The 56609-nt window shown below is 65.0% G+C and carries 50 protein-coding genes, 1 tRNA gene, 2 pseudogenes and 1 riboswitch (2 of these 54 only partly in view); of the genes and pseudogenes, 30 read left to right on the forward strand and 23 right to left on the reverse strand.

Features of this window, described 5'->3' with window-relative positions; translation table 11 throughout:
• Positions 1-484: the 3' portion of a L,D-transpeptidase gene (locus ACNJYB_RS01045; RefSeq protein ID WP_439372307.1), read on the forward strand. Its footprint begins 32 nt before the window's first position; the window shows 484 of its 516 coding nt (coding positions 33-516); the start codon falls outside the window, past its left edge; it ends in the stop codon at positions 482-484.
• A gap of 54 nt (positions 485-538) precedes the next feature.
• On the opposite strand, the gene ACNJYB_RS01050 is transcribed toward ACNJYB_RS01045, so the two are convergent.
• Positions 539-1129, reverse strand: coding sequence for a thermonuclease family protein (locus ACNJYB_RS01050; RefSeq protein ID WP_439372308.1), 591 nt, complete (start codon positions 1127-1129; stop codon positions 539-541).
• Positions 1130-1218: 89 nt separating this feature from the next.
• Positions 1219-1419 carry a DUF1674 domain-containing protein gene (locus ACNJYB_RS01055; protein WP_439372309.1) on the reverse strand — a complete coding sequence of 67 codons (201 nt, stop codon included), beginning with the start codon at positions 1417-1419 and terminating at the stop codon, positions 1219-1221.
• 187 nt (positions 1420-1606) lie between these two features.
• Here ACNJYB_RS01055 and ACNJYB_RS01060 point away from each other — a divergent pair, with 187 nt between their 5' ends.
• From ACNJYB_RS01060 to purH, 3 genes are all read left to right on the forward strand, one after another.
• Positions 1607-2953, forward strand: a complete 1347-nt coding sequence (locus ACNJYB_RS01060; RefSeq protein WP_439372310.1) for an RsmB/NOP family class I SAM-dependent RNA methyltransferase — start codon at positions 1607-1609, stop codon at positions 2951-2953.
• A gap of 158 nt (positions 2954-3111) precedes the next feature.
• The gene (locus ACNJYB_RS01065) at positions 3112-4830 is read left to right on the forward strand and encodes a heparinase II/III family protein (RefSeq protein ID WP_439372311.1); all 1719 of its coding nucleotides are present in this window, start codon (positions 3112-3114) and stop codon (positions 4828-4830) included.
• A 59-nt stretch (positions 4831-4889) separates the two neighbouring features.
• Positions 4890-4971, forward strand: a riboswitch (ZMP/ZTP riboswitch).
• A gap of 24 nt (positions 4972-4995) precedes the next feature.
• The gene (gene purH, locus ACNJYB_RS01070) at positions 4996-6588 is read left to right on the forward strand and encodes a bifunctional phosphoribosylaminoimidazolecarboxamide formyltransferase/IMP cyclohydrolase (protein WP_439372312.1); all 1593 of its coding nucleotides are present in this window, start codon (positions 4996-4998) and stop codon (positions 6586-6588) included.
• A 150-nt stretch (positions 6589-6738) separates the two neighbouring features.
• Here the strand turns inward: purH and ACNJYB_RS01075 are convergent, their stop codons facing one another.
• A complete protein-coding gene (locus tag ACNJYB_RS01075; RefSeq protein WP_439372313.1) occupies positions 6739-8124 on the reverse strand; it encodes an MFS transporter in 1386 nt (461 codons plus the stop codon).
• Positions 8125-8226: 102 nt separating this feature from the next.
• On the opposite strand from ACNJYB_RS01075, the gene ggt reads away from it, so the two are divergent.
• Positions 8227-9975, forward strand: coding sequence for a gamma-glutamyltransferase (ggt, locus tag ACNJYB_RS01080; RefSeq protein WP_439372314.1), 1749 nt, complete (start codon positions 8227-8229; stop codon positions 9973-9975).
• 95 nt (positions 9976-10070) lie between these two features.
• Positions 10071-11367, forward strand: a pseudogene (locus ACNJYB_RS01085) (MFS transporter).
• Positions 11368-11481: 114 nt separating this feature from the next.
• Here the strand turns inward: ACNJYB_RS01085 and ACNJYB_RS01090 are convergent.
• The gene (locus ACNJYB_RS01090; protein ID WP_439372315.1) at positions 11482-12147 is read right to left on the reverse strand and encodes a glutathione S-transferase family protein; all 666 of its coding nucleotides are present in this window, start codon (positions 12145-12147) and stop codon (positions 11482-11484) included.
• A gap of 148 nt (positions 12148-12295) precedes the next feature.
• On the opposite strand from ACNJYB_RS01090, the gene ACNJYB_RS01095 reads away from it, so the two are divergent.
• The 4 genes from ACNJYB_RS01095 (at position 12296) to panE (ending at position 16066) form a co-directional block, all read left to right on the forward strand.
• Entirely contained in the window at positions 12296-12892 is a 597-nt protein-coding gene (locus ACNJYB_RS01095; RefSeq protein WP_439372316.1) for a DUF2239 family protein, read from the forward strand.
• A 90-nt stretch (positions 12893-12982) separates the two neighbouring features.
• A complete protein-coding gene (locus ACNJYB_RS01100; protein WP_439372317.1) occupies positions 12983-14332 on the forward strand; it encodes an MATE family efflux transporter in 1350 nt (449 codons plus the stop codon).
• Between the two features lie 90 nt (positions 14333-14422).
• Positions 14423-15058, forward strand: a complete 636-nt coding sequence (locus ACNJYB_RS01105) for a 2-hydroxychromene-2-carboxylate isomerase (RefSeq protein ID WP_439372318.1) — start codon at positions 14423-14425, stop codon at positions 15056-15058.
• An 84-nt stretch (positions 15059-15142) separates the two neighbouring features.
• Positions 15143-16066, forward strand: a complete 924-nt coding sequence (gene panE, locus ACNJYB_RS01110) for a 2-dehydropantoate 2-reductase (RefSeq protein WP_439372319.1) — start codon at positions 15143-15145, stop codon at positions 16064-16066.
• An 87-nt stretch (positions 16067-16153) separates the two neighbouring features.
• Here the strand turns inward: panE and ACNJYB_RS01115 are convergent, their stop codons facing one another.
• The 4 genes from ACNJYB_RS01115 to ACNJYB_RS01130 all read right to left on the reverse strand — a co-directional run bounded on the left by ACNJYB_RS01115 (position 16154) and on the right by ACNJYB_RS01130 (position 19752).
• A complete protein-coding gene (locus ACNJYB_RS01115; protein WP_439372320.1) occupies positions 16154-16747 on the reverse strand; it encodes a c-type cytochrome in 594 nt (197 codons plus the stop codon).
• Between the two features lie 213 nt (positions 16748-16960).
• The gene (locus tag ACNJYB_RS01120) at positions 16961-18235 is read right to left on the reverse strand and encodes a PQQ-dependent sugar dehydrogenase (protein ID WP_439372321.1); all 1275 of its coding nucleotides are present in this window, start codon (positions 18233-18235) and stop codon (positions 16961-16963) included.
• Between the two features lie 379 nt (positions 18236-18614).
• Positions 18615-19601: an NAD-dependent epimerase/dehydratase family protein gene (locus tag ACNJYB_RS01125; protein ID WP_439372322.1), complete on the reverse strand. Its 987-nt coding sequence runs from the start codon at positions 19599-19601 to the stop codon at positions 18615-18617.
• 76 nt (positions 19602-19677) lie between these two features.
• Positions 19678-19752 (reverse strand) — tRNA-Gly (locus tag ACNJYB_RS01130).
• Positions 19753-20026: 274 nt separating this feature from the next.
• On the opposite strand from ACNJYB_RS01130, the gene trxA reads away from it, so the two are divergent.
• Positions 20027-20950 (forward strand): thioredoxin, encoded by a 924-nt coding sequence (gene trxA / locus ACNJYB_RS01135; protein ID WP_439372323.1) that lies wholly within the window; start codon positions 20027-20029, stop codon positions 20948-20950.
• Between the two features lie 30 nt (positions 20951-20980).
• A complete protein-coding gene (locus ACNJYB_RS01140; protein ID WP_439372324.1) occupies positions 20981-21658 on the forward strand; it encodes an LON peptidase substrate-binding domain-containing protein in 678 nt (225 codons plus the stop codon).
• Positions 21659-21780: 122 nt separating this feature from the next.
• Here ACNJYB_RS01140 and ACNJYB_RS01145 read toward each other — a convergent pair whose 3' ends face one another.
• The 4 genes from ACNJYB_RS01145 to ACNJYB_RS01160 form a co-directional block, all read right to left on the reverse strand.
• The gene (locus ACNJYB_RS01145; protein ID WP_439372325.1) at positions 21781-24282 is read right to left on the reverse strand and encodes an EAL domain-containing protein; all 2502 of its coding nucleotides are present in this window, start codon (positions 24280-24282) and stop codon (positions 21781-21783) included.
• Positions 24283-24488: 206 nt separating this feature from the next.
• Positions 24489-25079 carry a cytochrome b/b6 domain-containing protein gene (locus ACNJYB_RS01150; RefSeq protein WP_439372326.1) on the reverse strand — a complete coding sequence of 197 codons (591 nt, stop codon included), beginning with the start codon at positions 25077-25079 and terminating at the stop codon, positions 24489-24491.
• A gap of 61 nt (positions 25080-25140) precedes the next feature.
• A complete protein-coding gene (locus tag ACNJYB_RS01155; protein ID WP_439372327.1) occupies positions 25141-25419 on the reverse strand; it encodes a PepSY domain-containing protein in 279 nt (92 codons plus the stop codon).
• A gap of 192 nt (positions 25420-25611) precedes the next feature.
• The gene (locus tag ACNJYB_RS01160; RefSeq protein ID WP_439372328.1) at positions 25612-25962 is read right to left on the reverse strand and encodes a hypothetical protein; all 351 of its coding nucleotides are present in this window, start codon (positions 25960-25962) and stop codon (positions 25612-25614) included.
• Positions 25963-26069: 107 nt separating this feature from the next.
• Between ACNJYB_RS01160 and ACNJYB_RS01165 the strand changes: the two genes are divergently transcribed.
• The gene (locus ACNJYB_RS01165; RefSeq protein WP_439372329.1) at positions 26070-26600 is read left to right on the forward strand and encodes a TetR/AcrR family transcriptional regulator; all 531 of its coding nucleotides are present in this window, start codon (positions 26070-26072) and stop codon (positions 26598-26600) included.
• Between the two features lie 61 nt (positions 26601-26661).
• A complete protein-coding gene (locus tag ACNJYB_RS01170; RefSeq protein WP_007598651.1) occupies positions 26662-26859 on the forward strand; it encodes a Trm112 family protein in 198 nt (65 codons plus the stop codon).
• Between the two features lie 187 nt (positions 26860-27046).
• On the opposite strand, the gene ACNJYB_RS01175 is transcribed toward ACNJYB_RS01170, so the two are convergent.
• Positions 27047-28267 (reverse strand): ubiquinone biosynthesis hydroxylase, encoded by a 1221-nt coding sequence (locus tag ACNJYB_RS01175; protein WP_439372330.1) that lies wholly within the window; start codon positions 28265-28267, stop codon positions 27047-27049.
• 149 nt (positions 28268-28416) lie between these two features.
• Here ACNJYB_RS01175 and tesB point away from each other — a divergent pair, with 149 nt between their 5' ends.
• On the forward strand, positions 28417-29277 hold the full coding sequence (tesB, locus tag ACNJYB_RS01180) for an acyl-CoA thioesterase II (protein ID WP_439372331.1): 861 nt from the start codon (positions 28417-28419) through the stop codon (positions 29275-29277).
• A gap of 3 nt (positions 29278-29280) precedes the next feature.
• On the opposite strand, the gene ACNJYB_RS01185 is transcribed toward tesB, so the two are convergent.
• Positions 29281-30168 carry a DUF4339 domain-containing protein gene (locus ACNJYB_RS01185; RefSeq protein ID WP_439372332.1) on the reverse strand — a complete coding sequence of 296 codons (888 nt, stop codon included), beginning with the start codon at positions 30166-30168 and terminating at the stop codon, positions 29281-29283.
• 250 nt (positions 30169-30418) lie between these two features.
• Between ACNJYB_RS01185 and ACNJYB_RS01190 the strand changes: the two genes are divergently transcribed.
• From ACNJYB_RS01190 to ACNJYB_RS01225, 8 genes and pseudogenes are all read left to right on the forward strand, one after another.
• Positions 30419-30757 carry a P-II family nitrogen regulator gene (locus tag ACNJYB_RS01190; RefSeq protein ID WP_439372333.1) on the forward strand — a complete coding sequence of 113 codons (339 nt, stop codon included), beginning with the start codon at positions 30419-30421 and terminating at the stop codon, positions 30755-30757.
• A 109-nt stretch (positions 30758-30866) separates the two neighbouring features.
• Positions 30867-31004, forward strand: a pseudogene (locus ACNJYB_RS01195) (ammonia channel protein); the annotation flags it as partial.
• Positions 31005-31318: 314 nt separating this feature from the next.
• A complete protein-coding gene (locus ACNJYB_RS01200) occupies positions 31319-31657 on the forward strand; it encodes a P-II family nitrogen regulator (RefSeq protein WP_008142813.1) in 339 nt (112 codons plus the stop codon).
• Between the two features lie 37 nt (positions 31658-31694).
• Entirely contained in the window at positions 31695-33143 is a 1449-nt protein-coding gene (locus tag ACNJYB_RS01205; protein ID WP_439372334.1) for an ammonium transporter, read from the forward strand.
• Positions 33144-33532: 389 nt separating this feature from the next.
• A complete protein-coding gene (locus ACNJYB_RS01210; RefSeq protein WP_439372335.1) occupies positions 33533-34747 on the forward strand; it encodes an aminotransferase class I/II-fold pyridoxal phosphate-dependent enzyme in 1215 nt (404 codons plus the stop codon).
• A gap of 9 nt (positions 34748-34756) precedes the next feature.
• Positions 34757-37234, forward strand: a complete 2478-nt coding sequence (locus ACNJYB_RS01215; protein WP_439372336.1) for a DNA translocase FtsK — start codon at positions 34757-34759, stop codon at positions 37232-37234.
• A 151-nt stretch (positions 37235-37385) separates the two neighbouring features.
• Positions 37386-38141, forward strand: coding sequence for an outer membrane lipoprotein carrier protein LolA (locus ACNJYB_RS01220; RefSeq protein ID WP_439375772.1), 756 nt, complete (start codon positions 37386-37388; stop codon positions 38139-38141).
• Positions 38142-38239: 98 nt separating this feature from the next.
• Positions 38240-39055: an exodeoxyribonuclease III gene (locus ACNJYB_RS01225; RefSeq protein ID WP_439372337.1), complete on the forward strand. Its 816-nt coding sequence runs from the start codon at positions 38240-38242 to the stop codon at positions 39053-39055.
• A gap of 123 nt (positions 39056-39178) precedes the next feature.
• Here the strand turns inward: ACNJYB_RS01225 and ACNJYB_RS01230 are convergent, their stop codons facing one another.
• A complete protein-coding gene (locus tag ACNJYB_RS01230; RefSeq protein ID WP_035703221.1) occupies positions 39179-39622 on the reverse strand; it encodes a cyclic nucleotide-binding domain-containing protein in 444 nt (147 codons plus the stop codon).
• 58 nt (positions 39623-39680) lie between these two features.
• Positions 39681-40367 carry a response regulator transcription factor gene (locus ACNJYB_RS01235; RefSeq protein ID WP_008142830.1) on the reverse strand — a complete coding sequence of 229 codons (687 nt, stop codon included), beginning with the start codon at positions 40365-40367 and terminating at the stop codon, positions 39681-39683.
• 178 nt (positions 40368-40545) lie between these two features.
• On the opposite strand from ACNJYB_RS01235, the gene ACNJYB_RS01240 reads away from it, so the two are divergent.
• Together ACNJYB_RS01240 and ACNJYB_RS01245 are read left to right on the forward strand one after the other, a co-directional pair.
• Complete coding sequence (locus ACNJYB_RS01240; protein ID WP_439372338.1) at positions 40546-41139, forward strand: L,D-transpeptidase family protein; 594 nt, start codon at positions 40546-40548, stop codon at positions 41137-41139.
• A gap of 6 nt (positions 41140-41145) precedes the next feature.
• Positions 41146-41931 carry a 2-keto-4-pentenoate hydratase gene (locus tag ACNJYB_RS01245; RefSeq protein ID WP_439372339.1) on the forward strand — a complete coding sequence of 262 codons (786 nt, stop codon included), beginning with the start codon at positions 41146-41148 and terminating at the stop codon, positions 41929-41931.
• A 162-nt stretch (positions 41932-42093) separates the two neighbouring features.
• Here the strand turns inward: ACNJYB_RS01245 and ACNJYB_RS01250 are convergent, their stop codons facing one another.
• The gene (locus ACNJYB_RS01250) at positions 42094-42783 is read right to left on the reverse strand and encodes a YggS family pyridoxal phosphate-dependent enzyme (protein WP_439372340.1); all 690 of its coding nucleotides are present in this window, start codon (positions 42781-42783) and stop codon (positions 42094-42096) included.
• Between the two features lie 109 nt (positions 42784-42892).
• Here ACNJYB_RS01250 and ACNJYB_RS01255 point away from each other — a divergent pair, with 109 nt between their 5' ends.
• From ACNJYB_RS01255 to holA, 5 genes are all read left to right on the forward strand, one after another.
• Positions 42893-44596: a diguanylate cyclase domain-containing protein gene (locus tag ACNJYB_RS01255; protein ID WP_439372341.1), complete on the forward strand. Its 1704-nt coding sequence runs from the start codon at positions 42893-42895 to the stop codon at positions 44594-44596.
• Between the two features lie 15 nt (positions 44597-44611).
• Positions 44612-44800, forward strand: a complete 189-nt coding sequence (locus tag ACNJYB_RS01260) for a hypothetical protein (RefSeq protein ID WP_439372342.1) — start codon at positions 44612-44614, stop codon at positions 44798-44800.
• Positions 44801-45085: 285 nt separating this feature from the next.
• A complete protein-coding gene (gene leuS, locus ACNJYB_RS01265) occupies positions 45086-47722 on the forward strand; it encodes a leucine--tRNA ligase (RefSeq protein WP_439372343.1) in 2637 nt (878 codons plus the stop codon).
• On the forward strand, positions 47709-48260 hold the full coding sequence (gene lptE, locus ACNJYB_RS01270) for an LPS assembly lipoprotein LptE (RefSeq protein WP_439372344.1): 552 nt from the start codon (positions 47709-47711) through the stop codon (positions 48258-48260). Before leuS ends, lptE begins: the two co-directional genes overlap by 14 nt.
• A 133-nt stretch (positions 48261-48393) precedes the next feature.
• A complete protein-coding gene (gene holA / locus ACNJYB_RS01275) occupies positions 48394-49422 on the forward strand; it encodes a DNA polymerase III subunit delta (protein WP_439372345.1) in 1029 nt (342 codons plus the stop codon).
• 217 nt (positions 49423-49639) lie between these two features.
• Here holA and ACNJYB_RS01280 read toward each other — a convergent pair whose 3' ends face one another.
• The 6 genes from ACNJYB_RS01280 to rho form a co-directional block, all read right to left on the reverse strand.
• A complete protein-coding gene (locus tag ACNJYB_RS01280) occupies positions 49640-50527 on the reverse strand; it encodes a ParB/RepB/Spo0J family partition protein (RefSeq protein ID WP_439372346.1) in 888 nt (295 codons plus the stop codon).
• A gap of 136 nt (positions 50528-50663) precedes the next feature.
• Positions 50664-51530 (reverse strand): ParA family protein, encoded by an 867-nt coding sequence (locus ACNJYB_RS01285; RefSeq protein ID WP_439372347.1) that lies wholly within the window; start codon positions 51528-51530, stop codon positions 50664-50666.
• A 27-nt stretch (positions 51531-51557) separates the two neighbouring features.
• Entirely contained in the window at positions 51558-52331 is a 774-nt protein-coding gene (gene rsmG / locus ACNJYB_RS01290; protein ID WP_439372348.1) for a 16S rRNA (guanine(527)-N(7))-methyltransferase RsmG, read from the reverse strand.
• 22 nt (positions 52332-52353) lie between these two features.
• On the reverse strand, positions 52354-54234 hold the full coding sequence (mnmG, locus tag ACNJYB_RS01295) for a tRNA uridine-5-carboxymethylaminomethyl(34) synthesis enzyme MnmG (protein ID WP_439372349.1): 1881 nt from the start codon (positions 54232-54234) through the stop codon (positions 52354-52356).
• Between the two features lie 603 nt (positions 54235-54837).
• Positions 54838-56190 (reverse strand): tRNA uridine-5-carboxymethylaminomethyl(34) synthesis GTPase MnmE, encoded by a 1353-nt coding sequence (gene mnmE, locus ACNJYB_RS01300; protein WP_439372350.1) that lies wholly within the window; start codon positions 56188-56190, stop codon positions 54838-54840.
• Between the two features lie 326 nt (positions 56191-56516).
• A protein-coding gene (gene rho / locus ACNJYB_RS01305; protein WP_011083462.1) for a transcription termination factor Rho crosses the window boundary here: on the reverse strand, positions 56517-56609 show its 3' end. 1173 nt of this gene lie beyond the right edge of the window; the window shows 93 of its 1266 coding nt (coding positions 1174-1266); its start codon lies off the right edge, out of view; its stop codon occupies positions 56517-56519.

The following is a 56609-nucleotide window of genomic DNA, read 5'->3' on the forward strand; positions in this document are numbered from 1 at the left end:
CACCATCGGGGCAGGGGTCGTGATGTCGACGGCAGCCGAGGCACGGCCGGAGCTGGTGGGAGCGCATCCAGGCGACTATTCGCCGGGCACCATCGTGGTGAAGACCAACGAGCGCAAGCTCTACCTCATCCTCGATAGCGGTCACGCCGTGCGCTACCCGGTCGGCGTCGGCAGGTCCGGCAAGCAGTGGGCCGGCACCACCCGCATCGACGGCAAGTATCGCAACCCGGCCTGGTCGCCGCCCGCCGAGGTCAAGCGCGACAAGCCGCAGCTACCCGACGTCATTCCCGGCGGCTCGCCGCGCAACCCGATGGGCGTTGCCGCCATGACTCTGGCCGGCGGCGAATATGCCATCCACGGCACCAACGTGCCGGGCTCGGTCGGCGGCTTCGTCTCCTATGGCTGCATCCGCATGCTCAACGACGACATCACCGATCTCTACAGCCGCGTCTCCGTCGGCACGACGGTTGTCGTGACGCGCTGATCGCCAGGATCGCAGAGAATCGAAAAAGCCGGGTCGAACGACGCGGCTTTTTTGTTACCAGAAGCGTCTGCTCCGCGCGCACCAGCCGTCGCGGTGGCCGCCATCGTAGCTCCGCGCGTAGCCGCCGGCGAGCAGCGCCGCGGACACGTTGGCGGTGCGCCTGGTGGCGACGTCGGCGAGAACGCGGCCGTATTTGTCGGCTCCGAGATTGCTGATGGTCACGTCACCCTGGCCGAGCAAATCGCGCAGCGCGGCGGTCGCGGCCTTGGCCTTGTCCAGTTCATCCTGACAGGATGCCTTCATCTCCGGCGCGTCAATGCCGCGAAGGCGAACCCGCACGACGAGATCGCGGCCGTTGCGCTGGAGCACGCGTGCGAGAAAAGTATCGCCGTCGATGGTGCGGATGACATCGACCGGCTGGCGTGCATTGGCGTTGCCGGACTGCTGCAGGACGATCTCGACGTCCTGCGACCGGCCGTCATTCGCATGCGGAATGGGCCAGTTGGTTCCGTGCCGGAACGTCAGCACGATCGCGACGGCGACGCCGACCACGAACATCCACGGGAGCAAACCGGAGAAGCGGCGGCCAAAGGGCGAGCCGCTGTAGGACCGCCGATGTGGAGGGCTGGGCTCGAAGCGCGGCATGCGCAGACGCTACGGCTGAGTCGGCCGAACCGGCAAGGTGCCTCAAGAGGAGAGTACGTAGGAAGACGAGGGTATGCCGGATCTGCAGCTCAAAAATCGGAGGCAATGCCTTTGCGCTCCCAATCCCCGTAACGGGTGGGCTCAGGCCCCTTCGGTCCCTGCAATTCCTTGGGCCCCGCTTCGGCATGAGCCGCAGCAGCCGCCTGCCGGCGCGCGTCGGCCTCGGCCAACGCACGCTGGGCAGCTGGCGGGAGCTGCTTGCGATCAGGAACGGAGGGTTGGTCACTCATGTCGGCGCTCCCTAGCGCAAGATCACGGGGCATGCGAGGTCCAAAATCGCATTGCTGAAATGGTCATGGCGGGCTGCAAACGCGAGACGCCATTCTTACATTTGGCATATTCGCGTGCCACAGATCGAATTCTCTAGGCATGCGCCATAGCGGCGGAACTGCCGCTCGCTCAGAACCTTGCTTCCGCATGCCATCTCAACGTTTCGCCCCACCATCCGAAGTGCCTGGTCTCGCGGCACGGCGGATTGCCGCCGACATCATCGACGGCGTGCTGCACAAGCACCGCACGCTCGACGACCAGCTCGACGGCGGCGGCGCCCATCCCGGACTGAAGACGCTGGCCGACCGCGACCGCGCACTGATGCGCCGCCTGGTTGCGACCGTGCTGCGCCGGCTCGGCACGCTTGGCCATGTGCTGTCCCGCCTGCTCGACAAGGGCATTCCCTCCGACGCACCGCGCGCGCAGAGCGCGCTCCTGATCGGCGCCGCCCAGATCCTCTGGATGGACGTGCCCGATCACGCTGCCGTCGATCTCTCCGTCCGCCTCGTGCAATCCGACCGACGCGCAGCCCGTTATGCGGGTCTCGTCAATGCCGTGCTGCGCCGCTGCGCGCGCGAGGGCAAGGCGCTGATCGACGAGGTCGCGGCGCAATCGCTGGATCTGCCGCCCTGGCTGCTTTCGCGCTGGAGCGCGCATTATGGCGAGAACGCCGCGAGGGACATGGCGCTGGCGCTCGGCCATGAGCCGTCGCTCGATCTGACCGTGAAGTCGGACGCCGGACAATGGGCGAGCCGCCTGCATGGCGAGACGCTGCCGACCGGGACGGTGCGGATGCTGCTGCACGGCTCAGTGACCATGCTGCCCGGCTTCGCCGAGGGACAATGGTGGGTGCAGGACGCCGCCGCCGCATTGCCTGCCCGGCTGTTCGGCGACATCAAGGGCAAGTCCATCGCCGATCTCTGCGCCGCGCCCGGCGGCAAGACCGCGCAACTGGCGCTATCAGGCGCGCAGGTCACGGCGATCGACCGCTCGCCTGTCCGTGTGGCGCGGCTGCGGGAGAATCTGGCGCGGCTGTCGCTCCAGGCCGAGACCGTCGTCGCCGACGCGGTGGAGTGGGCCGGCCCTGCCGAAGGTTTCGACGGCATCCTGATCGACGCGCCTTGCACCTCGACCGGCACCATCCGCCGTCATCCCGACGTCGCCTGGCTCCGGCAGGAATCGGACATCGCCGCCCTGACCGCGCTCCAGCAGCGGCTGCTGAAGAAATCCGTCTCGCTGCTCAAGCCCGGCGGCACGCTGGTCTACTGCACCTGTTCGCTGGAACCCGAGGAAGGCGAGCAGGCCGTGGCCGCGCTGCTGGCCACGGAGCCCTCGCTTCGCCGCGTCCCGATCGATGCTTCCGAGCTCGCCGGTCTTAGCGAGATCATCACTGCCGATGGCGACCTGCGCACCCTGCCGAGCCATCTGCCGAACGCCGATCCCAGGCTCGGCGGGCTCGATGGATTCTTTGCAAGCCGGCTCGTTAAATCCTGATTTTGCACTGGTTTTTGCAATCCCGACGCTGATTCGCGCCGTTCAGGGTGGTGTCAGGCGGCCGATTTTGGGATTAATAGGGATTCGTCGGAATCCTCTCTCCCCCTTCAAGGCAAGGCGTGTCGGTCGCTCAACGCAGACGTATCTCGACGCTGGTCATGAACCGCTTCGCGCGGAACATGCTCGCGCGCGCGAGTGGCGGCTCGGTCGCGCTGTCGCGGGTCTGGCCCGGCCGCACCGACCGGCTGATCATCGCGCCGCATGATTTACGCACCGCGGATGCGACCCGCGCCGCCGAGATCTATGCCGGCCGCTTCGTCTTCGCCGGCAAGATCGTCAATTGCCACGGTCGCTCGATCTTCGATCTCGAGCCGCCGTCGGAGGATTGGGAGGTCGCACTGCTCGGCTTCGGCTGGCTGCGCCATTTGCGCGCTGCCGACACCGCGCTGACGCGGGCCAATGCGCGCGCGCTGGTCGAGGACTGGATCGCCAACCCCGCCAACAAGCGCCGCCCCGTCGCGCGTCGCGCCGACGTGCTGGCGCGGCGCGTGATCTCGCTGCTGTCACAGGCGCCGCTGGTGCTCAACGACACCGACAACAAATTCTACCGTCGCTATTTGCGCGCGCTCGCACGCGAGATCCGCTTCCTGCGCTACACCATGGTCGACATCCCCGACGGGGTGCCGAAGCTGCAGGTGCTGATCGCGCTGTGCTATTCGGCGTTGTGCCTCGCCAACCAGGCGCGTCACATCCGCAGCGCCTCGAAGAAACTCTCGGACGAATTGCAGCGGCAGATCCTGCCCGATGGCGGCCACATCTCGCGCAATCCGGGCGCGCTGATCGAGCTCCTGATCGACCTCCTGCCGCTGCGCCAGACCTTTGCCGCGCGCAACATCGCGCCGCCGCCGGCGCTGCTCAATGCCATCGACCGCATGATGCCGATGCTGCGCTTCTTCCGCCACGGAGACGGCAATTTCGCGCTGTTCAACGGCATGAGCGCCACGCCTTCCGACCTGCTCGCGACGCTGCTCGCCTATGACGACACCCACGGAGCGCCGATGGCGAACATGCCGCATACCGGCTTCCAGCGCCTCGATGCCGGCCAGACCACGTTGATCATCGACACCGGCCCGCCGCCGCCGGCCGGCGTCAGCCACGACGCCCATGCCGGCTGCCTGTCCTTCGAATTGTCCTCCGGCAGCAGCCGCATCGTCACCAATTGCGGCATGCCGACCACGGGCCGCGACAATTGGCGGCCGTTCGCCCGTGGCACCGCCGCGCATTCGACGCTGGCCTATCGCGACACGTCGTCATGCCAGTTCGTCGAGATGTCGGCGATGAAGCGGCTCCTGCACGGCTCGCTTGTCACCAGCGGCCCGGTCCAGGTCGAGAGCTATCGCGAGGTCGTGCAGGACGGCACGCTGCTCACCACCTCGCATGACGGCTATCTCTCCAGATTCGGCGCGATCCATCGCCGCGTGCTGATGATCGCCAATGACGGCGCGCGCATCGATGGAGAGGACACGCTGTCGCCGCCGCAGGGCGGTCGCTTCAAGGGCGCCGATGCCGATTTCGCGCTGCGCTTTCATCTACATCCGGCTGTGAAGGCGAGCCGGCTGTCGGATGCCCGCGGCGTCATGCTGGTGCTGCCGAACCGCGACGTCTGGACCTTCGAGGCGCTCGACGACAAGGTGGACCTCGAGGACAGCGTGTTCCTGGCCGGCAATGACGGCCCGCGCCGCACTGCCCAGATCGTGATCCGCCAGGACGCACGGCAGTCCCCTTCGATCCGCTGGAGCTTTATCCGCTCCACCGCCTCGCCGGCCGTCACCAATGCCCGCCGCAACGCCAGGCGCGAGCCGGAACTTCCGCTGTAAACAGGCGTAATCCGGCCCTATCTACCCGTTGAGACGAGCGCCAAAAGCTGCTATCGAGCCCTCGCTCGCGCGACTGGCGACCTTGGATGGAGCACCATCGGGAAGCGCGGGACATATCAGCCGCGCGCCTGGGCATAGACACTCCCTTAGCAGAGGATCTTGCTCGTGACTGACCATCCCCGCCGCGTTACCCGTGCCCTGCTTTCCGTTTCCGACAAGACCGGCCTGATCGAATTCGCCAAGGCGCTTGCCGCACATGATGTCGAGTTGGTTTCCACCGGCGGCACCGCCAAGGCCATCGCTGCTGCCGGTCTCAAGGTGAAGGACGTCTCCGACCTCACCGGTTTCCCCGAAATGATGGATGGCCGCGTCAAGACGCTGCATCCGAAAGTGCACGGCGGCCTGCTCGCGATCCGCGACAACAAGGAACATGCCGAGGCGATGAAGGCGCACGCCATCGCGCCGATCGATCTGCTCGTCGTCAATCTGTATCCGTTCGAAGCGACGGTCGACAAAGGCGCGGGCTTCGAGGATTGCATCGAGAACATCGACATCGGCGGCCCCGCGATGATCCGCGCCGCCGCCAAGAATCACGACGACGTTGCGGTCGTGGTCGAGGCCGACGACTACAAGGCCGTGCTCGACGAACTCGCCACCAACGACGGCGCCACCACGCTGAAGCTGCGCCGGCGTCTCGCCGCGAAGGCCTATGCGCGCACCGCGGCCTACGACGCCGCGATCTCGAACTGGTTCAACCGGCAGCTCGAGATCGACGCGCCCGACTTCCGCGCCTTCGGCGGTCGGCTGATCCAGTCGCTGCGCTATGGCGAGAACCCGCACCAGACCGCGGCCTTCTACGCGACGCCGGACAAGCGCCCGGGCGTCTCGACCGCGCGGCAGCTCCAGGGCAAGGAGCTCTCCTACAACAACATCAACGACACCGATGCGGCCTATGAATGCATCGGCGAATTCGACGCCAAGCGCACTGCCGCCTGCGTCATCGTCAAGCATGCCAATCCCTGCGGCGTCGCCGAAGGTGCGAACCTCGTCGAGGCCTATCGCAGGGCGCTGGCCTGCGATTCCACCTCGGCGTTCGGCGGCATCATCGCGATGAACCGCGCGCTCGACGCCGACACCGCGCGCGAGATCACCAAAATCTTCACCGAGGTGATCATCGCGCCCGACGCGACCGAGGAAGCGATCGCCATCATCGGCGGGAAGAAGGACCTGCGCCTGCTGCTCGCCGGCAGTCTGCCCGACCCGCGCGCGCCCGGCCTCACGGCCAAGACGGTCGCCGGCGGCCTCCTCGTGCAGAGCCGCGACAACGCCGTGGTCGACGACATGACGTTCAAGGTCGTCACCAAACGCGCGCCGACCGATGCCGAGATGCGCGATCTCAAGTTCGCGTTCCGGGTCGCAAAACACGTCAAGTCCAACACCATCATCTATGCCAAGGATCTCGCCACCGTCGGCATCGGCGCGGGACAGATGAGCCGGGTGGATTCAGCCCGGATCGCAGCGCGCAAGGCGCAAGATGCGGCCGCCGAGCTGAAGATCGCCGAGCCGCTTACAAAAGGTTCTGTCGTCGCGTCGGATGCATTCTTCCCGTTCGCCGACGGCATGCTGGCCTGCATCGAGGCCGGCGCCACCGCCGTGGTGCAGCCCGGCGGCTCCATGCGCGACGACGAGGTGATCAAGGCCGCCGACGAGCACGGCATCGCCATGGTGTTCACGGGCACGCGGCACTTCAGGCACTGAACCGATGGTCGGAGCGGGCCGCAAGAGCCACGACGATCCTATCCCGGTCATTGCGAGCGCAGCGAAGCAATCTAGAATCTTTCCGCAGAGGAAGTCTGGATTGCTTCGTCGCTTCGCTCCTCGCAATGATGGGGTGTGATCGTAGTGGGGCTAATCCCGCACCCGCACTAATAGCCCCAGCCCCGCAACGAAGAACACCACCAGCACCGCCATACCCGCCTTCTGGCTCGCGGTCGCGGCGGTGATCATGCCGATCAGCAACGGGCCGATGAAGGACGTAACCTTCCCGGTCAGCGCGAACAGGCCGAAATACTGCGCGATGCGATCCTTTGGCGCGAGGCGGATCAGCAGCGTGCGCGAGGCGGCCTGAAGCGGGCCGCCGGCGGCACCGATCAGACAACCCAGCACCAGATAGGCGCGCTCGGCCGCGCTCGAGAACAGCGGCGCGCCTGCTTCCGGCGGCGTCACCTTGACGAACAACACGCTGTCCTTGTCGACCAGAAGGATCGCCGCCACCGACAGCAGCAGCACCAGCAGGCTGCCGGCGATGACGCGCTTCGGCCCGAGATGATCGTCCAGCTTGCCGCCAAGCCACGCGCCGAACGTGCCGGCAATCGCGAGCATGATGCCGAAGCTGCCGATCTGGATCGTGTGCCAGCCAAAGGTCCCGGCCGCGTAAATGCCGCCGAACGCGAACAGCGACACCAGGCCGTCGGTGTAGATCATGTTGGCGAGCAGGAACGCCGCGAGCGATTTCTGCTGTGGCAGTCCCTTGATCGATTGCTTGAGCTCCAGCAGGCCCTCGCGCAGCGCCTCACGCACCGGCAGCTTCGCCGGATAATCCGGCGTGAACAGGAATAACGGCGTCACGAAGATGATGAACCACAGCCCGGTCAGCGGTCCGACGATGCGATCGCCCTGATGACTGACGGGATCGAGCCCGAACAGTGGCGTAAATCCGAGCAGCGTTCGGCCAGTCTCGGGATTGGCAGCGAGGAAGCCGAGCACGATGATCAGGCTGACGATACCGCCGATGTAGCCCGTGGCCCAGCCGGTGCCGGAGAGCCTGCCGATCCGCTCCGGCGGCACCAGGGTCGGCATCATCGCATTGTTGAAGACGGTGGCAAATTCCGCACCGACGCTGGCGAGCGCCACCGCCGTGAGCAGCGGCGGAATGACCGAGGGATCACCGGGCTTGCCGATCCACAGCGTGCAGGACGCCAGCACCAGCAGCGCGCCGAACCCTGCGATCCATGGCTTCCTGCGGCCGGACGCATCCGCGATGGCCCCGAGCACCGGCGACAGCAGTGCGATGGCGAGCCCCGCAGCCGCCATTGCGAAGCCCCACAGTGATTGGCCCGTGGCAGGATCCGGCGCAACACTGGTGGCGAAATAGGGCGCAAACACGAAGGTCGTGATCAACGTGAAATAGGGCTGCGCGGCCCAGTCGAAGAAGATCCAGCTGACGACAGCCGCACGCGGCGGATAGGTCCGCTGCACGCCGGCCATGCGCACATCGGGGGCGATCGTCGTCATTCCGAAGTCCTCATCACGAACAGTTTTGTCCCTCTTGGCGCAAACGGTATAGCTTAAGGAGAGGCTTGTGAACCGGCCCGAGACCACGGCGGAAATTCGATAATGTCGTCATATTGGACCCGGCGGACATTTGTCGCCTTCCTGGCCACTCTGGCGTTCGGACTTGCGCCTGCAACCGCGCAGGATGCCCGGCGGGCCTATGTTCCGCCGCCGCTCGATACGGTGCACGCCGTTGCCGCCGAGCGCGGCATGGTGGTGGCGCAGGAGAAGATCTCCGCGCAGGTCGGCGCCGACATCCTGCGGCGTGGCGGCAATGCGGTCGATGCCGCGGTCGCGACCGGGTTTGCGATGGCGGTGACCTATCCGCGCGCCGGCAATATCGGCGGCGGTGGCTTCATGGTGATCCATTCCGCCGAGCGCAACGAGGACATCGCGATCGACTATCGCGAGACCGCGCCGGCAGCGACAACGCCGGAAATCTTCCTGGGTCCCGACGGCAAGCCCGATGCCGCGAAGTCGCGCGATTCCGCGCTCGGCGTCGGCGTGCCCGGCACCGTCGCAGGCCTGGCGCTGGCCTTGGAGAAATACGGCTCGGACCAGTTCACGCTGGCCCAACTGCTCGAGCCCGCGATCGGGCTCGCCCGCGGCGGATTCGTCGTCAGCGACGACATCGCCGACAGCCTGCCGGGCTGGCATCGGCGTCTCGCGCGCTGGCCTTCGTCGGCGAAGATCTTTTCACGACCGGACGGCAGCTCGCTCGGCGAAGGTAATCGACTGGTGCAGGGCGATCTTGCCGATACGCTGTCGGCCGTCGCCGCACAGGGGCCGCGCGGCTTCTACGAGGGCCCGGTTGCCGACAAGCTCGCCAAGGCGCTGTCCGACGCTGGCGGCATCATGACGACGGCCGACCTGAAGGCCTATCAGCCCGTGATCCGCACGCCGGCGCGCGGAAGCTATCGCGGCTACGACATCGTCTCGATGCCGCTGCCGTCCTCCGGCGGCGTGGTGCTGGTGGAGACGCTCAACATCCTCGAAGGCTTTCAGCTCGGCGACCTGAAGCAGGGATCGCCGGCCTCGCTGCATCTCCTGATCGAGGCCATGAAGCGCGCCTATGCGGATCGCGCGCGCTATCTCGGCGATCCCGCTTTCGTCAACGCGCCGATCGAGACTCTCACATCGAAGGACTATGCAGCCAGGCTGCGTGCAGGCATCTCCGCCGATCGCGCCACGCCGTCGAAGCAACTGGCCTCAGCCGTCGACGCGCTGCGCGAGGGCAGCAACACCACGCATTTTTCGGTCGTCGACAGCCGCGGCAATACGGTCAGCAACACCTACACGCTGAATTTCAGCTACGGGGTCGGCCTCGTCGCCGAAGGCACCGGCGTGCTGCTCAACAACGAGCTCGACGATTTCACCGCAGCGGTTGGTGCCTCCAAGGCCTATGGCCTCGTCGGCTACGAGCCCAATCTACCCGGCCCCGGCAAGCGGCCGCTCTCCTCGATGTCGCCGACCATTGTCCTGAAGGACGGCAAGCCGGTGCTGGTGACGGGTTCGCCCGGCGGCAGCCGCATCATCTCCACCGTGCTCCAGGTGATCGTCAACGTCCTCGATTACAAAATGGACGTCGCCGCTGCCGTCGCCGCGCCGCGGCTGCATCATCAATGGCTGCCGGACGAAGTGCGCGTCGAGCGCGGCTTCTCCGACGAGGTCCTGTCCGCGCTCAAGGCCATGGACCACGTCATCGTCGAGCCGATGGGGCAGACGTCGGCCAATTCGATTCTCGTGACGCCGAACGGGCTCCTCGGCGCGCCCGATCCGCGCACGCGCGGCGCGGAAGCCGTAGGACAGTAAACGCGGCGCTGCATGGCAAGGGAGCGCGCGCCCGCTTGCTCAAGCCGAGGCGCGTGCTACCACCGCGGCGACAAGAAACTGCCGGGGAAACGCACATGACGACAGCCGATCCGAACCAGCGTATCGAACGCGCCGAGATCGAGGACACCAGCCTTCTCGCGTTCTACCGAGACATGAACCCGCCGGAGCGGCGGACGTTCTGGGCCTGCGCCGCGGGCTGGGCGCTCGACGGCATGGACTTCATGATCTATCCGCTGGTGATCGGCACCATCATCGCGCTGTGGAAGGTCGATGCGGCCTCCGCAGGCCTCGCCGGCACTGTGACGCTGCTGGCGTCCGCCATCGGCGGCTGGCTCGGCGGCTATCTCTCCGATCATGTCGGCCGGGTCAGGACGCTGCAGATCACCATCATCTGGTTCTCGTTCTTCTCGCTGGTCTGCGCCGTCGTGCAGAATTTCGACCAGCTCCTGATCGCACGCGCCGTGCTCGGCCTCGGCTTCGGCGGCGAATGGGCCGCGGGCGCCGTGCTGATGGGCGAGGCGATCCGGCCGCAATATCGCGGGCGCGCGGTCGGCTCGGTGCAGTCCGGCTGGGCGGTCGGCTGGGGCCTCGCCGTACTGTCGCAGGCGATCCTGTTCTCGATCCTGCCGGCGGAGACGGCCTGGCGCTGGATGTTCGTGATCGGCGCGCTGCCGGCACTGCTGGTGTTCTACATCCGCCGCTCCGTGACCGAGCCGGAGATCGCGGCCGAGGCACGCGCCAGGCACGCGGAAACCGGCAGTCATCCGAAGCTCTGGGAGATCTTCACCTTCCCGATCATGAAAGACCACGGTGCTTGCGTCGCTGATGGCGACGGGCTGCCAGGGCGGCTATTACGCCGTCACCTTCTGGGTGCCGCAGTTTTTGACGAAGGAGCGGCATCTGTCGATCGTCGGCTCGACCGGCTATCTGTCGACGCTGATCATTGGCTCCTTCATCGGCTATCTCACCGGCGCCTGGCTCGCCGATCGGATCGGTCGGCGCAATCTGTTCCTGATCTTCTCGATCGGCGCGATGGCGGTGGTGCTGCTCTACACGCAGCTGCCGCTGACCAACGAGATCCTGTGGGTGCTCGGCTTCCCGCTCGGGTTCTTCGCTTCCGGCTATTTCTCAGGGATCGGCGCGTTCCTGACGGAGCTCTATCCGACGCGGCTGCGCGGCTCCGGTCAGGGCTTTTGCTACAATTTCGGCCGCGGCATCGGCGCGCTGTTTCCGTTCCTCGTCGGCGCGCTGTCGGCGACGACGTCGCTCGCGAATGCGATCGCGATCTTCGCGGTGGTAGCCTATGCAGTGTTCTTCATCGCCGCGTTTGCGCTGCCGGAGACGCGCGGACGCGTTTTGCACGCGGATTAGTTTTTGGCGGTCATCCCGGGGCACGCGAGCGCGAACTCTGGTGCGTAATTGCGCACCTGAGGTCTCGAGATTTCCGGGTTCGTGCTTCGCGTGCCCCGGAATGACAAGAGTGGCTTAACGCCCCACCTGATACGGCCCACCCTTCTCCAGCGCGCGCGCATAGGCCGGGCGGGCATGAATGCGCTCCAGGAAGGCCATCGCCCTGGGATGGCCCTGCTCCAGGCCGCCACGCGCTTGCGCCGCTTCCAGCGGGAAGCTCATCTGGATGTCGGCGGCGGTGAACTCGTTGCCGGCGAACCATTCGCTCTTCGCGAGCTCGCCTTCCCAGTAATCCATGTGTTGCTTGAGCTGCGGATTGACCAGCGCGGTCAGCGCCTGGTTGCAGACTTTGCGCACCAGCGGGCGAAGCAGCGCCGGCGCGCGCTTCGGCATCAGCGTGAACAGCAGCTTCAGCAGCAGCGGCTGCATCGCCGAGCCTTCCGCATAGTGCAGCCAATAGGTGAAGCGCAGCCGCTCCGGCGTGTTCGGCGGCGGAATCAGCCGGCCGTTGCCGTAGGTGGCAAGGAGATATTCGATGATCGCGCCTGACTCGGCGATGGTGTTGCCGCTGTCGGTGATGACCGGCGACTTGCCGAGCGGGTGGATGGCGCGCAGCTCCTTCGGCGCGCGCATGTCCGGCTGGCGCTGGTAGCGCACGATCTCATAGGGCACGCCCAGCTCTTCGAGCAGCCACAGCACGCGTTGGGAGCGCGAATTGTTGAGGTGGTGAACGGTCAGCATCGTGGGGTCCCCGGGCTAGGCGTGGTCGGTTGGCGGGGCGTTCGTGCCAGCCCAAGAACACAATGTCGAGCCGTCGGGTGCGATATTTTCACCCGGGTATATTGACGTCGATAATTTACCCGGGTATTAAATTGCTAACGTCGTCAAAATGGCAATGCTTCCAATGCAGAAGATTTTCACCGCCTTCCAGGGCCAGCGGCGCCTGGTGTCCGGGCCGGCAGGCGAGGTCGCGCTGGTCGTCAAGCGGGTGGCGCCGCGGCCGGACGAGCCCATCATCATCTTCGAGGACGCCACGGGCCGATCGATTGACTTCGATCTGCGCGGCGGGGACCGCGAGGTGCTGGCGCGCCTCGCGAAGCTTGTCCCGCCCCCGGTTGAGGTGACCGCAGAGCCAGCCGAGCCGCGCGGACGCGGTCGGCCGAAGCTCGGCGTGGTCGCGCGCGAGGTGACCCTGCTGCCGCGGCACTGGGAGTGGCTCGGCGCGCAGCCGGGCGGCGCCTCGGTCGCATTGCGGAGGCTCGTCGACGAGGCGAGGCGCGCCAGCGGCGACAAGGACCGCGCGCGGCAGGCGCGCGATGCGGCCTATCACTTCATGTCGACCATGGCGGGCAATTTGCCGCAATTCGAGGAAGCCTCGCGCGCGCTGTTCGCCGATGACCGGCGACGCTTCACCGGCCTGATAGCCGAGTGGCCGACTGATATCCGCGACCACATCGTCAAACTCGCCTACAGCGACCGCGCTTAGGCGCGGCGCTCCTCTCTCCACCCCATCGACGGCCCAAGCCGCGCATTTGCGCGGCAACGGCTTCGCACGCCCTGATGAAAGGCCCAGCCAATGTCTGCTCCAAAGCCACACTGGACCACGTTCCTCCGCTTCCTCGCGCCATTGATGCTGAGCAATGCGTTGCAATCGCTGTTCGGCACCGTCAGCAATGTCTATCTCGGCCAGATGATCGGCGTCGACGCACTGGCGGCGGTGTCGGCGTTCTTCCCGGTGATGTTCTTCCTGTTCGCTTTCGTCATGGGCCTCAGCACCGGCGCCACCGTGCTGATCGGCCAGGCCTTTGGCGCGGGCGAGCACGGCAAGATTACAAGCGTCGCCGGCACGACGCTCGCGGTCGGCCTGCTGCTGTCGATGTCGGTTGCGCTGGTCGGCGGGATCTTCAGCCGGCAATTGATGACGATGCTCGCGACGCCCGCTGACATTCTCGACCAAGCCAGCGCGTATGCCCGCATCATGCTGTTCACCATGCCGCTCGGCTTCGTCTTCCTGCTGATGACGGCAATGATCCGCGGCGTCGGCGACGCGCTGACGCCGCTGTTGGCGCTGGCCTTGTCGACCACGATCGCCCTGATCCTGACGCCGATGCTGATCCGCGGCACGTTCGGATTGCCGGCCGTCGGCATCACCGGCCCGGCATGGGCGGCGGCAATCGCGAACGCACTGACGCTGCTCGTGCTGGCCGTTTACTTGCTGCGGGAGAAGCATGCGCTCGCACCGGACGCTGCATTGCTGCGTCATCTCCGGCTCAACAGAGCCATGCTCGGAAAAATCCTCGGCATCGGGCTGCCGAGCGCGATCGGCATGATGGTGATGGCGATCGCCGAATTGGTGCTGCTCGGACTCGTCAACGGTTTTGGCTCGAACGCCACGGCCGCCTATGGCGCCGTCAACCAGGTGATGGGTTACACGCAGTTCACGGCGATGTCGATTTCGATCGCGGTCTCGATCCTCGGCGCCCAGGCCGTCGGCGGCGGCGACAGGACACGGCTCGACGGCATCGTGCGCACCGGACTTGCGTTCAACATCGCCCTGACCGGCGGGCTGGTCGCGCTGATCCATCTCGCACCACGCGCCGTGCTCGGCATCTTCATCACCGACGGCGCCGTGCTCGATCTGGCGAAGGAATTGCTCGACATCGCCTTGTGGAGCTCGGTGCCGTTCGGTCTGGCCACGGTGTTTTCGGGCGCGATGCGTGCTGCCGGTGTCGCCTTCACGGCCATGCTGCTCTCGATCTTCGCGGTCGTCGCGATCGAGTTGCCGGCTGCGATCATCCTCAGCCGCACCGTCGGCCTCGAGGGCGCGTGGGCCGCATATCCCATCGTGTTCTGCGCCATGTTCCTCTTGCAGATGGGCTATTACCTTCTGGTGTGGCGCAAGCGGGCAATCCGGCGCCTGATCTGAGCATCAAAGTATTATGGCCGTCATTAAACGATGGACCTGTGGCGCAGCCTGCGCCACAATGCCAAAAAAGCGCCTCCAGGGAGAACGAACTTGCCCCGCACAGCCCCGCAATTCCTGTTCGATTTCGGCAGCCCGAACGCCTATCTCAGCCATCTGGCGATCCCGGCAATCGAGCAGCGGATCGGCGTCAAATTCGAATATGTGCCGATCCTGCTCGGCGGCATCTTCAAGTCGACCAACAACAAATCGCCGGCCGAGACACTCGCCGGCATCAAGAACAAGCGCGAATTCCATCAGGTCGAGACCGAGCGCTTCATCAAGCGCTTCAAGGTGCAGCCTTACGTCATGAACCCCTTCTTCCCCGTCAACACGCTGAACCTGATGCGAACCGCGATCGCGGCGCAGCTCGAGGGCGTGTTCGAGAAATATGTCGAGGCCGCGTTTCACCACATGTGGCGCGAACCGAAGAAGATGGACGATCCCGAGATCGCGGCAAAGGCGCTGACGTCTTCCGGCCTCGATGCGCAAAAGTTGTTCGCCCGCGCGCAGGAACCGGAGGTGAAGGGCAAGCTGATCAAGAACACCGAGGAGGCGGTCGCCCGCGGCGCGTTCGGCTCGCCGACCTTCTTCGTCGGCAACGAGATGTTCTTCGGCAAGGAGCAGTTGCGCGAGGTCGAGGAGATGGTGCTGAGAAGTAGACCCTCCTTCGCCGACGACGGGATGTGATCGCGCCAGCATTCTGGATTGCTTCGCTTAGCCCGCAATGACGACTATAGATGGACCGCCAATAGCAACAAAAAGGAATATCCCATGCGTATCCTCGTGGTCGGCGCGGGCGCCATCGGCGGCTATTTTGGTGGCAGGCTGTTACAGGCCGGCCGCGACGTTACCTTCCTGGTCCGGCCGCGCCGCGCCGGCGAGCTTGCGAGCGACGGCCTCGTCATCAGGAGCCCGAACGGCGACGTGACCTTGAAGAATCCGCCGACCGTGCAGGCCGACGCTCTCAAGGACAAGTTCGACGTCGTGCTGCTCAGCTGCAAGGCGTTCGACCTCGACGACGCCATCAAATCGTTCGCCCCCGCGGTCGGGCCGAACACATCGATCATCCCCATGCTCAACGGCATGAAGCATCTCGACATCCTCGATGCCAGATTCGGCAAGGAGCGGGTGCTCGGCGGGCTGTGCGCCATCGCCGCGACGCTGAACGAGAAGCGCGAGGTGGTGCAGCTCCAACCGATGCAGTCGCTCAATTACGGCGAGCGCGACGGCAAGCTGTCGGATCGCGTCAAGGCGATCGACGAGGCCTTCAAGAGCGGCATCAATGGCGCGTCTGCCAGCCAGAACATCATGCAGGACATGTGGGAGAAGTGGGTGTTCCTCTCCTCGCTCGCGGCAAGCACCAGCCTGATGCGCACCTCCGTCGGCAACATCCTCGCCGCGCCCGGCGGCCGGGACTTCCTGCTCGGCATGCTCGACGAGACCAGCGCCGTGGCCACGGCGTCCGGCTACCCGCCGGGTGGCCCGTTCTTCGAGCGGGTGAAAGGCAACCTCACCGCCGAGGGCTCGCCGATGACGGCGTCGATGTTCCGCGACATCAAGGCGGGCCTGCCGGTCGAGGCCGATCACGTCATCGGCGACCTCATCGCGCGCGCCGATGCCGCCAAGGTGCCGGTGCCGAAGCTTCGCATCGCGTACACGCATCTGAAGGCGTATGAGAGGCAGCGGGCGGGGTAGGTAGTAGCCACACATTCGGTGTCATCCCGAGGCGCGCGCAGCGCGAGCCCGGGACGACCAGCAGAGTTTGACGCAACGACCTCGTTGCTATTTGAAATTCGCCAGATAATGCGAGACTGCCGTGATTTCCTCGTCGCTCATGTGATAGGCGACATCGGCCATCGCCGCGACGCCGCCGCCGACGCGCGCGCCCGCCTTGTAGTCGTGCAGCGCCTTGACGAGATATTCCTCGCGCTGGCCAGCGAGCCGCGCCACCGCCTTGGTGCCGGCAAACCCGTCGGTGTGGCATGAGGCGCAGCGGCGGCCGACGGCGACCTCGGCGCCCTTCTTCGACAGCTCCGGATCGTCGTCTGACGCTGCCTTCGGTGGCGTCATTTGCGAGAAATAGGCGCCGAAATTGCGGATGTCCTCGTTGGTGATCTCCTCCGCGATCGGCTGCATCTGGTCGTTCTTGCGCGAGCCGGCGCGGAAGAACACCAGCTGCCACTGGATGAACTGATCGGGCTGGCCGGCCAGCGATGGAATGTTCTCCGTCTGCGAAACGCCGTTCTCACCGTGACAGCCGGCGCAGACGGATGCCTTGTCCTTTATTGCGGAATTGTCGGCAGCCTGGACTGGGATGAATGCGAGCGCTGCGACCGCAACCACGCTGATCACGTGCGAGATGAACTGCCGGCGCATGATGAGGCTTCCGATCCATCGATTGGTCGTCGTTCCGTGGCGTGCGGAGCACGAGCTATGATGCGCAATTGCGCATCTGCCAATCCTAAACACGACTCGGGGTTATGGGTTCCGGACTGCGCTGGCGCGCAATCCGGAACGAGAGCATGAGACTTCAAAATGGAAGAGGCTGCGGCCGCCTCGTGGCCACCGCAGCCTCCGGTTCGCCTAGCGCTACTTCTTGCTGTAGCTGATCCGATAGATCGCGCCGGCCCAGTCGTCGGCGACGAGGATCGAGCCGTCCTTGGCGAGGACGATGTCATTGGGCCGGCCGAGATAACCCTGGTCGCCCTCGAGCCAGCCGGATGCGAACACTTCCTGCTTGGCGTTCTTGCCGTCGGGCCCGACGATCACGCGCATGATGCGTGCGCCCTGGTACTTGTGCCTGTTCCAGGAGCCGTGCTCGGCAATCAGGATGTTGTTCTTGTATTCGGCGGGGAATTGATCGCCGGTGTAGAACTTCATGCCGAGCGGAGCGACATGCGCGCCGAGGTTCAGCACCGGCGGCGTGAACTCGGAGCATTTGTGGCCCATCGCGAACTTCGGATCGGGCAGGTCGCCCTGGTGGCAATAGGGATAGCCGAAGTGCTCGCCGATCTTGCTGATCATGTTCAGCTTGTCGGAGGGCAGATCGTCGCTGACCCAGTCGCGTGCATTCTCGGTGAACCAGAACTTGCCGGTGCGCGGATCGACGTCGCCGCCGACCGAGTTGCGGACGCCGAGCGCCCAGATCTCGGCGTTGCCGGTCTTGGGATCGACGCGGCGGATCTGCGACACGCTGGTCGGGGGAATGCCGACATTGAAGGGCGGACCGAACGGCAGGAAGAACCAGCCCTCCTTGTCGACCGCGATGTACTTCCAGCCATGCGCGGCATAGGACGGCATGTCGTCATAGACGACCTTGCCGTCGCCGAGATTGTCGAGATTGGCCTCGGCGTTGTCGTAGCGGATCAGCTTGTCGACCGCGATGACATAGAGTGCGCCGTCCTTGAAGGCGAGACCGGTGGGCATGTTCAGCCCCTTGAGGATGGTCTTGACCTCCTTCTTTCCGTTGTTGTCCTTGATGGCATAGACGTTGCCGAGGCCGAACGAACCGACGAACAGCGTGCCTTTGTCACCCCAGGCCATCTGCCGCGCGGCGAGAACGCCGGGCGCATAGACCTCGATCTTGAAGCCCGGCGGCAGCTTGATCTTCTTCATCATCGCCGCCAGCTCGGCCTCCGACGCGCCGGTCGGCGGACCCGAAGGCGGCGCGAGGCCTTTCTGTGCCTCGGTCTCGTCGCCGAGGAACCAGTCATCCGGCGGATGGGTCCAGAATTCCTTGGTCCCGGATTCGTATTTCTTCAGGGCCCGGTTTTTGTCCTGCTGCTGCGCATTGACGACGCTGGTCCCGGCAAGAAGGGCAACCGCTGCAAGCGCCAACACGGATCGATGGAACATCGATGTCATCGCGTCACTCCCCTAAGGCAGCCGTCAGGGCTGCACGTTCTTGTTTTGCTGTTTGAGTAGGCGAAGTTCGGAGTCTGTCAGGACGACAGACCCAAAAAGGTTAGCACATCTGCGAGCGGTGAGAAGCGCATCGCATGTGCTGCGGTTGCGCTCAATAAAAGTTGAGACGGATTCGCTGCCGGCGCCCGCGCGGCAACAGCGACGATCTCGCTGCAACGCGGAATCTAGATGGCGCGTGGTTCAGTTTGCACGCAGCGGGAAGGCCCCCAGCAAAAGTACGAAAACAACCCCATGCACCGTAGAATGCCTCAGGCCGATTTTGCTCGCGGCGACACCGCGCAGGCGTTTGACAGGTCGAGCAAAACTGCAAAAGCGGTGATCAGAAGGCGACGGGGTAAGGTCCATCGTCGAAAACCGCATCATGATAGCCCTTCGACCCGACCTGGCGCGCCAACGTGCTGCGAAAATCCTGGCCCCCACGAAGGCTCTGCAGCACATGCGCGAAGTCGAATTCGGGCCGCCAGCCCAGTTCGCGCCGGGCGCGCGCGTTGACATAGACGCGGTCGATCTGCGGAAACAGGCGCCAGCCGCGCGCGGCGTAGAGCGGCGCACAATCCGGATAGAGCGCGCGCACGACGCCCGCCGCGTCATCCGCCAGCGCCGCGAGATGATGCGGCTCGAACAGGCTCGTGGCCGAGACGATGTAGCGCGCGAAACCAATCTTTGGCGCGCGCTCGACGGCGAGCAGATGGGCGCTCACCGCGTCCGCGATGTCCAGCCGGCGATAGAGCAGCTCGTTGGCCTGCGCGTTGTCCAGCGGGTAAGCCGACCGCAGCGCCGGATCGTCGTCGTCCTCCGGAAAGAAGCGCGACGTTCGCAACACGACGACCGGCAGGCCGCGCTCGCGAAAGAACAGCTCGCACAGCGTCTCCGCCATCAGCTTGGTCGTCCCGTAGATGTTTTTGGGCACCGGCGGCAGCTCCTCGGTGACCCACACCGCCGCCTGTCCCGCTTCGGGGCGCAGCTGCGCGCCGAACGCGCTGGTGGTGCTGGTGAAGACGAAGCTCTTCACGCCGGCGGCCGCGGCCGCCTCGAGCAGATTGAGTGTGCCGGTGACGTTGGTGTCGACGAAGTCCCGCTTGGAGTGAGTCGCCACATGCGGCTTGTGCAGCGTCGCGGTGTGGATCACGGCCGCGACGCCGTCCATCTGCTCGCGCACGAAGCCGGGATCGACGATCGAGCCGACGGCATCGGTGACGGGGGAGGGCTTCAGATCGAGCCCGCGGGCAGGTGAGCCACGCGCCTGGAGCGTCCGCAAAAGGGCCTCGCCGAGGTGCCCTGCGCTGCCGGTGACCAGAATTGTCATTCCAAACCCAATACAGCCGCCAGCAGCGTGGAAGACCACGGTCCGATCCGGCCTAGCTGGGTGCTCTGGGAAAAACTGGAGCGGGCGAAGGGGCTCGAACCCTCGACCCCGACCTTGGCAAGGTCGTGCTCTACCACTGAGCTACACCCGCATCCTGTGTCGGTCGCGTGACGCGCCGGCAACGGCTGTCGTATGCCAAAAGCGGGAGGGGAATGCAACAGCTACCGGCAGCATAGATTCGCAATTAAGGGCCCTAAATGGTCCCCGAATGCGGCCAAATGGCCCGGAAACGCGCCGGACCCGCAGAATCGGCCCGGACGGATTGAAATTCGGCCCATTCGGCCCAATTTAGGAGCCGACAACAAGCATCGGCGTTGGCGACGTGCTAAAGAGCCGCCATTCCAGACATCAGACGAGGGGATCCCGTGACGATCATCGACCAGGGTAACGGAGCCGCGAACCCGGCTGCGGCCGATCTGATCAAGGACACCACCACCCAGAGCTTCGTAAAGGACGTCATCGAGGAATCGAAGCGCCAGCCGGTGCTGATCGACTTCTGGGCGGAGTGGTGCGGCCCCTGCAAGCAGCTCACCCCGGTGCTGGAAAAGGCAGTCAAGGCGGCCAAGGGCAAGGTCAAGCTGGTCAAGATGAACATCGACCAGCACCCGGCCATCCCGGGCCAGATGGGGATCCAATCGATCCCGGCCGTGATCGCCTTCGTCAACGGCCAGCCGGCCGACGGTTTCATGGGCGCGGTGCCCGAGAGCCAGCTCAACGCCTTCATCGAAAAGCTGACCAAGGGCGTCACCGCTCCGGGCGAGGTCAATGTCGCCGAGATCGTGCAGGAAGCCGATGCCGTGCTTGCCGAGGGCGACGCCGCGGCCGCGGCGCAGATCTATGCCGAGGCGCTGCAGCATGATTCGACCAACATCGCGGCGCTCGCGGGCCTTGCGAAATGCTACGCCGTCTCCGGCGCGATGGAGCAGGCCAAGCAGACGCTGGCCCTGGTGCCGGAAGCCAAGCGCAACGATCCCGCTGTGAAAGCGGTGCAGACGACCATCGATCTCGCCGAGCAGGCCGAGCAGCTCGGGCCCGTGGCCGAGCTGGAACAGAAAGTCGCCGCAAACCCGCTCGATCATCAGGCCAGGTTCGACCTCGCGACCGCGCTCAACGCGCAAGGCAATCGCGCCGCCGCAACCGAGCAGCTGCTCGAGATCGTCAAGCGCGACCGCAAGTGGAACGACGACGGCGCCCGCAAGCAGCTCGTGCAGTTCTTCGAGGCCTGGGGCGGCGCGGATGATGCGACGGTCGAAGGGCGCAAGCGCCTGTCGACGATCCTGTTTTCGTAGGGAAAGCGTACCAGCGTCAGCGGGGACCAGATGCCGATCAACATCGAATATCGCGGGCCCGCCGACCTTCCCGAAATCATTCCGGTGTTTCCGCTGCCGGGCGCGCTGCTGTTGCCGCGCGGCCAGATGCCGCTCAACATCTTCGAGCCGCGCTATCTCGCGATGGTCGACGATTCCTTCCGCGACGGTCATCGCCTGATCGGCATGATCCAGCCCGACGTGGCGCATTCGCCGAAGAATTCCGACAAGCCGGCGCTGTTCCGCGTCGGCTGCGTCGGCCGCATCACCCAGCTCGCCGAATCCGGCGACGGCCGCTACATCCTCGAGCTCACCGGCGTCGCGCGCTTCAAGGTGATCGAGGAGCTCGAGGTGCTCACCGCCTACCGGCAGTGCAAGGTGGATTTCTTCGCCTTCGTCGACGACTTCACCGCACGCATGGGCGAGGACCAGGTGGATCGCGAAGCGCTGCTCTCGGTGCTCGCCGACTTCCTGAAGGCCAACAATCTCAAGGTCGACTGGGAGGGCGTCGAGAGCGCGCCCAACGAGGCGCTGGTCAACGCGCTGGCGATGATGTCGCCCTACGGTCCCGCCGAAAAGCAGGCCATGCTCGAGGCGCCCGACCTGAAGACCCGCGCCGAGATCCTGATCGCGGTCACCGAGATGGACCTCGCCAAGAAGCGCACCAGCGGCGATCCGCCGCTGCAGTGAGGCTCCAAACATGATGAAATTAGGTCGGCGGGCTGTCGGTGATTCACCTCTCGCCGACGGGGAGAGGTGAACCGAGCCTTAGCGCAAATCGATTCATCCCAATCTCATCGCGCTTCAACGGCTCACGCCGCGCGGATCGCTGCTCCGGAATCTCGCCGCAGCATTCCGGCAATGTCGGATGCAGGCATCGGCCGGCTGAAATAATAGCCCTGCGTTTCGACGCACCCTTCCTCGCGGAGGATGTCGAGCTGCTCCTTCGTCTCGACGCCTTCGGCGGTCGTCGTCTTGCCGAGGCTGACCGCGAAACGAACCACGGCGCGCGCGAGATGGCGCGCCTCTGCGCGCGGACTTGATAGTTCGTTGACGAAACTGCGGTCGATCTTGACCTTGTCGAACGGAAATCTCTGCAGAAAGCTCAGCGATGAATAGCCGGTGCCGAAATCGTCCAGGGCGATGCGCACGCCGAGCTCGCGCAACTGGGCGAGCGCCGCAAAGACGGCTTCGCTGTCATGCATGATCACCGTCTCGGTGACCTCGAGCTCGAGCCTGTGCGGCGCAAGCCCCGAGCTTGCCAGCGCGCCGACAATGACCGGAACGAGCTCCTTGCTCCTGAATTGGGCGGGAGACAGGTTGATCGCGATCGTGACATGTTGAGGCCAGGTGGCCGCTTCCGCACAGGCGGTCCGCAAGACCCATTCTCCGAGCGGCACGATCAAGCCGGTCTCCTCCGCGAGCGGGATGAATTCGCCCGGCAGGACCAGGCCTCGCTGCGGGTGATGCCAGCGCAGCAAGGCCTCGAAGCCGCAGGTCTTTCCGGCCGCGGCGTCGACGAACGGCTGATAGTGAAGCTCGAATTGACGCCCCGCGAGTGCAGCCCGCATGTCGCGCTCCAAATTGCGTCGCGCATGCATGAGCTCGTCGAGCTCCGGCTCGAAGAAGCGGAATGCACCACGTCCGCCGCTCTTGGCCGAGTAGAGGGCCAGATCCGCGCTCTTCAGGATCACGTCGGAATCGTTGCCATCGCGGGGTGCTATGGCAATGCCGATGCTGGTACCCACCGTGACCCGGTGATCGCCGAGATCGAAGGGTTCGCAAATCGCCTTTCTGATGTTCTCGGCAAGCGCGGCGGCCTCCACGGCCGGGTTGGTCACGTAATCGATCACCGCGAACTCGTCGCCGCCCAGTCGTGCGATCAGCGCGGTTTCCGTGACCCATTCGCGCAGACGGGCAGCGACGGCGCGCAGCAGCGCATCGCCCGCCGGATGTCCAAGCGTGTCGTTGACTTCCTTGAAGCGATCGAGGTCGAGCATGAGCACGGCCAGATCGAGGCCGCCGTTCCGCGTCACCGCAATCGCATGCTCCATCCGCTGCCTGAGCAGCACGCGATTTGGCAGATCGGTCAGCGCGTCGTGTTGCGCCATATGGGTGATCTTGGCCTCGGACCGACGTTGCTCGGTCACGTCGAGATGGGTGGCCACCCATCCGCCACCGGCCATCGGCTGTCGCGTCACGCAGATCAGCCGGCCATCCGAAAACTCGTCGATCCTGCTCGATACGGCATTGAACGGCAGGGCCGCCAGTTTCGATATGAATTGCTCGGCGGCGCCCTCGCTGCTGTCGCTCTTGAGGATACCGGTCATGACGCGATGCCTGATGATGTCGGCGTGAGGGGTCCCCGTTCTCAGCAGTTCCGGCGGCAGCTGATAGAGCAGGGCATAGCGCTCGTTGCAGACGACAAGCCGCTTCTCCGCATCGAACATGCAGAGCGCCTCGACCATGTTGTTGATGGCCGTATCCAGCCTGAGTTTCTGCTCCTGGATTTCCCGTTGCGAATCTTCCACCTGCTGCCTGGCGAGCGAAAGTTCACTGATGATTTGCTCGAATCTGCTGGTTCTGGCCGCAAGGCGGCGATCGGCGAGCACGCCCACGAAGCTCATTCCGAGCACCGACAGGGCCACACCCGCGATTGCGACGGCAAGGAAGGTCGGCGAAAGCGACAATGTATCGCTTGCCAGCGTCGGGTCTGGAACGATCTGCACCGCGCCCATGGCCGTGAAATGATGCGACACGATGGCGAGCGTGAGCAGCAGCGCCGCGGCGAAAGTCCCCCACTTGTTCTTGCGGTCCAAGGCAACCGCGAGCGCAACATAGCCCAGGACCATGCCAAGGACGATCGAGATGAACACCAGCGCCGGCGACCAGGTGACACGACCCGGCACCTCGAGGGCCCACATGCCGATATAGTGCATGCTTGCGATGCCGGCGCCGATGATGCCGCCCCCGGCAACCGCGCGCCAACGGCCGGAATTGTTGACGGCAACGCCAAACCCGCCCGAGGTCAGGATCATCGCCGCGGCGAGCGACAGCGCCGTCAGCACGAGGCCGTAACCGGTCGGCACGCCGGGCTCGTAGGCGAGCATTGCGACAAAATGCGTTGCCCAGATTCCGTAGCCGATCGACGCGCCGGCAATCGCAATCCAGATCTGCCGCGTCCAGGCTCGCGAGGCGACTGCCCGATGAAAGATGCTGACGGCTACAATGCTTGCAGCGAAGCAAACCAGGCCAGCCAGCAGGACAAGCCGCCAGTCGTGCTCCGCCGTGAGGCAATTAAAAACGCGGAACATTCAATATCGCTCCCTCGTCAATACTATCGAGGATTGAGCCGATCAGACTTTGTCCGCGTTAATTTTCTGCAATGCCTAGTTGCATACCTATCGTGAGGTAAACTTTTCCCGGCAAATGACACAGGAAGTTGGAGGTAGTTTGCACTGGTCAGGATGGTTCCGCCCCGTGGAACTACCATCGTTGCTCCGAACTCAACCGGTTCCGCTCACGGATGCCGGATGCGCTTGCGGCCGGTGATCATGGCGCGGATCAGGTTCTCGCGCTGAAGAAGAGCCATCAGCAGCACGCCGAGCACGTGCAGCACGACCAGCACGATGACCGCGTCCGATGAATAGCGGTGGGTGTCCTCGACCCACCAGAGGCCGAAGAAGGTCACGGTCACCGACATCGCGCCGGTGATCGCCGAGACGGCGACCGCCAGCAGCAGCGCCACCAGCATCAACGTGCCGGCGGGATTGAGCCCTATATAGCGGCCGATGATGCCGCGGCGCAGATTCCAGAGATAGCGTGGCGCGGCACGCAGCCGGACGCCGACCATGCGGAAGCGGGAGTAGCGACTGCCCCAGAAACCCCAGACCAGGCGGAAGGCGAGAAGCCCAAGCGCCGTATAACCGACGATGCGGTGAAGCCGGTCATAGACGGTGGGCGTGAACCACGCAGCCAGGATGCTGGCCGCGAAAGCCCAATGCCAGAGGCGTAGCGGCAAATCCCAGACTACGACCGTCCGCGAGGCGGTTCGATCCGCGGGGGTCCTGTCGGACGCCCCGCGCGGCGCTGGCACCGCTTCCTCGTTCAAGCTGGGACCACCCTCAAGCCTCACTCTGCGCGAACGATCTCGTGCAGCTCAACCGGCAGCCTTACTTGGCAATCGTGTGCTTCAGGCTGAGATCTTCCGGGTTGTAGAACAGCTCGAAGAGCTTGCCTTCCTTGACGCCATACACTTCGTAGCACGAGCCTTCGATCTTGGAGCGCCGCACTTCGTAGCCCAGAGCCTTGGCCTTGGCTTCAGCTTCGCTGGCCGGCTTCCACAACGCCTTGTCGAGCTTGGTGCAGTCCTTGAAACCGTCGGCCATGGCGGTCGATCCCGCGCCAATCCCGAGCGTCAGTGCAATGGCAACAACACGAATGACCTTCACGAACTTCTCCTCCTGTGTCGTGGGCGCTGCGCGGAGCCGCGAGCGGCACCGAAGGAAGCCAAGGAGGAGGTGAAGTCAATCGGGTTCGGGCACGGATCGCTTTAGATAAGTTCTAACATCGGCCAAAAGCCGAGTGCTGTCCGCGCGCCGTGCAGTTTGACGCGCCTCTGCGGCCTAACGCCTCGCGCGCAGCTAGTAGCCCGCAACCGCCAGCATGACGACCCCGCTGAGCATCATCCAGCCGAAGTGCCGGCCGCGCGTCGCCCATGCGTTGGCGCAGGCGGAGAAGCAGAACACGCAGGCCATGGTGGCGACGATCCAGTGGCGCGCCGGCTCCGAGCCCATCCAGGGCGTCGCAATCAGGAGCACGCCACCGCCGATCCAGGCGACGGTCGAGGCCTGCCAGACCAGGCGGATCAGGGTGCGCAGCCGTTCCGGCTCGATGCGGGCGTGAACGAACACCTTGGCCTCGCCGAGGTAGCCGTGGATGAGAGCCACGGCAATGGTCAGGACGCCGGCGCACTGGAGCAAGAGATCACGCATCGTCATGGCTCCCGAAGGTTTCGTCCATACATCTGTGTATGGTGACGTAACCGCTGGTGCACGGCCTGTCAATACACTAGTGTATGGTGTGATCTTCGGGAACGGATATGACCGAACAGCTCTCAGCCGACGACTGGACCAGCCAGGGCCTGAAGACGCTCGCCAGAAACGGCTTCACCGCCTTGAAAGCTGATCCCCTGGCTCGAGCCCTGGGTGTGTCGCGCGGCAGCTTCTATTGGCATTTTGCCGATCTCGGCGCGTTCCACGCCGCGGTGCTGAAGCGCTGGCGCGAGATCGCGGCAGAACAGATCATCGCCGACGTCGAGGCCGCCCGCGACGAGCCGCTGCAGGCGCTGCTGCGCAGCTCGTTCGGCGCCCGGCTCGATCTCGAGCGCGCGATGCGCAACTGGGCGGCGTTCGATTCGGGCGCGCAAGCAGCGGTACGCGCGATCGACCGCCGCAGGCTCGACTATATCGAGCAGCTGCTGGCGATGCGCGGGCTCGATCCCGCGACGGCTACGGCCCGCGCGCAGATCCTGTACTGGACCTTTCTCGGCTTTGCCCTGTCCGGAACGCCGCTGCCGGCGGCCCGGCTCGAGACCCTGCTCGACGAGCTTCTGCAGATGGTGTCGGCGTAAACGGACGCGATGGGCGGAGGCGGATTTCTGTGCTAGAGGCAACCGACCGCCGGAGACGATGATGAATGCGCCCACCGAACGCCCCGAAGCCAGTGTCGACCCCAAACTGCTGGAGATCCTGGTCTGCCCGCTGACCAAGGGCCCGCTGGAGTTCGATTCTGCCAAGCAGGAGCTGATCTCGCGCAGCGCCAAGCTCGCCTATCCGATCCGCGACGGCATCCCGATCATGCTGCCGGAAGAAGCGCGCAAGATCGATTGAGATTTTGCGCGACGGCCGCGCAACACAGTCAGTCTCGTCCTGGCGGAAAGCCAGGACCGTTATCCCCGAACTGCGTTGTTGCGCGAGCTGGCAACTCCGGGTCTTCGCAAAACTGATGCTGCGGCGTAGGGGTCCCGGATCTGCGCGCGCTTGGGAGCGCGGCTGTCCGGGACGACGAGAACAACGACTACAACGCCTCGCCCTTCAGCAGCCGCGGCACCTCGCCGGTGAGGCCGGCGGCCTGGCGGATGAAGAGGTTCTTCAGCGGCGGGGCGCGGTCGACGAGGCCGAGACCGATGTCGCGCACGGTGCGCAGCAGGGTCGACTGGTTGGAGAACAGGAAGTTCAGCGAGTTGGTGGCAACGCCCATCGCCATGGTGTCGAAGCGGCGCCAGCGCTGGTAGCGCTCGAGCACGTCGGCGCCGCCGAGATCCATGCCGAGCCGCGCGGCATCGACGACGACCTCGGCCAGCGCGGCGACGTCCTTCAGCCCCATGTTTAGACCCTGGCCCGCGATGGGGTGGATGACATGCGCGGCATCGCCGACCAGCGCGAGGCGCTCGGCAATGAAGGAGCGCGCGACGAAATAGGACAGCGGAAACGCCCGCGGCTTGTCGAGCGCCTTCACCTCGCCGAGATGCAGGCCAAAACGCTGTTCGAGCTCGCCGTGAAACTCCTCGTCGCCGAGAGCAATGATCCGCGCGGCCTCACTGCGGCGCTCGGTCCATACCAGCGATGAGCGTTTTCCGGTGAGCGGCAGGATCGCGAAAGGGCCAGCCGGCAGAAAGTGCTCCTCGGCGCGGCCTTCGTGATCGCGCTCATGGCCGACCGTGACGACGATGCCGGACTGGTCATACTCCCAGCCATGGGTGGCGATGCCGGCGCGCTCGCGCAGCTTCGACCGCGCACCGTCGGCGGCGACCAAAAGGCTGGCCGCGATCACGCTGCCGTCGCCGAGCGTCACGTCGATGCCCTCCGCGCGCGCGTCATAGGACGACACTGTTGTGGCGCGAAGGTCGATGCCCTCGGCCTCGGCACGCACCACCAGCGCATCGATCAGGCGGCGGTTCTCGACCATGTGCGCAAACGGTTCGCCGGGCGCGACGTCGCCGGCGAAGTTCAGGAACACCGGACGAGTGGCATCTTCCAGCTTCGAGTCGGTGACGACCATGTCGAGGATCGGCTGCGCCTCGCTCCTGACGTCGTCCCAGGCGCCGATCGCCTCGAACAGGCGGCGGCAGGCGGCGACGATCGCGGTGGCGCGCGGGTCCCGGCTCGGCCGCGTGCCGAGCGCGGGATCGGCGACGATCACGGGGATCTCCGGCCCGAGCCCCTGGCGCAACGCCAGCGCCAGTGCGAGGCCGGCAAATGCGCCGCCGCCAATGACAATGCTTCCCTGTACCGACATACCAAGCTTCCCGGTCAATTCTCGGCCTTGCTAGCAGACTTGAGCTGGGCGAAACAGTGCGGTGAACAAGGGCGGAGCGGCCCACCTGTGTCATTCCGGGGCGCGACGAAGTCGCGAGCCCGGAATGACGGCTTCAGAGAGTTGTGTTCATGTCCAAAAGCCTGATCGACCTGATCTCGATCCTCGACCTCGAACAGCTCGAGGTGAACCTGTTCCGCGGCAACAGCCCGAAGACGAGCTGGCAGCGGGTGTTCGGCGGCCAGGTGATCGGGCAGGCCATGGTTGCCGCCTGCCGCACGGTCGAGGGCCGGCTGCCGCATTCGCTGCATTGCTATTTCATCCTGCCGGGCGATCCGCAGATCCCGATCATCTACCAGGTCGAGCGCCTGCGCGACGGCAAGAGCTATTCGACGCGGCGCGTCACCGCGATCCAGCACGGCAACGCGATTTTCTCGATCATGGTGTCGTTCCACGCCGACGAGGAAACCTCGTTCGATCATCAGGACAAGATGCCCGACGTGCCGCCGCCGGAGAAGCTCACGGCGGAGGAAGTGGCGAAGCAACCGATGTTCCGCGAGATGCCGGAGTTCATTCGCCGCTACTACGAATCCGATCGCCCGATCGAGCTGCGCCCGGTCGAGCTCGGCCGCTATTTCGGCCAGAAGATCGACGACGGCCGCATCCACGTCTGGATCAAAACCGCGGCGAAATTGCCCGACGATCCGGCGCTGCACATGTGCGCGCTCGCCTATGCCTCGGACTTCTCGCTGCTCGATGCGATCATGGCGCGTTACGGCCGCACGCTGTTCGACAAGCGCATGATGCCGGCGAGCCTCGACCACGCGATGTGGTTTCACCGTCCGTTCCGGGCCGACGAATGGCTGCTCTATGCGCAGGATTCGCCGAGCGCGCAATCAGGCCGCGGCCTGACCCGCGGCTCGATCTTCAAGCCCGATGGCACGCTGGTCGCCTCCGTCGCGCAGGAAGGCTCCGTGCGCGAGCGGAGGTAGCGCTCAATAGGCGCGAGCGGCTGCTCCGCGATCGACCAGTGCGAATTGCGACACGAACCAGCGGCCGTACCAGCGCAGCATCCACGGAATCGGGATGATGAAGCTGCACGCCAGCGAGAACACCACCGATCGCCACAGGATCTGCCAGCCGCTGCCGTTGAAAACGACCTCGCGCCGCGTGCCCTCGATGTTGCGGCAATTCCAGCGCATCCAGAACGCAAGCACCCAGGCCCAGCCGATGATGGTGATGGTCGAGATCATCATCAGCAGGTACCAGCCGACATAGCCGATGGCGCTGCCCTGGAATGAGATCGGCAGCCGCTCGCCGTTCGAGGTGAGATTGGCGACGGCCCAGCGCAGGATCACCCAGGCGAGAAACGCGTTGGCGATCACCGCAAGGAGCGGCGCGAACGCAATACCGGTCGCACCGGCGTAGGTCAGGAGCGCGTTGAGCATCAACGCCCACCAGACGTCCATCGGCTGGCCGGCGAAACCGAAATTCGGACGGCCCGGCACCTGGATGTGCGACGTGATGTATTTGTAGAACCAGACCGTGACCCAGGGTGCGGGGATCACCAGCAGAATGCCAATAATGAACACGATGCTGCATCCGAGCAGACCGAACGCGCTGAAGTCAGCCGTCAGCGATCCGCCGGCCGCGCCCCCGTAACCACTGCCGCCCATCATCGGCGGGCCGCCCGCCGGAACCATCGGAGGTCCGCCGCCGCCGACCAGGCCGGGAATCTCGAGGGCCTTCTGCCAGCCGGCCATGCCCTCGGTCCACACCAGCGTGTCCGGGCGGACGACGCCCTGGGCGATCAGATCGCGGAACCGCCCTTCCGGAAAGGGCCCCTGCTGCTTGCCCTCGGATGCGTAGAACCAGCTCGCCATGAAACGTCCCCTCGAACTTACTTATGTACCGGCCAAACCGCTTAGGTTCACCGCTTCGGTTCACCGCATCCATGCCAAAAATGCATTGTGGAGGATGAACAGCTGCCCTGTACAGAGGCGGCCATTCACATGGCCAAACGTTTTTGCGCTTCAACCTGCAACTTTTTTGTGCCATTTGCCCGTAAAGATGCCAGATTGACGCCGGCGCCGGGGACATACGGCGCGGCGCATCCGGGGAATAGGCCTGACCATGAAACTCGTCGTCGCGATCATCAAACCGTTCAAGCTCGATGAGGTCCGTCAGGCCCTGACGGCGATCGGCGTCCACGGCATGACCGTGACCGAGGTGAAGGGCTATGGCCGCCAGAAGGGCCACACCGAGATCTATCGCGGCGCCGAATATGTCGTGAACTTCCTGCCGAAGCTGCGCATCGAGATCGCGGTCGCCTCAGACGTCGCCGACAAGGCGGTCGCCGTGATCTCCGCGACGGCCCGCACCGGCCAGATCGGCGACGGCAAGATCTTCGTCACGCCGATCGACCACGCGCTGCGCATCCGCACCGGCGAGACCGACAGCGACGCGCTCTGAATTTGACCGCGGGACGAGACCTCATGGTGAGGAGCGCGGAACGCGCGTCTCGAACCATGAAGGCCAAGATTCGCCTGCGGCCATCCTTCGCGATGCGCGCGCGCTCCTCGTCGCCGTCACCTTCGTCTGGGCGGCGGGCGTGAGTTTCGTCCTGCTCGAGCTGGTCGGCCTGTTCGTGCCCTTGCGCGTATCCCGTGAGCACGAGCTCCGAGGGCCTGATATTTCGCAGCACGGCGAAGCCCTGCAACAAGCGCCTACGCTACGTAATTACCTTCCTGCTGCCCGACACGTGAGCAACATTGTGTCGGTACCCTGTCGTGCCTGCATATTGAGCAGCGGTGGTCAGCTTTTGAGCGCGACGTATTAGCGCACTGCACCGCAATAGGGGCCACGGGCGAAAACACCCGTTTTCATAGTCCGTTAGGCAATACGCCCGATCTGGCACGGCATTTGATTCTAGGGGTCCCGGCTGTGCCCGCGTAGTGAAACTTCTCCCTCGTGGCGAACCAGTCGAGAAACGCCCGGCCACGTCCGGACCGGGCCCAAGCGGGGATAGGACCCATGAAAATTGTTATGGCGATTATCAAGCCATTCAAGCTGGAAGAAGTCCGTGACGCCCTGACCGCCATCGGCGTTCACGGTCTCACGGTGACGGAAGTCAAGGGGTATGGCCGCCAGAAGGGCCATACGGAAATCTATCGCGGCGCCGAATATGCCGTGAGCTTCCTGCCCAAGATCAAGATCGAGGTCGCTGTCGCCTCCGACCAGGTCGACAAGACCATCGACGCCATCACGTCCGCTGCGAAAACCGGGCAGATCGGCGACGGCAAGATCTTCGTCATCAATCTCGACCATGCGGTTCGCATCCGCACCGGCGAGGCCGATGCCGCGGCCCTTTGATTTCGCGCTCAACCTTATTCAATCAGGAGTAAACAATATGACGTTCAAGCGTCCCTATGGCGCGGGATTGGCGGCTCTCGCAGCCGGCCTGTTCGCTGCGACCGCAGCCTACGCCGAGCCAACGGTCAACAAGGGAGACAACGCCTGGATGCTGACATCGACAGTGCTCGTGCTGTTGATGACCATCCCCGGCCTCGCGCTGTTCTACGGCGGCCTCGTCCGTTCCAAGAACATGCTCTCCGTTCTGATGCAGGTGTTCTACACCGTCTGCGTCGTCACGGTGATCTGGGCCGTGTACGGCTACAGCCTCGCCTTCACCGGCGGTTCCGACTTCATCGGCGGCTTCTCCAAGGCCTTCATGATGGGTGTCACCACCGACTCGAAGGCCGCGACCTTCTCGGTCGACGCCAACATCTCGGAGCTCGTCTATGTGTGCTTCCAGATGACCTTCGCGGCGATCACGCCCGCCCTCATCGTCGGCGCCTTCGCCGAGCGCATGAAGTTCTCGGCGATTGCTCTGTTCATCCCGCTCTGGGTCACCTTGATCTACTTCCCGATCGCGCACATGGTCTGGTACTGGCCCGGCCCGGACGCGATCCAGGACGCTGCCAAGGCTCTGGCTGCGGCGGGTGACGCGGCGGCGAAGACCGCGGCGCAGGCCAAGCTCGACGAGGTCAACGCCGACGCCGGCTGGATCTTCAAGGCGGGCGCGATCGACTTCGCGGGCGGCACCGTGGTGCACATCAACGCGGGCATCGCCGGCCTCGTCGGCGCCCTCCTGATCGGCAAGCGCGTCGGCTACGGCAAGGAGCTGATGGCTCCGCACTCGCTGACCATGTCGATGATCGGCGCCTCGCTGCTCTGGGTCGGCTGGTTCGGCTTCAACGCCGGCTCCAACCTCGAAGCCAACGGCGGCGCAGCGCTTGCCATGACCAACTCCTTCGTCGCCACCGCAGCCGCCGCGCTGTCGTGGATGTTCGCGGAGTGGATCGTCAAGGGTCATCCGTCGGTGCTCGGCGTCATCTCCGGCGCTGTCGCGGGCCTCGTGGCCGTCACGCCTGCCGCCGGCTTCTCCGGTGTCATGGGTGCGATCGTCCTCGGCCTCGTGGTCGGTGTGGTCTGCCTGTTCTTCTGCACCGTCGTGAAGAACGCGATCGGCTACGATGACAGCCTCGACGTGTTCGGCGTGCACTGCATCGGCGGCATCGTCGGCGCCATCGGCACCGGCATTCTCGTCAACCCCGCCCTCGGCGGCGCCGGCATCATCGACTACACCGCGATCCCGCCGAAAGTTGCCGATTACGACTTCGCGGCGCAGATGATCTCCCAGCTCAAGGCCGTCGGCACCACGCTGGTGTGGTCGGGCGTCGGTTCGGCGATCCTCTACAAGGTCGTCGATGTGATCGTTGGCCTGCGCGCCAATGTCGAGAGTGAGCGTGAAGGCCTCGACATCACCGAGCACACCGAGCGCGCCTACAACATGTAACCTCTCCTCCCGGACGTGGTCTCCTCTAGGACCGCGTCCACAACTACGGTTTGGGCACATACCCGGCAATGCCCCGACCGTTGAGGGGCTCCAGCGCAAGTTGGAGCCCCTTTCTTTTTGCAGATTTTCCTTTTTTGACCACTTGCCGAAGAAAAAGATTGCCCGACGCTTCGCGTCGACCTCTCCTGCAAGTGGGAGAAGTGGAGGAACCAGCACGGCTCTGTAGCCCATAACATCCCGTTGTTATCCGGCCCCATTTTTCCCGCTCTGGACGGGAGCGGCGGCCGATGGTTAATCGCGTCTTAACCTCGCCCTATCTATGGTGAACTGAACCGCTTCCCGCCGGCGCCTTCGTGCGACCGGCTGTTCCAAGAGTACTGGCGCCCAGAATGGCTCTGACCGCTTCAACCCGTGCGCCGCAGGGCGGTGGTAGCTCCGATTCCGCACGCTCGCCCTTCGTCCGTCTGAACGAGCTTTTGGCCCCGCATCAGCCGGGCAAGCCCTTGATTTCGCTTGCGGTCGGCGAACCTCAGCATCCCGTGCCCGACTTCGTCGGCCCGGTGCTGGCCAAGCACATCGCCGATTTCGGCCGCTACCCGATGAACCAGGGCACCGAGCCGTTCCGGAACGCTGCGAGCGCCTGGCTGTCGTCGCGCTTCAACCTGCCACGGCAGCTCGACCCCAAGGGCGAGATTCTCGTCCTCAATGGCAGTCGCGAGGGGCTGTTTCTCGCCGCGATCGCGGCCGTGCGCTATGTCGGCCCGCGTCCGGGCAAGCCCGCGATCCTGATGCCGAACCCGTTCTATCCGGTCTATGGAGCCGGCGCCCTCGCGGCCGCCTGCGAGCCGATCCATCTGCCGACCACGGTCGAGAACGGCTTCCTTCCCGATCTCGATGCGATCGACGAGGCGACGCTGGCGCGCACGGTGGCGTTCTATCTGGCGTCGCCCGCCAATCCGCAGGGCTCGGTCGCAAGGCCCGACTATTTCAAGCGCCTGAAACAGCTCGCCGACCGCTACGGTTTCGTGATCCTAAGCGACGAGTGCTATTCCGAGATCTACACCCGCGAGGCCCCAGGCAGCGCGCTCGAATGCGCCGGTCCCGATTTCACCCGCGTGGTCGCGTTCCAGTCGCTGTCGAAACGCTCCAACCTGCCGGGCCTGCGTGTCGGCTTCGCCGCCGGCGACAAGAAGCTCATCGGCACGTTCCTCGAGTTGCGCAACATCGCAGCGCCCCAGGTCCCGGTACCGCTGCAGCATGTCGCGACCGTCGCCTATGGCGACGAGGCGCATGTCGAGGAGAACCGCAGACTGTACCGGATCAAGTTCGATCTCGCCGACCAGATCATCGGCAATCGTTACGGCTATCGCCGGCCCGATGCGGGCTTTTGCGTCTGGCTCAACACCTCCGGGATCGGCGACGACGTGTCGGTGACGCTGAAGCTGTTCAAGGAAGCGGGCGTGCGCGTGGTGCCCGGCAGCTTCTTGGCGCGACAGCAGCCGGACGGCTTCAATCCCGGCGCAGGCTATATCCGCCTCGCGCTGGTGCAGGATGGCGAAACGACGGCGCGGGCGCTGCACCGTCTGGTCGAGACTCTGGGTTAGGCGGGGCCCGTGAGCATGTCGGCAATCGAACGTGTCATTCCACTGGTCGGCCATCTGCCGCCCTCGATCCGCGAGGGGCTGGCGCGGCGCATGCGCGAGCTCACCGGCCTCGGCCTGATCGCGCTGTCGGGCGTTGCTTCGGCGGCGCTGATGACCTGGTCGGTGCAGGATCCCAGCCTCAGCCACGCGACCTCGCGGCCGATCCGCAACATCCTCGGCTATGCCGGCGCCATCGGCGCCGACCTCGCGATGCAGATCCTCGGGCTCGGCGCGATCATGCTGGTCCTGACCGTCGCGGTCTGGGGCTGGCGCATGATGACGCATCGCCCGTTCGATCGCGAGGCGCTGCGGCTCGGCTCCTGGATTCTCTGCACCGCGATCGCAGCCGGCTTCGCCAGCTGCTGGCCGCATGGCGGCGCCTGGCCGCTGCCGACCGGTCTCGGCGGCGTGGTCGGTGACGCGCTGGTGCGCGCGCCCGCGGTGATCTTCGGACCGCCCGGCACGATCTATCGGATGATCCTCGGTACGATCCTGTTCGCCGCCATGGCCGCGACCTTCCCGATGGCCTGCGGTCTCGGCGCACGCGAGCACGACGAAGAGCTCCCCGAGATCGAGGACGATGACAAGCCGCTCGACGAGGACGAGGAGAGCGATCGCGGGTCGGTCTCGCTGGGCTGGCTATTCCATGCGCTGATGAGCACGAAAGCAAGGCTGATCTGGCTGCTTGGCGCTGCCTATCGATCGCTGGTCTCGAGCGGACCGAAGACCAAGGCGGCCGCGTTCAGCCGCCAGGAACCGAATCTGGGTGGCGGCCGCACCGCGCCCTCGATCTCGCCGCAGTCCGAGGACGAGGACTACGAGGACGAGCAAGAGGAAGAAGTGGAAGACGAGGAGGAAGAGGAGGAGCCCGCCGCGCGCACGCCGAAGAAGAAGGCTGCGCCAAAGGCCGCTTCCAAGAAATCCTCCGACAAGTTCGACCTTCCCTCCGTCTCGATGCTGGCCGCGCCGAAGGCCGGCGACCGCCAGCCGCTCAGCAAGACCGAGCTGGAGACCAATTCCCGTTCGCTCGAAGGCGTGCTGCAGGATTTCGGCGTGCGCGGCGAGATCGTGAAGGCCAATCCGGGCCCTGTCGTCACGTTGTACGAATTGGAGCCGGCGCCCGGCATCAAGTCCTCGCGCGTGATCGGCCTTGCGGACGACATCGCCCGCTCGATGAGTGCGCTGTCGGCGCGCGTCGCCGTCGTGCCCGGCCGCAACGCGATCGGCATCGAATTGCCGAACGCGCATCGCGAGAAGGTTTACCTGCGCGAATTGCTGGTGGCGAAGGAAGCGACCGACACGGTTGCGAAGCTGCCGCTCTGCCTCGGCAAGACCATCGGCGGCGACCCCGTCATCATCGACCTCGCGCGCACGCCGCACATGCTGATCGCCGGCACCACCGGCTCGGGCAAGTCGGTCGCGATCAACACCATGATCCTCAGCCTGGTCTACCGGCTGCGCCCCGATCAGTGCCGGCTGATCATGGTCGATCCGAAGATGCTCGAGCTCTCCGTCTATGACGGCATTCCCCATCTGCTCACGCCCGTCGTGACCGACCCGAAGAAGGCGGTGGTCGCGCTGAAATGGGCCGTGCGCGAGATGGAAGAGCGCTACAAGAACATGGCCAAGCTCGGTGTGCGCAACATCGACGGCTACAACACGCGCCTGCTCGAACTGAAGGCCAAGGGCGAGGAGCCGACGCGCACGGTGCACACCGGCTTCGACAAGGAGACCGGCAAGGCGATCTACGAGGAAGAGAAGCTCTCGCTCGACCCGCTGCCCTACATCGTCATCATCGTCGACGAAATGGCCGACCTGATGATGGTCGCCGGCAAGGACATCGAAGGCGCGGTGCAGCGCCTGGCGCAGATGGCGCGCGCCGCCGGCCTGCATGTGATCCTGGCGACGCAGCGTCCGTCGGTCGACGTCATCACCGGCACCATCAAGGCAAACTTCCCGACCCGCATCGCCTTCCAGGTCACGTCCAAGATCGACAGCCGCACCATTCTGGGCGAGATGGGCGCCGAGCAGCTGCTCGGCCAGGGCGACATGCTCTACATGGCCGGCGGCGGCCGCATCAGCCGCGTGCACGGACCGTTCGCGTCGGACGAGGAGGTCGAGAAGGTGGTGCGTCACCTCAAGACGCAGGGCCAGCCGGAATACCTCGAGGCGGTTACGGCCGAGGAGCCGAGCGAGGACGAGGACGGGGCCGTGTTCGACGCCACCGGCATGGGTGCCGATGGCGGCGGCGACCTGTTCGCGCAGGCCGTTGCGATCGTCAAACGCGACCGCAAGGCCTCGACCAGCTACATCCAGCGCCGCCTGCAAATCGGCTATAACCGGGCCGCATCGCTGATGGAGCGCATGGAACTGGAGGGTATCGTCGGCCCCGCCAACCACGCCGGCAAGCGCGAGATTCTGGTCGAGGAAGAAGACAGCCATATGTGAGGCGGGGGCGCCTAAACATAATTTCACGCAAAATCGATATCTGCTTTTGCCCGAAATCACGGTAAAAGGGCGCCCAGCCACACAGGACGACGCGTTGATCAGACATCCGGACATTCGATTCGCTGCCACCATCGCCGCGCGAGGCGCGCGCGTGGCCGGCGTGCTTCTCGTCACCGCCGCGATGGTGACCGCAACGTCGCTCGCGCAAACCGTGCCGGTACCGAAGCCCGCGCCGAAGGGGCGCGACGGCGGCACCTCCGCCGGGGGACCGGCCGTCACCGGCGCGACGCAGGCGCCGCCAAATCCGATCATCCCGGATCCGCGCCGCAACGTGCCGAGCAGCATCTTCCAGACCTTCGATGCCAACCAGAAGGCACAGGCCGCCAAGGTCAGCGCCTATCTGTCCTCGCTGCAGACGCTGGTCGGGAATTTCGTCCAGGTCGGCCCGGACGGCAGCAAGACGCAGGGCGATTTCTATATTCAGAAGCCCGGCAAAATGCGCGTCGAATATGACGCGCCGAGCCCGATCGACATCGTCGCCGATGGATCGTCGCTGGTGGTGCGCGACCGCAAGCTCGCGACGCAGGACGTCTATCCGCTGTCGCAGACGCCGCTGCGTTTCCTCTTGTCCGACCGCATCGACCTGATGAAGGACACCAACGTCATAAGCGTCACGGCCGACGACCTCTTCATCAGCGTCACCATCGAGGAGAAGCAGGCGCTGGTCGGCACCAGTCGCCTCCTGCTGATGCTCGGCGCCAAAGACGGCCAGCTGAAGCAATGGACGGTAACCGATCCGCAAGGCTACGACACGACGTTTGCGGTCTATAATCTGGACACGAGCAAGAAGCTCGATCCCAGCATGTTCAAGATCGATTTCACGAACTACGGCCCGTCGCCGGGTTGATGGTGCGAAGCGCAGTCCCCTGGCGTCACCCAGCCTACGATTTCACGCCTGTGGACAAGCATTTTCCCCGCGCCGATCCATGCTAAGACGCGTTCCCCATGCGTCTTTCCCTGACAACCTGGAACATCAACTCGGTGCGGCTGCGCATCGACCTGGTCGCGAAATTCCTCAAGAGCGCGCGGCCGGAGGTGCTGTGCCTGCAGGAGACCAAGTGCATCGACGACGCCTTTCCGCTGAAGCGCTTCAGGCGGCTCGGCTACGAGCATGTCGCGCTGAACGGGCAGAAGGGCTATCACGGCGTCGCCATCGTCTCGAAGATTCCGTTCGACTCGAAGGACATCCGCACCTTTTGCGACAAGATCGATTCACGGCACATCTCGGTATCGTTCGGCGAAAAGGCCGGCATCGCAAAGCCGCTGGTGCTGCATAATTTCTACGTGCCCGCGGGCGGCGACATCCCCGATCCCGCGCTGAACGAGAAATTCGACCACAAGCTCCGCTTCCTCGACGAGATGACAGCGTGCGAGCCGCTGCATCCGCGCGGCGAGGATCGCCACGTCCTGGTCGGCGATCTCAACGTCGCCCCGCACGAGAACGACGTGTGGTCGCACAAGCAGCTCTTGAAAGTGGTCTCGCACACGCCCGTCGAAACCGACAAGCTGAAGGCCGCGCTCGCGGCCGGCGAGTGGGTCGACGTCGCGCGCGACCGCATCCCGATGTCGGAGAAGGTCTATACGTGGTGGAGCTACCGCTCCGCCGACTGGACCGTCGGCGACCGCGGCCGCCGGCTCGATCACATCTGGGTCTCGCGCGCGCTGAGGGACGCCGTCACCGACTTCAGGATTCTGCGCGATGCGCGGAGCTGGGAGCGTCCGTCGGACCATGTGCCTGTCACGGTGACGCTGGAGGTGTGAGCCACCGCCGTCATTCCGGGGCGCGATGACGTCGCGAGCCCGAAATCCATCGAGCCGCAGAGTTGGTCGATGAATGGATTCCGGGTTCGCGCGTTGCGCGCCCCCGAATGACAACGGAGAGACTTAGGACGTCAGCTTCGCGCCCGCCATCAGGATATCGCTGGCGATCTGGCTGGAGCGCACCGCGAATTCGTCGCGCAGGCGCACGGCGGCGGCGGGGTCGCTTTCGAGCACGCGCTGAAACAGGCTGCGCGCAACACGGATGACGGAGGAATGCTCAAGCGCGATCGCGCTCGACGGCCGCTTCATCGGCACCACCAGCGCAAGCTCGCCGATCAGCGCGCCGGGACCGGCGATCATCTCGGCGCCGGCGCCGTCCTCGACCCGGAAGGCGCCGCGCTGGACCACGTAGCCGGCATCGGCATCGTCGCCGAGATTGAAGAGGACGTCGCCGCGGACGAAGTCACGCTGCTCGGAGCCGATCGCCAGCATGCGCAACGAGGCGTCTCCCAACAGGCGCAATGTCGGGACACGCTCGAGAAGCGCTACGTCGTCATCGATTGACATTCAGGTCCGAGGTTCAAAGGCACGCCATCTAAAACGATTCGTGCGCCCCTGAAGCGTATCATGGCACCAGTTTGTAGCCACCGGCTTCGGTGACCAGGATCTCCGGGTTGGCGGCGTCCTTCTCGATCTTCTGGCGAAGGCGGTAGATGTGGGTTTCCAGCGTGTGCGTGGTGACCCCGGAATTGTAGCCCCAGACCTCCTGGAGCAGGGTCTCGCGGGACACCGGCATCTGGCCGGCGCGGTAGAGGAAGCGGAGGATGGCGGTTTCCTTCTCGGTGAGCCGCACCTTGCGGGCATTGGCCGCCGTCAGCATCTTCGAGCCCGGGCGGAAGGAGTAGGGGCCGACCGAGAACACCGCGTCCTCACTGGCCTCGTGCTGGCGAAGCTGGGCGCGGATGCGGGCCAGCAGCACGGCGAAGCGGAACGGTTTTGCGACGTAGTCGTTGGCGCCGGATTCCAGGCCCAAAATCGTATCGGAATCGGTGTCATGCCCGGTCAGCATGATGATCGGCGCCTTGAAGCCGCCCTTGCGCAGCGAGCGGACAACTTCGCGGCCATCAGTGTCGGGCAGGCCGACATCCATCAGAACCAGATCGGGAGAGTTGGCCTTCGCGGCGCTCGCGCCCTTGGCGCCGGTATCGACGGCGGAGGCCTCGAATTCTTCGTGCAGCGATAATTGCTCCACCAACGTATCGCGCAGATCGGTATCGTCATCCACGATCAGGATCTTGCGGGCATTGGCCATGGGGTATCATCCTTTTGGAGTCCGGCTCGGCGCGCATGCATGCCGCGCCCGGCCGCGAGGGGAAGTTTAGGGTCGCCGTTATTATTGTTGTTCGTGTTGAAGTAGTGGGCTGTTACCGATTCTCAAGCCAGAACCACTCTAACCCAGAATAGCAGGGCGCTTCGATGAATGTCCTGTAATGAATTCGACATCGCACGTTCACATGAAAAACAACGTCGTTTCAGTGACTTACACCAGAAATCGAAGCTCCGGACCGCTGTCGGCGATCCGCGTTAAGCCTGCTGCCGGGAATCCGCGCCGGGGCTGGCTGATGGCCGGACCGCTGACGATAGCGGTGGCGCTGGGGCGGGGCGGCATCCTCGCCAACAAGCGCGAGGGCGACGGCGGTACTCCAAGGGGTAGCTTCCGTCCCAAACGCCTGTGGTGGCGCGGCGACCGGCACAGCCGACCGCGGACATTCCTGCCGGCGCGAATCATCACCGGCGAGGACGCCTGGTGCGAGGATCCCCACGACCGACACTACAACCAGGGAATCCGGCTCGGCGCGGGGCAGGGCGGCGACCGGCTCAAGCGGGCCGACCATCTCTATGACTTCATCATCGAGATAGACCACAACACGCGACCGCGCATCGCCGGCCGCGGCAGCGCCGTGTTCCTGCATCTGGCCCGCGACAATTTCGGTCCAACCGCGGGCTGCGTCTCGATGACCAAGGCGGCGATGCTGCAGTTGTTGCGGCGGCTGGGACCAAGAACAAGAATCATCATCGGGTGAGGGCACATGCTCGAGAAAGATCAGATCGCCGCCGCATCGCGCGTCCTCTTTGAGCATTGGCGCGACGGCACCAAGCTCGACGCGCTGGAGACAAAGCTGCGGCCGCAGAGCCGCACGGAGGGCTATGCCGTTCAGGCCGGGCTCGAAACGCTGTCGCGCGGAACATTGTTCGGCTGGAAGATCGCGGCCACGAGCGTATCAGGGCAGAAGCATATCAATGTCACGGGACCGCTGGCCGGTCGCATCATGAGCGACACCGTGATCGCCGATGGCGGCACCGCGTCGATGAAGGGCAACGCGATGCGCGTCGGCGAGCCGGAATTCGCCTTCCGCATGGGCCGGGACCTGCCGCCGCGCGCGACGCCTTACGCGGTCGACGAGGTGCTCGCCGCGGTCGGCAGCTTCCATCCCGCGATCGAGATTCCGGATTCGCGCTTTACCGATTTCGCCGGCGCGGGCGAGGCGCAGCTGATCGCCGACAATGCCTGCGCGCATCTGTTCGTGCTGGGCGCGGCGACGTCTGCGGATTGGCGCGCGATGGATCTCGTCGAGGAACGGCCGCAGATCACGCTGCGCGGCGAGCGCTATATCGGCCACGGCAAGAACGTGCTCGGTGATCCCCGCGTTGCGCTCGCCTGGCTCGCCAACGAGCTGCGTGGGCTCGGCATCACCTTGCGGGCAGGGGAGGTGGTGACGACAGGCACGTGCCACCCGCCGCTGCCGATACAAGCGGGTGATGATATCGCCGCGGACTTCGGCGTGCTGGGGAAGGTGTCGGTGGGGTTTGCGTAGGCGGCACGCATCGCTGTCATCGCGAGCCCATCTCTCTCCACACGTCATTGCGAGTGCAGAAGAAATCCAGAGTCCCTCCGCGGAAAGATTCTGGATTGCTTCGCTACGTTCGCAATGACGAATTCGAGAGCGGTTGTCCTGCACGCGACTCGCGTACGACTCCTACCGATGCCCGAAGATCGCGCTGCCCACGCGCACGTGGGTGGCGCCGAGCATGATGGCTGTCGCGAAATCGGCGCTCATGCCCATCGAGAGATTCTTCAAGCCGTTGCGCTCCGCGATCTTGGCGGTCAGCGCAAAATGCGCGGCCGGCGGCTCGTCGACCGGCGGGATGCACATCAGTCCGGAAATCGTCAGCCCATAGGTGTCGCGGCAGCTTGCGAGGAAGGCATCGGCCTCGCCGGGCGCGACGCCGGCCTTCTGCGGCTCCTCCCCGGTGTTGATCTGGACGAACAACTGCGGGTGCTTTTTCTGGGATTCGATTTCCTTGGCTAACGCCTGGCAAATGCTCGGACGATCAACCGAATGAATGGCGTCGAACAGCGCGACGGCCTCCTTCGCCTTGTTGGACTGCAGCGGCCCGATCAGGTGCAGCGCGATATCCGGGTAAACAGACGTTAACGCCGGCCACTTGCCTTTGGCCTCCTGCACCCGATTCTCGCCGAATACGCGGTGCCCGGCGGCGATGACCGGCGTAATTGCATCTGCTGCGAACGTCTTGGATACCGCGATCAGCGTGACGGAGCTGCGATCACGCCGCGCGTCCTTGCAGGCGCGTGCAATTTCGGCCTCGACCGAGGCGAGTGCGTTTGGTGAATCGCCGGTTATCGGCGCTGCGCTTTTTTCTGTCATGACGTTGGGTTGGCCGCGATCGTACGGGAGGTAAGTCCAATTTTACCGAGTTCAAGAAAGAGTTTTTGAACCCTTCGCTTTACCTTGGCCCGCGGGGTGGGCAGCGAAGATGGCAAACGTCAGTTTCAACCGCAAACGAGCGAAACTCAAGGAGGTTCTCGGAATCCGGGCCCGGCTTGCGTTGCTTGCCGTGATTCTGGTTGCGCCATTGATGCTCGAGCGCATTCGTTCCCTCGAGGACGCGCGCACGCGGCAGATTGCGCAGGCCGCGGCCGAATTCATCACCGTCGCCCGGCACAGCGCCGATGCGCAGCGCGAGGTGATCTCGTCGGTCGAGACCATCCTGAAATCGGAAGCCTTCATCCGTGCCTCCGCGGGCGGCATCAGCAAGAGCTGCGACGTGCTGCGCGCGAGCCTGCCCTCGAACCTGCCCTGGATCCGCACGCTGCTGATCGCGGGCCAGGACGGACGCATCCAGTGCGCCACCAACAACATGTATGTCGGCCTCGACCTCAGCGACCGGCCCTACTTCCAGAAGGCGCAGGAAACCGGCCGCTTCGTGCTGAGCGATTTCATCCTGTCGCGGCCGGTGCCGTCGCCGACCGTGATGGCGGTCTATCCGGTGTCCGCGTTCAGCGGCGCCGCCGATGCCGTCGTGCTGGCGACCGTCAACCTCGACTGGATGTCGAAGGTCATGAACAATCTCGGCGGCCGCGCCGGCATCACCGCCGTGCTGGTCGACAGCGCCGGCACGGTGCTGGCCACCCCCGCCGACCAGCACAGCGCGGTCGGCCGTCCCCTCGACAACATGCCGCTGATGTCCGCAATCGCCGACAGGGCGCTGCGCTCGGACCAGGACGAGGGCTCGCTGTCCTTTCTCGCCGCCGATGGTTCCCGCCGCGCAGTCAGCTACATCCGTATCGCCGACACCAATGCCCGCCTGATCGCCAGCATCGACGAGGACAAGGTGTCCGCTGCGGTGAGCCGCGACATCCGTACCGCCTATCTGCAGCTCGCTTTCGTCGTCGTGTTCGTGCTGCTCGGTGCGCTCATCGCGGCCGAGAAACTCGTGATCAAGCCGATCGAGATGCTCGCCGACATGGCCAAGCGTCTCGGCGAGGGTGATCTGTCGGCGCGCGCCGCGCGCAATCGCCTACCGGCCGAGTTCGTGCCGCTGGCCCGCGCCTTCAACGCGATGGCCGCGCAGCTCAGCCAGCGCGAACGCGAGCTGATCGCGAGCAACGACCGCCTGACCGTGATGGCCTCGATCGACATGCTGTCGGGCCTCGCCAACCGCCGCGGCTTCCAGAGCCGGCTCGATTTCGAGTGGATGCGCGCGCAGCAATATGGCAGCGACCTCGCGCTGCTGATGATCGATGTCGACCATTTCAAGCTGTTCAACGACACCTACGGCCATCTCGAAGGCGATTCCTGCCTGACCCGGCTCGGCGAGTCGCTCTCCGGCATCGCCGCCGACACGATGGGCTTTGCCGCGCGCTATGGCGGCGAGGAATTCTGCCTGCTCTTGCCCAACACGGACGTGAACCGCGCCGTCGAGATCGGCGAGCAGGTGCGTGCGGCCGTGCTGAAGCTGTGCCTTCCGCACATCACCTCCGCCCACATGATCGTCACCGTCTCGATCGGCGTTGCCGCGACGAGGCCCAACGAGGCGCTCCGCCCCGGCGATCTCATCGAAGCTGCCGACGCCGCGCTCTACGCCGCCAAACATCGCGGCCGCAACAACGTCGTCGAGCACGGCGTGCAGGCGATCGAGACCGGCGCGGCTGGCATGATGATGGCGGCGAGCGCCTGACCAGCCAGAAACTCCTTGGTCGCACCCATCACGGCGTGCAGCCGCTCGGACGTGTCGACGGGCGCGTACCTGCGGCGCGGTCTCGAACCGGTTCTGCTTGGTCCGGGCGTCGAACGGGCGATTGTGGTCGATCAGCAGATCGATGGCGTTGCGCAAGTCGTCGTGGCTGCCCGCGAAATATTGGAACCAGACGGCAAAAATTGATCGGCGTCGGCGCAATCCGCTGCTCGGCCACGCCCCGCATGGCCCGTCCGGCGATGGACGCGGAAATCATGGTCGGGTTGCTGGGGTCCATTGCAAGTATTTTGGGGTCCCCGCGGGCCGCAACCTCGTATCGCCCCCTTAATCACATCCCAACAGCTGGCTCGGTAGCTATGCGGAGCAGCGCCCCAGGTTCCCTGCATGAGGCAACCCATTGACCCCCCGAGGGCTTCTATGGCCTAGTCCGCCGTCTTTAGACGGCCGAACCCAAGAAAAACCAACGATTCCATGACCTCCGAACGCTACAACGCCCGGGATTCCGAACCGCGCTGGCAGGCTGCCTGGGACCAGCAGGCGATCTTCGTCTCGAAGAACGACGATCCGCGGCCGAAATACTATGTGCTCGAGATGTTCCCCTACCCGTCCGGGCGCATCCATATCGGCCACGTCCGGAATTATACGCTCGGCGACGTGCTGGCCCGCTTCATGCGCGCCAAGGGGTTCAACGTGCTGCACCCGATGGGCTGGGACGCCTTTGGCCTGCCGGCCGAGAACGCCGCCATCGAGCGCAAGGTCGCGCCCAAGGCGTGGACCTACGACAACATCGCCGCGATGAAGAAGCAGCTCCGCTCGATCGGGCTGTCGCTGGACTGGAGCCGCGAATTCGCGACCTGCGATCCCAGCTACTACAAGCATCAGCAGAAGATGTTCCTGGACATGCTCGCCGCCGGCCTCGCCGAGCGCGAGAAGCGCAAGCTCAACTGGGATCCGGTCGACATGACCGTGCTCGCCAACGAGCAGGTGATCGACGGCCGCGGCTGGCGCTCCGGTGCGATCGTCGAACAGCGCGAGATGAGCCAGTGGGTGTTCAAGATCACGAAATACTCGCAGGAGCTGCTGTCCGCGCTGGATGGTCTCGACCGCTGGCCCGACAAGGTGCGCCTCATGCAGCGCAACTGGATCGGCCGCTCCGAGGGCCTCTTGATCCGGTTCGCGCTGGATCCGGCGACGACGCCGGCTGGCGAAAGCGAGCTGAAAATCTTCACGACGCGCCCGGACACGCTGTTCGGCGCAAAATTCATGGCGATCTCGGCGGATCATCCGCTGGCGCAGGCAGCTAGCGCCAAGAACCCGGAGCTCGCGGAGTTCATCGCCGACATCAAGAAGATCGGCACGGCGCAGTCGCTCATCGACACCGCGGAGAAGCAGGGTTTTGACACCGGCATCCGCGCAGTGCATCCGTTCGACCCGAGCTGGAAGCTGCCGGTCTATGTCGCCAACTTCGTGCTGATGGAATACGGCACCGGCGCGATCTTCGGCTGCCCCGCGCACGACCAGCGCGACCTCGACTTCGTCAACAAATACGGCCTTGGCAATACGCCGGTCGTTTGTCCCGAGGGCCAGGATCCGAAATCGTTCGTCATCACCGACACCGCCTATGACGGTGAGGGCCGCATGATCAATTCCCGCTTCCTCGACGGCATGACCATCGATCAGGCCAAGGAAGAGGTGGCGAAGCGTCTGGAGAGCGAGCTGCGCGGCAACGCGCCGGTCGGCGAGCGGCAGGTGAATTTCCGCCTGCGCGACTGGGGCATTTCGCGCCAGCGCTATTGGGGCTGCCCGATCCCGGTGATCCATTGCCCGAAGTGCGACGTGGTCCCGGTACCTGCTGCTGATCTTCCGGTGAAGCTGCCGGACGATGCGACCTTCGACAAGCCAGGCAACGCGCTCGACCATCATCCGACCTGGAAGCACGTCACCTGCCCGCAATGCGGCGGCAAGGCCCAGCGCGAAACCGACACCATGGACACCTTCGTCGATTCGTCCTGGTACTTCGCGCGCTTCACCGATCCCTGGAACGAGAATTCGCCGACGACGCCCGAGGTGGCCAACCGGATGCTGCCGGTCGACCAGTATATCGGCGGCGTCGAGCACGCGATCCTGCATCTGCTCTACAGCCGCTTCTTCACCCGCGCGATGAAGGCGACCGGGCATATCGCGCTGGACGAGCCGTTCGCCGGCCTGTTCACGCAGGGCATGGTTGTGCACGAGACCTATCAGACGGCCGACGGCACCTATGTGCAGCCGGCCGAGGTGAAGATCGAGGTTGGCGGCAACGGCCGCCGCGCGACGCTGCTCGCGTCGGGCGAAGACATCACGATCGGCCCGATCGAGAAGATGTCGAAGTCGAAGAAGAACACCGTCGACCCCGACGACATCATCGAGACCTACGGCGCCGACGTCGCCCGCTGGTTCATGCTGTCGGACTCCCCGCCCGACCGCGACGTGATCTGGAGCGACGAGCGCGTCCAGGGCGCCTCGCGCTTCGTGCAGCGGCTGTGGCGGCTGGTGAACGACGCCGTCGAGCTCGGCAAGGCCGCGCCGGCAGCCCGGCCCGCCAGCTTCGGCCCGGATGCGACCGCCCTGCGCAAGGCCGCCCATGGCACGCTGGACAAGGTCACCACCGGGATCGAGCGGCTGCACTTCAACGTCTGCCTCGCCCATATCCGCGAATTCACGAATGCCTTCTCAGAGGTGCTCCAGCGTCCCGGCCAGCCGGCCCCTGACCTCGCTCCAGATTTGGCCTGGGCGATCCGGGAGGCCAGCCAGATCCTGATCCAGCTGTTCTCCCCGATGATGCCGCACCTGGCCGAGGAGTGCTGGCAGGTTCTGGGCCAAAAGGGGCTGGTTTCGGAGGCCAATTGGCCGCAAATCGAACGCGATTTGTTGGTTGAAGACAGCGTGACCCTGGTGGTTCAGGTCAACGGCAAGAAGCGGGGTGAGGTCACAGTTGCAACAGCGGCCCAGAATCCGGAAATCGAGGCTGCCGTTTTGGCTCTCGATGCGGTAAAGCTGGCCCTGGACGGCAGGCCCGTCCGCAAGGTGATCATCGTCCCCAAGAGGATCGTGAATGTTGTCGGCTAGGATCCGCATCACAGCCCGCCTTCTGGCAGTCGCCGCACTGGCGGCGCTGACGGCTGGCTGCTTCCAGCCGATGTATGCCGAGCGCGGCGACGGCACCCCCGGCCTGCGCGAGAAGCTGATGGGCGTCGAGTTGCCGCCAATCAACAAGCCCAACGCCTCCCGCGAGGCCCGTGTCGGCGTCGAGGTCCGCAACGCCCTGGCCTTCAAGCTGTACGGCAGCGCCACGGGCATGCCGCCGACCCACCGCCTGGACATCCGCTTCACCTCCAGCCGCTCGTCCCTGATCGTCGATCCCAACACGGGTCTGCCGAGCACCGAGAATTACGGCATCGACTGCCAGTACAATCTGGTCGAGATCGTCAGCGGCAGGTCGGTCATGACCGGCACCACGTTCTCGCGCGTGTCCTACGACATGCCCGGCTCCTACCAGCGCTTCTCGCGCAATCGTGCCGTTCGCGATGCAGAGGATCGTGCCGCCAACGAAATCGCAGAGAACATCAACACCCGGCTCGCCGCGTTCTTCACCGCGGGCACGTAGTTCATTCCCGTCGTTCCGGGGCCTGCGAAGCATGAACCCGGAATCTCGATGCCCAATCTCCGGATTCTCAGGTGCGCAATTGCGCACCGTAGTTCGCCTCTGACGAGGCGCTCCGGAATGACGATCTAGGCCGATGGTCGCGCTGCGCGGAAAAGAGATCGACGCCTTCCTCGCCCGCCCCGATGCGGGCCGGCCGATCATCCTGCTCTACGGTCCCGATGCCGGACTCGTGCGCGAACGCGCCGACGCGCTGATTGCCTCGGCGGTCGACGATCCCAATGATCCCTTCTCGCTGGTGAAGCTCGACGGCGACGAGCTCTCCGCCGAGCCGTCACGCCTCGTCGACGAAGCCATGACGGTGCCGCTGTTCGGCGGCCGCCGCGCCATCCGTATCCGTGCCGGCTCGCGCAGCTTTGCCGCCGGCATCGACACGCTGGCCGAGATGAGCGTGAAGGACTGCCGCATCGTGATCGAGGCCGGCGAGTTGCGCCCGGAATCGCCGCTGCGCAAGGCCTGCGAGAAGGCCAAGACGGCGGTCGCGATCGGCTGTTATCCCGACACCGAGCGCGACCTCGCCAAGCTGATGGACGACGAGCTCCGCATCGCGAACCTGCGCATCGCGCAGGATGCCCGCGCGGCGCTGATGTCGTTCCTCGGCGGCGACCGCCAGGCGTCGCGCAACGAGCTGCGCAAGCTCACGCTGTACGCCCATGGCAAGGGCGAGATCACGCTCGATGACGTGATGTCGGTGGTCGCGGATGCATCCGAGCTGAAGCTCGATCCGATCGTGGACGGCGCCTTCGCCGGTCGACCCGACATCGTCGAGACCGAATTTGCAAAAGCCATGATCGCCGGCACCTATCCCGGCGTGATCATCTCGGCCGCGCAGCGCCAGGCCGCGTGGCTGCACAAATCCGCGCTCGCGATCGCCGACGGCCAGCCTGCCTCCACCGTGCTCGACGGCGGTTATCCGCGGCTGCACTTTTCACGAAAGCCGATGGTCGAAACCGCGCTGCGCAATTTCAATGTGGCACGGCTCGCCGCCGTGATCGAGCAGCTCGCAACCGCCGCGCTCGACACCCGCAAGCAATCGACGCTAGCCGCCGCCATCGCCCAGCGCACGCTGATGGCGATCGCGGCGAATGCGAAGCGGCGGGGCTAGCATAGGCGCCGCTCGCTCCACGTCGTTGCGAGCGCAACTCTCTCAATCGTCATTGCGAGCGCAGCGAAGCAGTCCAGAATCTTTCCGCGAAGGGACTCTGGATTGCTTCGCTGCGCTCGCAATGACGGGGTCGACGTAGATGCGCGCCACGCCCTCAGCCGTCGGCCTGGCCGCCGTGCGCAATTGCGCACCAGGCCCTGACGACACCGAGGTGAGCCTAAATCCCGCCCTTGGCGAGCCGCTTCATCACCTCGTCGAGCTGATCGAGGTTGCGGTAGTTGATCTGCACGGAGCCGCCGGGGTCGCGGTGATTGACGGTGACCTTGAGGCCGAGCGCGTCGCTGACGCGCTTTTCGAGATCGATCGTGTCGGGGTCCTTTTCCTTGCCCCCGGTGCTGCGCGCCTTCTGGGGCTTGCGCTCAGGCACGCCCTCTTCATGCGCGAGCGCCTCGGCCTGACGGACGTTGAGGCCCTCCTCGACGATGCGCTTGGCCGCACTGAGCGGATCGGGCACGCCGATCAGCGCGCGGGCGTGACCGGCCGTCAATTCACCGGTCGCGATGAGGGCCTGCACCTCGGCCGGCAGCTTCGTCAGCCGCATCATGTTGGCGACGTGGCTGCGGCTCTTGCCGACGACTTTCGCGATGTCGTCCTGGCTGCGTTTGAACTCGTTGGCGAGCGCGTGATAGCCCTGCGCCTCCTCCATCGGGTTGAGGTCCTCGCGCTGCACGTTCTCGACGATCGCAAACTCGAGCGCATCGCTGTCGCTGATGTCGACCGGGACGATCGGCACCTCGTGCAGGCCGGCCATCTGCGAGGCGCGCCAGCGCCGCTCGCCGGCGATGATTTCGTAGCGATCCTGCGCGCCCTTCACCGGACGCACCACGATCGGCTGGATCACGCCATGCTGCTTGATGGAGTCAGAGAGCTCCTTGAGCTCGGTGTCCGAAAACGTGCGGCGCGGGTTGCGGGGATTGGCCTTGATGAATTCGATCGGCACCTTGCGCTGCGCGCGCGGACGATCGACATGCTGGGCTTCGCCGCCGACGTCACCGATCAGACTTGCAAGACCCCGGCCCAATCGCGAACGCGCTTCGTCGGCCATCGCCAGCTCCCTTGGATTCACGGTGCAGCACTCCAGAACTGAATTATCGTAGGGTGGGCAAAGCGTGCCCACCGGTTCTTTATGTGCGGAAGACGGTGGGCACTGCAAAGACGCCTTTGCTCACCCTGCGGCATCTTCAATGCGTCGTGCGCAGCTCGCGCTCGCGCTGGATCACTTCGGTGGCGAGCCGCAAGTAAGCTTCGCTGCCGACACATTTGAGATCGTAGACCAGCACCGGCTTGCCGTAGGACGGCGCTTCGGAGATGCGCACGTTGCGCGGGATCATGGTCTTGTAGACCTTCTCGCCCATGAACTGGCGGACGTCGGCGACAACCTGGTTGGAGAGGTTGTTGCGCGAGTCGAACATGGTCAGCACGATGCCGTGGATCGACAGGTTCGGATTGAGCGTCGAACGCACCTGCTCCACCGTCTGCAGCAATTGCGACAGGCCTTCGAGGGCGAAGAACTCGCACTGCAACGGCACCAGGATCGCATCGGAAGCGGCCATCGCGTTCACGGTGAGCAGGTTGAGCGACGGTGGGCAGTCGATCAGCACATAGGTGTAGTCGGCATCCGGCGAGACGTTGTTGTTGAGCGCGCCGATCGCGTCGCGCAGCTTGAAGGCGCGCCCGGGCGTGGTGCCGAGCTCGAGCTCGAGGCCGGAGAGATCCATGGTCGACGGCGCGATGTGCAGCCGCGGCACCGCGGTCGAGACCACCGCCTCGCGCAAGGCCGCTTCGCCGACGAGCACGTCGTAGGTCGAGCAGGAGCGGTTGCGGCGGTCGATGCCGAGGCCGGTCGACGCATTGCCCTGCGGATCGAGATCGACGATCAGGACGCGCTCGCCGATCGCCGCGAGCGCCGTGCCGAGGTTGATCGCTGTGGTTGTTTTTCCCACGCCGCCTTTCTGATTCGCCAGGGCGAGGATGCGCGGATGACCGTGCGGAACCTCAGCCTTCTCTTGGTCGGTCTGGTCTTGCTGCGGCTCGTCCATCACGCTCATCGAAATTCCCCACTCCCCCTGAACGTCTCACCCGCGCCGTTCGGCGGCATTCAACTCCACGATCCAGCCGTCGCCCGTGCGGCTATGGTGGAGCTCGGGCTGAATATTCCAATATTTAGCGGCTTCGGTCAATTCAGCCTCTACATCTTGACCCTTCGGAAATAGCGCCTTTGCGCCTTGGCGCATCAACGGCTCCGCAAAGCCGATGAGTTGATGTAGCGGAGCCAGCGCACGCGCAGTGACGCAATCGACGGGGCCGGTGATTCTATCCACATTATCCCCGATCTCGGCGAGATGTACGACTCCCGGAGATGCGGTGACGCGGACAGCTTCGCGCAAAAAGGCGGCCTTCTTGGCGATTCGCTCGACGAGGTGGACGCTGGCGCCCGGCGTCCCGGCCATGGCGCAGGCGAGCACGACGCCGGGAAAGCCGCCGCCGCTGCCGAGGTCGGCCCAGCGCTTTGCCGATGGCGCGAGGTCGACGAGCTGGAGCGAATCGGCGACGTGCCGGCTCCAGAGCTTCGGCAGGGTCGAGGGTGCGACGAGATTGGTCTTGGCCTGCCACTCCCGCAGCAGCACAATGTAGCGATCGAGGCGGTCCTCGGTTTCACGTGAAACGGGCGCGAGCTTGAGCGCCGCGATCTTGTCCACGGCGATGATTGAATCGAGCGACTGATCGTTGGCGCTGGCCTTGCCGATCCTGGGTTTGGCCGGCGTCGGTTCGGATGGACGACCCACGCCCTCGCCTGCTCCCGGTCGTCGCGATAGCGGCCTGTCCCCGCCCGGTCCGCGCTGTTTCACGTGAAACGCCTATCCAATTGGCTTATGCGATTGCCTTGGAAGTCTTCCGTGCCTCGCGGCGAAGATAGGCCGCGAGGATGCCGAGCGCCGCCGGCGTCATGCCATCGATGCGGGCGGCCTGGCCCACCGTGAACGGCCGCGCCTTCTCCAGCTTGGCGCGGACCTCGTTGGAGAGACCGGGGACCAGCTGGTAGTCGACCTCCGCCAGCACCATCCCCTCGTCGCGCCGGAAGGCTTCGACGTCGGCGCTCTGGCGCTCCAGATAGACATCGTACTTGGCGTCGATCTCAAGATGGGTGGCAATGACGGGATCGATGCTGGAGAGCTCCGGCCAGATCGCGCGGACCTGGCTCCAGCCGATCTCCGGATAGGCCATCAGCTCAAAGGCCGAGCGACGCTGGCCATCCCGGTTCAGGGACAGCCCGTGCCTGATCGCTTCGTTCGGTGTGATGGTGAGCGACTTCGACAACATCCGGGCGGCGTTCAGGGCGTCCATCTTGGCGCGGTGATGCCGGGTCCGGGCACTGCCGACGCATCCAAGTGCGATGCCTTTCTCCGTCAGACGCTGATCGGCATTGTCGGCCCGCAGCGTCAGCCGGTACTCGGCTCGTGAGGTGAACATCCGATAGGGCTCGGTGATCCCGCGGGTGACGAGGTCATCGATCATGACGCCGAGATAGCCATCGGCCCGGTCAAACACCGTCAGAGCGGCACCGCTGGCGGACAGCGCCGCGTTCAGGCCGGCCACGATGCCCTGCCCGGCGGCTTCCTCGTATCCGGTGGTGCCGTTGATCTGCCCGGCCAGGAACAGACCGCGCAGGCGCTTGGTCTGCAGGGTCGGATCGAGCTCGCGGGGGTCGATATGGTCGTATTCGATGGCATAGCCCGGCCGGACCATCTTCACCCGCTCCAGGCCGGGAATGCTGGCGAGGATCGCGAGCTGGACCTCCTCCGGCAGCGAGGTGGAGATGCCGTTGGGATAGACGGTGCTGTCATCGAGCCCTTCCGGCTCCAGGAAGATCTGGTGGCCGTCGCGGTCGCCAAAGCGGACGATCTTGTCCTCGATCGAGGGGCAGTAGCGCGGACCGGAGCTCTTGATCTGGCCGGAGTACATCGGGGAGCGATGGACATTGGCCCGGATCACCTCATGGGTCGCCGGCGTGGTCCGGGTAATCCCGCACTGAATCTGCGGGGTCGTGATCCGCTCGGTCATCACCGAGAACGGCTCCGGCGGCTCGTCGCCGGGCTGCATTTCCACCGCCGACCAGTCGATCGTGGTGCCGTCCAGACGCGGCGGCGTCCCGGTCTTCAGCCGCCCGAGCACGAAGCCGGCCCGCTCGAAGGAGCTGGAAAGGCCGATCGCAGGCGCCTCTCCGACCCGGCCGGCGGGCCAATTCTTCTCACCGAGATGGATCAGACCGCGCAGGAAGGTGCCGGTGGTGACGACGACGGCCCCTGCCCGAAGCTCCCGGCCGTCGGCCAGACGCAGTCCGGTGACCCGTCCCTCGACCAGGATCAGCTCGTCGGCTTCGCCCTCGATGACGGAAAGGCCCTCGGTCTCCAGGATCGCGGCCTGCATCGCCGCCGCATACAGCTTCCGGTCCGCCTGGGCGCGCGGACCCCGCACTGCGGGCCCCTTCCGGCGATTGAGGACGCGAAACTGGATGCCGCCGGCATCCCCGGCACGGCCCATCAGGCCATCGAGGGCGTCCACCTCGCGGACCAGATGACCCTTGCCAAGACCGCCGATGGCGGGATTGCAGGACATCGCGCCGATCGTGGAGAAGCGGTGGGTCACCAGAGCGGTGGTTGCGCCTATCCGGGCAGCGGCAGCCGCGGCCTCACAGCCGGCGTGGCCGCCGCCAATCACGATGACGTCGAAGCTCTCTCGCTCTGTTTGCATCGGCGGACTTCTATCCCAGAGCGGAAAAAGCCGGAAGTGGAAACTGGTTGGAGCAGTGTTTCACGTGAAACAGGGGCGGCCCAGGGCAAAGGTTTCCGACGAAAACAACCCCATGCACCGTAGAGGCGCGGTTGAGCCGATTGCTGTTTCACGTGAAACAAGATCGACGCTTCCCTCGTGAGGGCATGGACGCGTCCTGCTCGGCCCGTTGCCGAGGTGCCAATCAGAGGCGAGACGGTCTCGTCACACTCCGTCATTGCGAGCGCAGCGGAGCAATCCAAGCTCGCTCCGCGGAGGCGGCCTGGATTGCTTCGTCGCAAGGCCTCCTCGCAATGACGGAGCGCGGCGGCCGGCCCTCACCCCTCACCGCTCACAGAAAGAGACACCCCCTCAAGCGAAACCACGGAGGCTGCTGACAGCGCCGCCCGCTGTTTGACGTGAAACAGAAGCAACCTCTCTCGTTGGCGAAGCGAACGATACTCCCGGCGCGGCGAGAACCCCGAGGAACGCTTCCAAGGTATACAGAGCCGAAATCGCCTGTGGGCGTTTCACGTCAAACAAAAGGAGTGGAACAAGGACTATTTCTACAACCAAGAACTAGCTCTACTTTCCGATGCAGAATTTCTGGAAGATCGCCCCAAGGACGTCCTCGACGTCCACCCGGCCCAATAGCCGACCCAGGGCATAGGCGGCGGCACGCAGTTCTTCAGCGGCCAGCTCTTCGCCCTGTTCTACAAGGTCGAGACTCCGGCGCAAGCTATCCGAGGCTTCGCGCAACAGATCGCGCTGGCGGACCCGGGTCACCAAGGCGCCCTCGGTTCTCCCGAAGAAGTTGGCGGCAAATTTTACCAAGGCATCGACCAGCTCGGGAATGCCGTCGCCACGGCTGGCCGAGATTGCGAACTCGCCTGCCGGCTCGGCACCTCCGGCCCCGCCGATATCGATCTTGTTGTGCACGACCCAGACCGCGCCATTGGATCGATCGTCTTCGGATTTCCTCAGCGACCGCATCGCCTCCGGATCGATCGCTCGACCGCCCTCCACCAGCCACAGCACAAGGTCCGCGTCCTCGGCTCGCGCGCGTGCGCGGCGCACGCCTTCCTGCTCGACCGGATCCTCGGTTTCGCGAATGCCGGCGGTGTCGATGACCGTGACCGGATAGCCATCCAGATCGAGCTGCACCTCGATCACATCGCGCGTTGTCCCGGCATGTGGCGAGACGATCGCGACGTCGCGGCGCGCGAGCTGATTCATCAGCGTCGACTTGCCGACGTTCGGCTCGCCGGCGATCGCAACCACGATACCGTCGCGCAGGCGTTCCGAATGTCCCTGTGCCGCAAGTACTTTTGTGATTTCAGCGTGCAGCGCCTGGATCGCTTTCACCGCCGGCGCCCTCAGCTCCGCCGGCACGTCGCCTTCATCGGAAAAATCGATGCCGGCCTCGATCAGCGCGGACGCCTCGATGATGCGCTCACGCCAGTCACGCGCGCGGTCGCCGAGCAGGCCCTGCAACTGGCGTAGCGCCTGGCGGCGCTGCCGGTCGGTGTCAGCGTGGACGAGATCGTCGAGGCCCTCGGCCTCGGTGAGGTCGAGCTTGCCGTTCTCGAAGGCGCGCCGGGTGAACTCGCCAGGCTCGGCCGCGCGGGAATTCGGAATATCTGAAATTGCGACTAGGACAGCCGCCAGCACCGCGCGTCCGCCATGGACGTGAAATTCGGCGATGTCTTCGCCGGTCGCGCTGCCCGGCCCGGGAAACCAGAGCACGACCGCGTCATCGATCGCCTGGCCGGCCCCGTCCCGGAGCAGCCGGCGGCTGGCCTGCCGCGGCGCCGGCAGCCGGCCCGCGAGCGTCGTCAGCGCCAGGCCGGCTTGCGAGCCAGAGACGCGCACCACGGCGATCGCGCTGGGCGGCCGGCCGGATGACAGCGCAAAAATGGTCTGGTCTCGCGGATGCATGGCCTATTTGTCCGGCTGCCAGTGAAAAGGCAAATACCGGTTTTCAGCTCCGCCGAAGGCAGAGTTTTGGTGCATCAGATATCGCCGGAATCTCTCTATTGCACCGCAATATGTCCGCAGCATTTTCGCAGCAGAAATGCTTCTTCCAGGAGGAGCTTGGCCAAACGGATTCAAGTTTTAGTCCTATATATCAATAAATTAATGGGGGTCTCGATAAGGCGCCGCCAGCATCCGATGCTCGAGCTCGCTGCAGCAAAGCCGCAAAATAAAAAAGGGCGCCCGAAGGCGCCCTCTGATTCTTTGCTGCACTGCGCTCAGGTGTTCATTCAGGTGTTCATGGAGTCGAAGAACTCCGAATTGCTCTTGGTCGAGCGCAGCTTGTCGAGCAGGAAGTCGATCGCGTCCATCGTGCCCATCGG

Origin of the sequence: Bradyrhizobium sp. SMVTL-02 (assembly GCF_051853005.1) — a bacterium.
Taxonomy (GTDB): domain Bacteria; phylum Pseudomonadota; class Alphaproteobacteria; order Rhizobiales; family Xanthobacteraceae; genus Bradyrhizobium.

What these genes read in the sequence shown, in the direction of transcription:
- leuS (WP_439372343.1), top strand. Translation starts at nt 45,086, where the DNA reads ATGACCTCCGAACGCTACAACGCCCGGGATTCCGAACCGCGCTGGCAG.
- ACNJYB_RS01175 (WP_439372330.1), bottom strand. Translation starts at nt 28,267, where the DNA reads ATGTCGGTACAGGGAAGCATTGTCATTGGCGGCGGCGCATTTGCCGGC.
- mnmG (WP_439372349.1), bottom strand. Translation starts at nt 54,234, where the DNA reads ATGCAAACAGAGCGAGAGAGCTTCGACGTCATCGTGATTGGCGGCGGC.
- ACNJYB_RS01125 (WP_439372322.1), bottom strand. Translation starts at nt 19,601, where the DNA reads ATGACAATTCTGGTCACCGGCAGCGCAGGGCACCTCGGCGAGGCCCTT.
- ACNJYB_RS01055 (WP_439372309.1), bottom strand. Translation starts at nt 1,419, where the DNA reads ATGAGTGACCAACCCTCCGTTCCTGATCGCAAGCAGCTCCCGCCAGCT.
- ACNJYB_RS01200 (WP_008142813.1), top strand. Translation starts at nt 31,319, where the DNA reads ATGAAAATTGTTATGGCGATTATCAAGCCATTCAAGCTGGAAGAAGTC.
- ACNJYB_RS01165 (WP_439372329.1), top strand. Translation starts at nt 26,070, where the DNA reads ATGACCGAACAGCTCTCAGCCGACGACTGGACCAGCCAGGGCCTGAAG.
- ACNJYB_RS01205 (WP_439372334.1), top strand. Translation starts at nt 31,695, where the DNA reads ATGACGTTCAAGCGTCCCTATGGCGCGGGATTGGCGGCTCTCGCAGCC.
- ACNJYB_RS01190 (WP_439372333.1), top strand. Translation starts at nt 30,419, where the DNA reads ATGAAACTCGTCGTCGCGATCATCAAACCGTTCAAGCTCGATGAGGTC.
- ACNJYB_RS01285 (WP_439372347.1), bottom strand. Translation starts at nt 51,530, where the DNA reads ATGAGCGTGATGGACGAGCCGCAGCAAGACCAGACCGACCAAGAGAAG.
- ACNJYB_RS01145 (WP_439372325.1), bottom strand. Translation starts at nt 24,282, where the DNA reads ATGTTCCGCGTTTTTAATTGCCTCACGGCGGAGCACGACTGGCGGCTT.
- ACNJYB_RS01185 (WP_439372332.1), bottom strand. Translation starts at nt 30,168, where the DNA reads ATGGCGAGCTGGTTCTACGCATCCGAGGGCAAGCAGCAGGGGCCCTTT.
- ACNJYB_RS01120 (WP_439372321.1), bottom strand. Translation starts at nt 18,235, where the DNA reads ATGACATCGATGTTCCATCGATCCGTGTTGGCGCTTGCAGCGGTTGCC.
- ACNJYB_RS01225 (WP_439372337.1), top strand. Translation starts at nt 38,240, where the DNA reads ATGCGTCTTTCCCTGACAACCTGGAACATCAACTCGGTGCGGCTGCGC.
- ACNJYB_RS01140 (WP_439372324.1), top strand. Translation starts at nt 20,981, where the DNA reads ATGCCGATCAACATCGAATATCGCGGGCCCGCCGACCTTCCCGAAATC.
- ACNJYB_RS01235 (WP_008142830.1), bottom strand. Translation starts at nt 40,367, where the DNA reads ATGGCCAATGCCCGCAAGATCCTGATCGTGGATGACGATACCGATCTG.
- tesB (WP_439372331.1), top strand. Translation starts at nt 28,417, where the DNA reads ATGTCCAAAAGCCTGATCGACCTGATCTCGATCCTCGACCTCGAACAG.
- ACNJYB_RS01050 (WP_439372308.1), bottom strand. Translation starts at nt 1,129, where the DNA reads ATGCCGCGCTTCGAGCCCAGCCCTCCACATCGGCGGTCCTACAGCGGC.
- ACNJYB_RS01250 (WP_439372340.1), bottom strand. Translation starts at nt 42,783, where the DNA reads ATGACAGAAAAAAGCGCAGCGCCGATAACCGGCGATTCACCAAACGCA.
- holA (WP_439372345.1), top strand. Translation starts at nt 48,394, where the DNA reads ATGGTCGCGCTGCGCGGAAAAGAGATCGACGCCTTCCTCGCCCGCCCC.
- panE (WP_439372319.1), top strand. Translation starts at nt 15,143, where the DNA reads ATGCGTATCCTCGTGGTCGGCGCGGGCGCCATCGGCGGCTATTTTGGT.
- ACNJYB_RS01210 (WP_439372335.1), top strand. Translation starts at nt 33,533, where the DNA reads ATGGCTCTGACCGCTTCAACCCGTGCGCCGCAGGGCGGTGGTAGCTCC.
- ACNJYB_RS01060 (WP_439372310.1), top strand. Translation starts at nt 1,607, where the DNA reads ATGCCATCTCAACGTTTCGCCCCACCATCCGAAGTGCCTGGTCTCGCG.
- mnmE (WP_439372350.1), bottom strand. Translation starts at nt 56,190, where the DNA reads ATGCATCCGCGAGACCAGACCATTTTTGCGCTGTCATCCGGCCGGCCG.
- ACNJYB_RS01115 (WP_439372320.1), bottom strand. Translation starts at nt 16,747, where the DNA reads ATGCGCCGGCAGTTCATCTCGCACGTGATCAGCGTGGTTGCGGTCGCA.
- ACNJYB_RS01170 (WP_007598651.1), top strand. Translation starts at nt 26,662, where the DNA reads ATGAATGCGCCCACCGAACGCCCCGAAGCCAGTGTCGACCCCAAACTG.
- ACNJYB_RS01090 (WP_439372315.1), bottom strand. Translation starts at nt 12,147, where the DNA reads ATGCTGACCGTTCACCACCTCAACAATTCGCGCTCCCAACGCGTGCTG.
- ACNJYB_RS01240 (WP_439372338.1), top strand. Translation starts at nt 40,546, where the DNA reads ATGAATTCGACATCGCACGTTCACATGAAAAACAACGTCGTTTCAGTG.
- ACNJYB_RS01160 (WP_439372328.1), bottom strand. Translation starts at nt 25,962, where the DNA reads ATGCGTGATCTCTTGCTCCAGTGCGCCGGCGTCCTGACCATTGCCGTG.
- ACNJYB_RS01065 (WP_439372311.1), top strand. Translation starts at nt 3,112, where the DNA reads ATGAACCGCTTCGCGCGGAACATGCTCGCGCGCGCGAGTGGCGGCTCG.
- ACNJYB_RS01245 (WP_439372339.1), top strand. Translation starts at nt 41,146, where the DNA reads ATGCTCGAGAAAGATCAGATCGCCGCCGCATCGCGCGTCCTCTTTGAG.
- ggt (WP_439372314.1), top strand. Translation starts at nt 8,227, where the DNA reads ATGTCGTCATATTGGACCCGGCGGACATTTGTCGCCTTCCTGGCCACT.
- ACNJYB_RS01255 (WP_439372341.1), top strand. Translation starts at nt 42,893, where the DNA reads ATGGCAAACGTCAGTTTCAACCGCAAACGAGCGAAACTCAAGGAGGTT.
- ACNJYB_RS01095 (WP_439372316.1), top strand. Translation starts at nt 12,296, where the DNA reads ATGGCAATGCTTCCAATGCAGAAGATTTTCACCGCCTTCCAGGGCCAG.
- ACNJYB_RS01280 (WP_439372346.1), bottom strand. Translation starts at nt 50,527, where the DNA reads ATGGCCGACGAAGCGCGTTCGCGATTGGGCCGGGGTCTTGCAAGTCTG.
- ACNJYB_RS01075 (WP_439372313.1), bottom strand. Translation starts at nt 8,124, where the DNA reads ATGACGACGATCGCCCCCGATGTGCGCATGGCCGGCGTGCAGCGGACC.
- lptE (WP_439372344.1), top strand. Translation starts at nt 47,709, where the DNA reads ATGTTGTCGGCTAGGATCCGCATCACAGCCCGCCTTCTGGCAGTCGCC.
- ACNJYB_RS01100 (WP_439372317.1), top strand. Translation starts at nt 12,983, where the DNA reads ATGTCTGCTCCAAAGCCACACTGGACCACGTTCCTCCGCTTCCTCGCG.
- ACNJYB_RS01230 (WP_035703221.1), bottom strand. Translation starts at nt 39,622, where the DNA reads ATGTCAATCGATGACGACGTAGCGCTTCTCGAGCGTGTCCCGACATTG.